Annotated in this window: 54 protein-coding genes, 1 tRNA gene and 1 pseudogene; 29 read left to right on the top strand and 27 right to left on the bottom strand. The window is 38.8% G+C overall.

Features of this window, described 5'->3' with window-relative positions; translation table 11 throughout:
• Positions 1–104: 104 nt before the first annotated feature.
• The 8 genes from NAF17_RS04020 to NAF17_RS03990 all read right to left on the bottom strand — a co-directional run bounded on the left by NAF17_RS04020 (position 105) and on the right by NAF17_RS03990 (position 6,255).
• Positions 105–584 (bottom strand): hypothetical protein, encoded by a 480-nt coding sequence (locus NAF17_RS04020; protein WP_252756691.1) that lies wholly within the window; start codon positions 582–584, stop codon positions 105–107.
• Between the two features lie 61 nt (positions 585–645).
• The gene (locus tag NAF17_RS04015) at positions 646–1,113 is read right to left on the bottom strand and encodes a LutC/YkgG family protein (protein WP_252756690.1); all 468 of its coding nucleotides are present in this window, start codon (positions 1,111–1,113) and stop codon (positions 646–648) included.
• A 65-nt stretch (positions 1,114–1,178) separates the two neighbouring features.
• Complete coding sequence (locus NAF17_RS18245) at positions 1,179–1,307, bottom strand: hypothetical protein (protein ID WP_370340539.1); 129 nt, start codon at positions 1,305–1,307, stop codon at positions 1,179–1,181.
• A 28-nt stretch (positions 1,308–1,335) separates the two neighbouring features.
• On the bottom strand, positions 1,336–1,860 hold the full coding sequence (locus NAF17_RS04010; RefSeq protein WP_370340537.1) for a heterodisulfide reductase-related iron-sulfur binding cluster: 525 nt from the start codon (positions 1,858–1,860) through the stop codon (positions 1,336–1,338).
• A gap of 88 nt (positions 1,861–1,948) precedes the next feature.
• Positions 1,949–2,806 carry a fumarylacetoacetate hydrolase family protein gene (locus NAF17_RS04005; RefSeq protein ID WP_252756689.1) on the bottom strand — a complete coding sequence of 286 codons (858 nt, stop codon included), beginning with the start codon at positions 2,804–2,806 and terminating at the stop codon, positions 1,949–1,951.
• 6 nt (positions 2,807–2,812) lie between these two features.
• A complete protein-coding gene (locus tag NAF17_RS04000; RefSeq protein ID WP_252756688.1) occupies positions 2,813–3,577 on the bottom strand; it encodes an SDR family NAD(P)-dependent oxidoreductase in 765 nt (254 codons plus the stop codon).
• A gap of 10 nt (positions 3,578–3,587) precedes the next feature.
• Positions 3,588–5,252 (bottom strand): UxaA family hydrolase, encoded by a 1,665-nt coding sequence (locus tag NAF17_RS03995; RefSeq protein ID WP_252756687.1) that lies wholly within the window; start codon positions 5,250–5,252, stop codon positions 3,588–3,590.
• 929 nt (positions 5,253–6,181) lie between these two features.
• Positions 6,182–6,255: transfer RNA gene (locus tag NAF17_RS03990), tRNA-Pro, on the bottom strand.
• Positions 6,256–6,626: 371 nt separating this feature from the next.
• Here NAF17_RS03990 and NAF17_RS03985 point away from each other — a divergent pair.
• The 5 genes from NAF17_RS03985 to NAF17_RS03965 all read left to right on the top strand — a co-directional run bounded on the left by NAF17_RS03985 (position 6,627) and on the right by NAF17_RS03965 (position 11,828).
• Positions 6,627–8,462, top strand: coding sequence for an FAD/NAD(P)-binding protein (locus tag NAF17_RS03985; RefSeq protein ID WP_252756686.1), 1,836 nt, complete (start codon positions 6,627–6,629; stop codon positions 8,460–8,462).
• Between the two features lie 131 nt (positions 8,463–8,593).
• Positions 8,594–8,743: a DUF1543 domain-containing protein gene (locus NAF17_RS03980; protein WP_252756685.1), complete on the top strand. Its 150-nt coding sequence runs from the start codon at positions 8,594–8,596 to the stop codon at positions 8,741–8,743.
• Between the two features lie 57 nt (positions 8,744–8,800).
• A complete protein-coding gene (locus NAF17_RS03975; protein ID WP_252756684.1) occupies positions 8,801–8,944 on the top strand; it encodes a hypothetical protein in 144 nt (47 codons plus the stop codon).
• 287 nt (positions 8,945–9,231) lie between these two features.
• A complete protein-coding gene (locus NAF17_RS03970) occupies positions 9,232–9,660 on the top strand; it encodes a YciE/YciF ferroxidase family protein (RefSeq protein ID WP_252756683.1) in 429 nt (142 codons plus the stop codon).
• A gap of 2 nt (positions 9,661–9,662) precedes the next feature.
• On the top strand, positions 9,663–11,828 hold the full coding sequence (locus NAF17_RS03965; RefSeq protein ID WP_252756682.1) for a catalase: 2,166 nt from the start codon (positions 9,663–9,665) through the stop codon (positions 11,826–11,828).
• Positions 11,829–11,870: 42 nt separating this feature from the next.
• Here NAF17_RS03965 and NAF17_RS03960 read toward each other — a convergent pair whose 3' ends face one another.
• Genes NAF17_RS03960 through NAF17_RS03950 form a run of 3 tightly spaced genes read right to left on the bottom strand, consistent with a single transcriptional unit; the run spans position 11,871 to position 13,229 of the window.
• Positions 11,871–12,353, bottom strand: a complete 483-nt coding sequence (locus NAF17_RS03960; RefSeq protein ID WP_370340531.1) for an ankyrin repeat domain-containing protein — start codon at positions 12,351–12,353, stop codon at positions 11,871–11,873.
• 49 nt (positions 12,354–12,402) lie between these two features.
• Positions 12,403–12,636, bottom strand: a complete 234-nt coding sequence (locus NAF17_RS03955; protein WP_252756681.1) for a hypothetical protein — start codon at positions 12,634–12,636, stop codon at positions 12,403–12,405.
• Positions 12,637–12,650: 14 nt separating this feature from the next.
• Positions 12,651–13,229 carry an alpha-amylase family protein gene (locus NAF17_RS03950; protein WP_252756680.1) on the bottom strand — a complete coding sequence of 193 codons (579 nt, stop codon included), beginning with the start codon at positions 13,227–13,229 and terminating at the stop codon, positions 12,651–12,653.
• Between the two features lie 20 nt (positions 13,230–13,249).
• Here NAF17_RS03950 and NAF17_RS18240 point away from each other — a divergent pair, with 20 nt between their 5' ends.
• From NAF17_RS18240 to NAF17_RS18040, 3 genes are all read left to right on the top strand, one after another.
• Positions 13,250–13,402, top strand: a complete 153-nt coding sequence (locus tag NAF17_RS18240) for an alpha-L-rhamnosidase-related protein (protein ID WP_370340872.1) — start codon at positions 13,250–13,252, stop codon at positions 13,400–13,402.
• Positions 13,347–13,826, top strand: coding sequence for an alpha-L-rhamnosidase C-terminal domain-containing protein (locus NAF17_RS03945; protein WP_252756679.1), 480 nt, complete (start codon positions 13,347–13,349; stop codon positions 13,824–13,826). Before NAF17_RS18240 ends, NAF17_RS03945 begins: the two co-directional genes overlap by 56 nt.
• A 98-nt stretch (positions 13,827–13,924) precedes the next feature.
• Positions 13,925–14,059: a hypothetical protein gene (locus tag NAF17_RS18040; protein WP_256474414.1), complete on the top strand. Its 135-nt coding sequence runs from the start codon at positions 13,925–13,927 to the stop codon at positions 14,057–14,059.
• Positions 14,060–14,195: 136 nt separating this feature from the next.
• Here the strand turns inward: NAF17_RS18040 and NAF17_RS03940 are convergent, their stop codons facing one another.
• From NAF17_RS03940 to NAF17_RS03925, 4 genes are all read right to left on the bottom strand, one after another.
• Positions 14,196–14,684: a hypothetical protein gene (locus tag NAF17_RS03940; protein ID WP_252756678.1), complete on the bottom strand. Its 489-nt coding sequence runs from the start codon at positions 14,682–14,684 to the stop codon at positions 14,196–14,198.
• 420 nt (positions 14,685–15,104) lie between these two features.
• Positions 15,105–15,326, bottom strand: coding sequence for a hypothetical protein (locus tag NAF17_RS03935; RefSeq protein ID WP_252756677.1), 222 nt, complete (start codon positions 15,324–15,326; stop codon positions 15,105–15,107).
• Between the two features lie 65 nt (positions 15,327–15,391).
• A complete protein-coding gene (locus tag NAF17_RS03930; protein WP_252756676.1) occupies positions 15,392–15,712 on the bottom strand; it encodes a hypothetical protein in 321 nt (106 codons plus the stop codon).
• A gap of 272 nt (positions 15,713–15,984) precedes the next feature.
• The gene (locus tag NAF17_RS03925; protein WP_252756675.1) at positions 15,985–19,110 is read right to left on the bottom strand and encodes a sbcc family protein; all 3,126 of its coding nucleotides are present in this window, start codon (positions 19,108–19,110) and stop codon (positions 15,985–15,987) included.
• 275 nt (positions 19,111–19,385) lie between these two features.
• Here NAF17_RS03925 and NAF17_RS03920 point away from each other — a divergent pair, with 275 nt between their 5' ends.
• Together NAF17_RS03920 and NAF17_RS03915 are read left to right on the top strand one after the other, a co-directional pair.
• Positions 19,386–20,246 carry a glycoside hydrolase family 16 protein gene (locus NAF17_RS03920; RefSeq protein ID WP_252756674.1) on the top strand — a complete coding sequence of 287 codons (861 nt, stop codon included), beginning with the start codon at positions 19,386–19,388 and terminating at the stop codon, positions 20,244–20,246.
• 73 nt (positions 20,247–20,319) lie between these two features.
• On the top strand, positions 20,320–21,237 hold the full coding sequence (locus NAF17_RS03915) for a glycoside hydrolase family 16 protein (protein WP_252756673.1): 918 nt from the start codon (positions 20,320–20,322) through the stop codon (positions 21,235–21,237).
• 725 nt (positions 21,238–21,962) lie between these two features.
• Here NAF17_RS03915 and NAF17_RS03910 read toward each other — a convergent pair.
• Positions 21,963–22,127: a hypothetical protein gene (locus NAF17_RS03910; RefSeq protein ID WP_252756672.1), complete on the bottom strand. Its 165-nt coding sequence runs from the start codon at positions 22,125–22,127 to the stop codon at positions 21,963–21,965.
• Positions 22,128–22,272: 145 nt separating this feature from the next.
• Here NAF17_RS03910 and NAF17_RS03905 point away from each other — a divergent pair, with 145 nt between their 5' ends.
• Positions 22,273–22,608, top strand: coding sequence for a helix-turn-helix domain-containing protein (locus tag NAF17_RS03905; protein ID WP_252756671.1), 336 nt, complete (start codon positions 22,273–22,275; stop codon positions 22,606–22,608).
• Positions 22,609–22,759: 151 nt separating this feature from the next.
• Here NAF17_RS03905 and NAF17_RS03900 read toward each other — a convergent pair whose 3' ends face one another.
• The 5 genes from NAF17_RS03900 to glf form a co-directional block, all read right to left on the bottom strand.
• Complete coding sequence (locus NAF17_RS03900; RefSeq protein ID WP_252756670.1) at positions 22,760–23,281, bottom strand: hypothetical protein; 522 nt, start codon at positions 23,279–23,281, stop codon at positions 22,760–22,762.
• Between the two features lie 20 nt (positions 23,282–23,301).
• On the bottom strand, positions 23,302–23,931 hold the full coding sequence (locus NAF17_RS03895; protein WP_252757474.1) for a M91 family zinc metallopeptidase: 630 nt from the start codon (positions 23,929–23,931) through the stop codon (positions 23,302–23,304).
• 34 nt (positions 23,932–23,965) lie between these two features.
• Positions 23,966–24,184, bottom strand: a complete 219-nt coding sequence (locus tag NAF17_RS03890; RefSeq protein WP_252756669.1) for a hypothetical protein — start codon at positions 24,182–24,184, stop codon at positions 23,966–23,968.
• Between the two features lie 98 nt (positions 24,185–24,282).
• Positions 24,283–25,182 (bottom strand): glycosyltransferase family 2 protein, encoded by a 900-nt coding sequence (locus NAF17_RS03885; protein ID WP_252756668.1) that lies wholly within the window; start codon positions 25,180–25,182, stop codon positions 24,283–24,285.
• Between the two features lie 45 nt (positions 25,183–25,227).
• On the bottom strand, positions 25,228–26,355 hold the full coding sequence (gene glf, locus NAF17_RS03880; RefSeq protein WP_252756667.1) for a UDP-galactopyranose mutase: 1,128 nt from the start codon (positions 26,353–26,355) through the stop codon (positions 25,228–25,230).
• A gap of 57 nt (positions 26,356–26,412) precedes the next feature.
• Here glf and NAF17_RS03875 point away from each other — a divergent pair, with 57 nt between their 5' ends.
• Entirely contained in the window at positions 26,413–27,366 is a 954-nt protein-coding gene (locus NAF17_RS03875) for a beta-1,6-N-acetylglucosaminyltransferase (RefSeq protein WP_252756666.1), read from the top strand.
• Between the two features lie 70 nt (positions 27,367–27,436).
• On the opposite strand, the gene NAF17_RS03870 is transcribed toward NAF17_RS03875, so the two are convergent.
• From NAF17_RS03870 to NAF17_RS03855, 4 genes are all read right to left on the bottom strand, one after another.
• Positions 27,437–30,961: a chemotaxis protein CheB gene (locus NAF17_RS03870; protein ID WP_252756665.1), complete on the bottom strand. Its 3,525-nt coding sequence runs from the start codon at positions 30,959–30,961 to the stop codon at positions 27,437–27,439.
• A gap of 160 nt (positions 30,962–31,121) precedes the next feature.
• On the bottom strand, positions 31,122–31,586 hold the full coding sequence (locus NAF17_RS03865) for a hypothetical protein (protein ID WP_252756664.1): 465 nt from the start codon (positions 31,584–31,586) through the stop codon (positions 31,122–31,124).
• A gap of 48 nt (positions 31,587–31,634) precedes the next feature.
• Positions 31,635–32,129, bottom strand: a complete 495-nt coding sequence (locus NAF17_RS03860) for a chemotaxis protein CheB (protein WP_252756663.1) — start codon at positions 32,127–32,129, stop codon at positions 31,635–31,637.
• Between the two features lie 280 nt (positions 32,130–32,409).
• The gene (locus NAF17_RS03855; RefSeq protein WP_252756662.1) at positions 32,410–33,129 is read right to left on the bottom strand and encodes a porin family protein; all 720 of its coding nucleotides are present in this window, start codon (positions 33,127–33,129) and stop codon (positions 32,410–32,412) included.
• 290 nt (positions 33,130–33,419) lie between these two features.
• Between NAF17_RS03855 and gmd the strand changes: the two genes are divergently transcribed.
• The 13 genes and pseudogenes from gmd to NAF17_RS03795 all read left to right on the top strand — a co-directional run bounded on the left by gmd (position 33,420) and on the right by NAF17_RS03795 (position 47,435).
• Positions 33,420–34,535, top strand: coding sequence for a GDP-mannose 4,6-dehydratase (gene gmd / locus NAF17_RS03850; protein WP_252756661.1), 1,116 nt, complete (start codon positions 33,420–33,422; stop codon positions 34,533–34,535).
• The gene (locus tag NAF17_RS03845) at positions 34,528–35,475 is read left to right on the top strand and encodes a GDP-L-fucose synthase family protein (RefSeq protein WP_252756660.1); all 948 of its coding nucleotides are present in this window, start codon (positions 34,528–34,530) and stop codon (positions 35,473–35,475) included. Before gmd ends, NAF17_RS03845 begins: the two co-directional genes overlap by 8 nt.
• Before the next feature lie 136 nt (positions 35,476–35,611).
• On the top strand, positions 35,612–35,974 hold the full coding sequence (locus tag NAF17_RS03840) for a helix-turn-helix domain-containing protein (protein ID WP_252756659.1): 363 nt from the start codon (positions 35,612–35,614) through the stop codon (positions 35,972–35,974).
• A gap of 424 nt (positions 35,975–36,398) precedes the next feature.
• Positions 36,399–37,193, top strand: a complete 795-nt coding sequence (locus NAF17_RS03835) for a polysaccharide biosynthesis/export family protein (RefSeq protein WP_252756658.1) — start codon at positions 36,399–36,401, stop codon at positions 37,191–37,193.
• Between the two features lie 28 nt (positions 37,194–37,221).
• Positions 37,222–39,546, top strand: coding sequence for a GumC family protein (locus NAF17_RS03830; RefSeq protein ID WP_252756657.1), 2,325 nt, complete (start codon positions 37,222–37,224; stop codon positions 39,544–39,546).
• 134 nt (positions 39,547–39,680) lie between these two features.
• A complete protein-coding gene (locus NAF17_RS03825) occupies positions 39,681–41,201 on the top strand; it encodes an MATE family efflux transporter (RefSeq protein WP_252756656.1) in 1,521 nt (506 codons plus the stop codon).
• A gap of 32 nt (positions 41,202–41,233) precedes the next feature.
• The gene (locus NAF17_RS03820; protein WP_252756655.1) at positions 41,234–42,010 is read left to right on the top strand and encodes a glycosyltransferase; all 777 of its coding nucleotides are present in this window, start codon (positions 41,234–41,236) and stop codon (positions 42,008–42,010) included.
• 39 nt (positions 42,011–42,049) lie between these two features.
• The gene (locus tag NAF17_RS03815) at positions 42,050–43,345 is read left to right on the top strand and encodes an O-antigen ligase family protein (RefSeq protein ID WP_252756654.1); all 1,296 of its coding nucleotides are present in this window, start codon (positions 42,050–42,052) and stop codon (positions 43,343–43,345) included.
• Between the two features lie 17 nt (positions 43,346–43,362).
• Entirely contained in the window at positions 43,363–44,430 is a 1,068-nt protein-coding gene (locus tag NAF17_RS03810; protein WP_252756653.1) for a hypothetical protein, read from the top strand.
• Positions 44,431–44,457: 27 nt separating this feature from the next.
• Positions 44,458–45,303, top strand: a complete 846-nt coding sequence (locus NAF17_RS03805) for a glycosyltransferase family 2 protein (protein ID WP_252756652.1) — start codon at positions 44,458–44,460, stop codon at positions 45,301–45,303.
• Positions 45,304–45,308: 5 nt separating this feature from the next.
• A complete protein-coding gene (locus NAF17_RS03800) occupies positions 45,309–46,241 on the top strand; it encodes a glycosyltransferase family protein (protein WP_252756651.1) in 933 nt (310 codons plus the stop codon).
• 15 nt (positions 46,242–46,256) lie between these two features.
• Positions 46,257–46,559 (top strand): annotated as a pseudogene (locus tag NAF17_RS18235) (hypothetical protein); the annotation flags it as partial.
• Positions 46,560–46,673: 114 nt separating this feature from the next.
• A complete protein-coding gene (locus NAF17_RS03795) occupies positions 46,674–47,435 on the top strand; it encodes a glycosyltransferase family 4 protein (protein ID WP_252756650.1) in 762 nt (253 codons plus the stop codon).
• A 119-nt stretch (positions 47,436–47,554) separates the two neighbouring features.
• Here the strand turns inward: NAF17_RS03795 and NAF17_RS03790 are convergent, their stop codons facing one another.
• On the bottom strand, positions 47,555–48,934 hold the full coding sequence (locus tag NAF17_RS03790; protein ID WP_252756649.1) for an exopolysaccharide biosynthesis polyprenyl glycosylphosphotransferase: 1,380 nt from the start codon (positions 48,932–48,934) through the stop codon (positions 47,555–47,557).
• Positions 48,935–48,962: 28 nt separating this feature from the next.
• On the bottom strand, positions 48,963–49,754 hold the full coding sequence (locus NAF17_RS03785) for a WecB/TagA/CpsF family glycosyltransferase (RefSeq protein WP_252756648.1): 792 nt from the start codon (positions 49,752–49,754) through the stop codon (positions 48,963–48,965).
• Positions 49,755–50,629: 875 nt separating this feature from the next.
• Between NAF17_RS03785 and NAF17_RS03780 the strand changes: the two genes are divergently transcribed.
• The 4 genes from NAF17_RS03780 to NAF17_RS03765 all read left to right on the top strand — a co-directional run bounded on the left by NAF17_RS03780 (position 50,630) and on the right by NAF17_RS03765 (position 57,422).
• The gene (locus tag NAF17_RS03780; protein WP_252756647.1) at positions 50,630–51,235 is read left to right on the top strand and encodes a response regulator transcription factor; all 606 of its coding nucleotides are present in this window, start codon (positions 50,630–50,632) and stop codon (positions 51,233–51,235) included.
• 72 nt (positions 51,236–51,307) lie between these two features.
• Positions 51,308–54,505 (top strand): chemotaxis protein CheB, encoded by a 3,198-nt coding sequence (locus tag NAF17_RS03775; protein ID WP_252756646.1) that lies wholly within the window; start codon positions 51,308–51,310, stop codon positions 54,503–54,505.
• Between the two features lie 627 nt (positions 54,506–55,132).
• Positions 55,133–57,001: a PA14 domain-containing protein gene (locus NAF17_RS03770; protein WP_252756645.1), complete on the top strand. Its 1,869-nt coding sequence runs from the start codon at positions 55,133–55,135 to the stop codon at positions 56,999–57,001.
• A gap of 127 nt (positions 57,002–57,128) precedes the next feature.
• The gene (locus tag NAF17_RS03765; protein WP_252756644.1) at positions 57,129–57,422 is read left to right on the top strand and encodes a hypothetical protein; all 294 of its coding nucleotides are present in this window, start codon (positions 57,129–57,131) and stop codon (positions 57,420–57,422) included.
• Positions 57,423–57,671 lie beyond the last annotated feature (249 nt).

Raw genomic sequence — 57,671 nt, 5'->3', positions numbered from 1 at the left:
CTTTAGGAAAAGGACTTCTATCTAAGTATAAATGTGGGATATACTTTTGTGCTTTAGTATCCCAAAAGTATTACGGATATTTACCTTTATGGCTACTTTAACTTTCAGCCAATGGGTTTGCTTTTACAGGTAGCAGATTTCATCTCCATAAAATCGCTGATGGCGGATACAAACATGGTGTTATCGTATATATCGATAGTCCATTTGGTATTATTGTCAATCACTACCCCCCAACCGTTTTGTGGCTGCACATCGCCCCAATCTATCGCTGTAGAGCCTTTTATTAAACCATATTTTGCCAACCACCATTCTTTTAACAGATATTTCATGGTAGCCTCCATACGTTGTATAACGGTACGGTCGCCAGCTTTTTCGTCAAGAATTATTTTATCACCGGTTACGTGAACATACTTTTTCACGGCCTGTATCAATGACGATTCCTGATCTGTTTCAATGGTGTTTTTGTGGATGGACCAGCCCGGCGCCAGGTCAGAATGTAGGTAGGCATAACCAGCATTCGCGTTTTTTGAATTAATGGCACCATCAGGTATATCATTATCATTTGCCTGTGTCTTGAAAAACACCAGCAAAGCAACCCTTACATCCGTTTTGCTGAGGGCCTGTAAAGAACCTTTAATGAACGTATTAAAATCGCAAATCCATGATGAATATCACCAAACTACGCGGCCCGTGTGTCCCTAAAACAAGGGATTGCTCTATATCGGCAGTTTTGGAAGGGCTGGCTATAAAGCATGCAAAACCATGATCGCTACCCTCTGTACTCAGGTACGCCGCGTGCATATCGGCCACAATATCTGAGGCGTTTACCACAAAAGCTAAATGCTGGCAAATGAACGGAAGTACTCGTTTACCCATTTGCTTTTCGGTCACCCAAAGGGCGCTATTCTCGGCTACGCCAGGTTCTGCTTCTAATATGGCTAACTCCACGTTTTCTAATTCATGTGGTGTAGCATTAGCGAACGATGCGGCATCATCTGCAACATCAAACAATTCGGGCAACGTAATATGCACACGTGTGCCTGGGATGATATTCAAATGTGCTTTAATGCTGTCAATTAACACCACCTTACCCCCAACATTACCCTCTTTCATGATAACACCTCCTTAACACCGTTCAATATTTCGGCGATATGGATCATTTTAATCTTACTGTTTTTTCATTTCAGAATGCCTTCCATGTGCATCAGGAAGGAAAAATCGGCAGCCGTTATATATCCGGCGCCGTTGTGTTCATGATCGGCAACACGGTCTTTACCCATTTTGGATGATACCGCTTCTTCGGCCACGCAAAATGTACCGCCAAAACCGCAGCACTCATCGGGGCGGGGTAAGGTAGATCAGCTCCACTCCCGCTACCATATTTAATAACGAAACCGGTTTGGAGAATGGCGATGCGGTTAGCTCCGTCATCTGCGCCAGTTTAAGTCCGCGTTGACCGTGGCAGCTTTGGTGCAGGCCAACCTTATGCGGGAATGCAGCATCCAGTTTTTCAACCTTTAAAACATTAGTCAAAAATTCGGTTAGCTCATATATTTTTCTGCGGATGCCTTGCGCGGCGGGTTCATTATCGTACGGGTATAAATGCTCTTTGATATGCAAAGCGCAACTACCTGAAGGCGAAACAATGTAGTCGTACCCGGCAAAGTTATCTACAAATAAATCGTTACAACCACCCGTCAAATGTTCGTAACCCGAGTTTGCCATTGGCTGCCCGCAGCAAGTTTGCTGTGTGATATAACCCACCTCTACGCCCTGCTTTTCCAATAGCTCTAAAGTAGCTATGGCCGTATTGGGGTAAAACTGATCTACATAACAGGGTATAAAAAGGCCTACTTTCATAATCGGGTCAGCAAAATGGTTGCCGTGGTTTGTGGGCGTAAATTAAAAAGTCCACAGCATTTAACTGTACTTAACTGTATTGTTGTAACTAAGCTTTGGCGTAAGCAACCACATTTTGTTTTGATGTACCTAAACCATCGATGCCTAATTCCACAACATCGCCTGCCTTTAAATAGATAGGTGGTTTAAAACCAAGACCAACGCCGGCGGGCGTACCTGTAGAGATCACATCACCCGGCAGCAAAGTCATAAACTGGCTCACGTAAGATACGATGTAAGGTACTTTAAATATAAAATTAGCGGTTGTGCCCTCCTGCATTTTTTCGCCGTTAACGGTTAGCCAAAGGCGCAGGTTATCTACATCGCCAACCTCATCTGGCGTTACCAGGTATGGGCCCATCGGAGCGAAGGTATCACAACCTTTACCCTTATCCCAGGTACCATTGCGTTCCAGTTGAAATTCACGTTCAGATACATCGTTATGCAGCACATAACCTGCTATATAACCGGCAGCATCAGCTTCCTCCACATAGGATGCTTTTTTGCCGATAACTACCGCCAGTTCCACTTCCCAATCTGTTTTTACCGAGTTTTTAGGGATCATAATATCATCATTAGGCCCAACCAACGAGGTAGTGCTTTTCATAAAGATGATAGGTTCTGACGGTAACGGCGCGTTGGTTTCTTTAGCATGATCGGCATAGTTAAGGCCGACACATACAATTTTAGACGGCCTTGCTATCGGGCTGCCCAAACGGGCCCCCTCAGGAATAGCTTGCAATTCGCTTTGGTGCTCTTTTACGTAAGCAGCCAATTGCGCCGGGCCCCCTATTTCAAAAAACTTTTCGTCGTAATCTTTACCGTAAAAGGAAGTATCGTAGTTAACGCCATCTATTTGTACACCTGTGCGTTCTTCGCCGGCGTTGCCGTATCGTATAAATTTCATACTGTTTTAGTTATTCAATGTAATAAATCCGCCATCAATCGGGTAATCTACTCCGGTTATAAAGCTGGCCTCGTCAGAGCATAAGTACAATGCCAGCGCCGCTATCTCATCGGGTTGCCCCATGCGACCTATGGGTTGGCTTTTAGAGAGCTTATCAAAGATTTCTTCCTGGTTATCGGGATAGTTTTTGGCGATAAAACCATCTACAAACGGCGTATGAACCCTTGCCGGCGAAATGCTATTGCTGCGGATATTATCTACCAGGTAATCACGCGCTACTGACATGCTCATGGCGTAGATTGCACCTTTACTCATCGAGTAGGCAAACCTATCGGTAATACCCACGTGAGCAGCAATTGAGGCCATATTAAGGATGGCGCCTTTGCCTGCGGCTTTCATTAATGGCACAGCGGCGAAAAGGCAATTGTAAGCACCTTTTACATTCACGCTAAAGATGCGGTCAAGGTCGGCTTCGGATGTTTTTTCGACGTTACCTACGTGGGCTATTCCGGCGTTGTTTACCAGGATATCTACCTTGCCAATGGTATTAAATACATTTATTACTGCTTGCTGATCGGAAACGTTGGCGGCATGTGCCTGGCCATTGCCGCCCGCGTTTTTTATTTCGGCGATAACATCGTAAGCAGCATCGGTATTTAATTCGATAATGTGGATGGTAGCGCCTTGTTTGGCAAACAGCAAGGCTATTGCCTTACCTATACCGCTGCCCCCGCCGGTTATAACGGCTATTTTATTTTTTAAGCTGAACATTTATAATGGTTTATAATGAAACGCCTCGTTTCCATGGAATAAAATCGTCCTGACCTAATTGTACTGCCTTTGGCTTGATCTCGCCATTAGCAACATCTATCACATAGTTTAATAAACGGTGTGCGGATTGTTCGATGGTTTCCGCACCCTCTATAACCGTACCGCAGTTAAAGTCAATAATATCGGGCATCTTGTTAAACAGTGTTGTGTTGGTTGATAACTTAATCACTGGCGCAACAGGGTTACCTGTAGGCGTACCCAAGCCTGTAGTAAACAATACAATATTTGCGCCTGATGCTACTTCGGCAGTGGTGCTTTCCACATCGCTGCCGGGGGTACAAAGCAGGTTTAAGCCTGGCTTAGTTACTTTCTCGGGGTAATCTAATACAGCCGTAACAGGCGATGTACCGCCTTTTTTGGCTGCACCTGCAGATTTAATGGCATCTGTTATCAAACCATCTCTGATATTACCCGGTGAGGGGTTAGCGTAAAAACCTGATCCATCTGCTTCGGCCTTGGCATTGTAGGTACGCATCAGGTCCATAAACTTTAAAGCGGTGATATCGTCAACACAACGGTCGCTTAGTTCCTGCTCCACACCGCAAAGCTCCGGAAACTCGGCCAGTACAACGCTGCCGCCCATGGTTACCATCATATCCGACAAATAACCCAAAACAGGGTTTGCCGAGATACCGGAGAAACCATCAGACCCGCCACACTCTAAGCCAATACAAAGTTTATTAATTGGCGCAGGCTGGCGTTGCTGTTTATTTACCTGTATTAAACCCGCGAAGGTTTGTTTAAGCGCTTCGTGCAAAAGGCGGCTTTCGGTGCCAAGCTTTTGCTGCTCAAGTATTATTAAGGGTTTGGAAAAATTCGGATCACGTTTATTGATCTCGACCTGCAAGATGCTGGCCTGTGCATGCTGGCAGCCAAGGCTCAGTATGGTTGCCCCGGCTACGTTTGGATGGGTGATGTAACCCGCTAATAATCCGCAAAGCGCATCAGAATCTGTACGGGTACCGCCGCAGCCCATATCGTGGTTCAGGAATTTGATGCCATCGATATTAGGGAATAGTTTGTTTGATGCACCCGTCTCAGGTGTCATCTGCAGATCGGCCTGTAAAATCTCTTCTACCGATTTACCCGCCTCCAACATGGCTACCAATTGGTCAACCTCGTTCTCGTAACCGCGTGGCTTAGAAAAACCCAATTTATCCTGCAAGGCATCTTTCAATACATTAATATTCCTGTTCTCACAAAAAACCAATGGGATAACCAGCCAGTAATTGGCAGTACCTACAGAACCATCTGACCGGTGGTAGCCGTTAAAGGCGCGGTTAGCAAAAGTGCTTACATCGGGCTGTGCCCAGGTTGTTTTGCGGTTACCGAGAGTAAAATCGTCGGTAGCGTGTTTTAAGTTTTGGGTATTAATGACACCGCCCTGCGGGATGTATTCGCTGGCTTTACCGACCAATACGCCATACATGTACACCTCGTCGCCGGGTTGCAAAGCGTTAATGGTAAACTTATGTTTGCCGGCCACGTTATCAGCCAGTGTAAAACCTAAACCCTCGTGCTCGATAAAAGTACCTTTGGACAGGTCGGTAAGTGCAACAAGTACATTATCGGCTTGGTGAATATGTAAAAAAGTACGTTTAACTTCTTCTACCATAATAATTTATAGTGTGGATGCAGCACCCGTTTGTATACCAGGAGGCTTTAAATAGCTTACCGGTTAAGATGTTATAATTTCAAATAAAATAATTCGCCAAAGCTTTCACAATAAACTTATCTTAAAAAAGGATTGGCAATTGGCTTTAGCCAAGATAGCCAATCGTATTATTAAAACCTATCAATCTGCTTTCTGTTATTGCTATTTCAAAACATTAATGCTTACCGTTGATATGAGGTCGACCGGAAAGCCATTTTTATGTTTAACAACAGAATGTTGATCTGTACAGGATTACAAAGGAAATACATGCCCGGCAATAATACTTTTGTATTATTGGCTAATAATTAAGCGATATTGTACAATTTGCATTACCTGCTATTTACTAAAAAAACAAGATGTATAAACGCAAAAAACTCTCTAAACTTTCGATTTAGAGAGTTTAGAAAATTGATATCGCTTTCTGTCGCCCTGCCTGTACAAATTTCGAACCTTTTCTACATGATTTGGTGTTGTTGGCAAACTTGGTATTATAGTATTAACCTCAAACGCGTGGTGTAAGGCATTTTATTAGTAATAGATAAAAAGAAAAACTACGACTTATGATTTGACATAACTATAGCTATTTCAATTAATAATTTTCAAAAGCATGGTTTTAACTGATTTGATATGTTTATTGAAAAGGGACACCGATTTGAACAATAAACAGGTATTAAACCCTATCAAAATACGTCAAAATAAACTAATCAATTAATTGATTATCAATATATTACAATTCTTTTGGTAGCTCAAACCTAATAATTTAAAATTTGGGGCACCGAATAGGGCACATTTTCCTTTATATAACTTGAATGAATTGGGCTGTAATAAAACAAAAAAGCCTCTAAATCATAGATTTAAAGGCTTTTTGATACTGGTTGGTATCGCTGGTGTCGGGATGGCAGGATTCGAACCTGCGGCCTCCACATCCCAAATGTGGCGCGATACCGGGCTACGCTACATCCCGATTGGGATTGCAAAGGTAGGATTTTTGTGTAGCCATGCAAACTTTTTTTAAAAGAATTTGCACAAGCTTATTTAACCAATTCATTTGCAAAAACTTAGCTATAAAAAAAATTTTAAATAGCAGTAAAACAGCACCCAGTATGCTTAAAATAGTACATATGTAGTATTGATTATCGTTTTAAATGAATGTTACTTTATTAAACGCAACGTTACCGTTACAAGGGCAACTGTTGCAAAAAGCTTATTGCCCGTAAACTGGCGGGCCGTAAGGTTTACAATTATCAAAAGGCCGTACTATTAAATATAGGGGGAATATGGCCGGATGATAAGAAGCCCTGCATCAGCAAATGATACGGGGCTTTACTATTAAATATGACATTGCCACCCGCCTACTTAGCGAAATTCAAGAAATATTTCATCAGACAGGCCGCTTTACAAAAACAATTTAACGCGCTTTGCAATTTACCTAACACACTTGCTTTATCATTTATTAAATTGAGGAATAAGAAATACATAGCTATCCTTGGTGGCGGGCCAAGCGCCCTGTTTATGTTTAAACAGTTTGTTGATGCCAAACGCAACGATTTTACCATAACTATCTTTGAAAAAAGCAATCTGCTTGGCGCGGGTATGCCCTACAGCGCTAACGGGGCTAACGACGAACATGTTACTAATGTATCAGGCAACGAGATCCCCGAGATGGTGACCTCTATTAACGACTGGATAAAAACCGTGTCTAAAGACACGCTGGATAAGTTCCTTATCGACCCTGAAAAGTTTAACGAGTATAAAGTACTGCCGAGATTGCTTTTTGGGCAGTACCTTACCGCCCAGTTTAACCTGTTGCAAAAACAAGCCAAAGAACAAGGCCTGGAGTTTGAAGTACATTACGACAGCGAGGTTACCAATGTTACTGATAACCCCGACAAACAAAACGTAATCGTAGAAATAAATAACGAAACCAAACACGACTTTGACCAGGTAATTATTTGTACCGGCCACAACTGGCCAAAAAAGAACGAGGGCAAAGTGCCGGGATATTTCGATTCGCCCTACCCGCCTGTAAAGCTTGTTTTTAAAACTAATGACGCCGTCGCGATACGGGGCTCATCACTTACCGCTATTGATGCAATACGTACCCTATCGCGCCGTAACGGTATGTTTAATAATGGTGAAGACGGAAAACTTACTTACACGGTTGCCGGCGATAGCAAAGGCTTTAAAATGGTGATGCATTCGCGTAATGGTTTGTTGCCTGCTGTAAGGTTCCATTTAGAAGATTCGCATTTGGCTACAGGCGCTGAGCTTACGCCGGAGGAGATCAAACAAAACCGCGAAGAGAACAACGGTTTCCTTTCGATCGACCTGGTATTTGAGAAAGACTTTAAGCTTGCCTTTAAAGATAAACAGCCCGATTTTTACGAACGCATAAAGGATATGTGCATGGAGGACTTTGTGAACGATACCTTGGATCATCGCGAGAGTATAGATCCTTTTGAGCTTTTTAAAATTGAGTATAAAGAAGCCGAAATATCTATAGAACAACATAAATCCGTGTATTGGAAGGAGATGCTGGGGGTGCTTAGCTTCGCGATGAACTATCCCGCCAAGTACTTTTCGGCGGAGGATATGATTAGGCTGCAGAAAGTTTTAATGCCCTTAATATCAGTAGTTATAGCCTATGCGCCGCAAAATTCTGTTGAGGAGATGATGGCCCTGCACCGGGCAGGCGCCTTAGATATTATTACCGTAGGCGACAATAATTATGTAGAACCAATAGAAGAAGGCGGGGTGATTTACCACTACACCGATGAACAGGAAATTGAGCATGCCGATACCTACAAAATTTATGTCGATTGCGTAGGCCAACCCCATTTAACATTCGACGAGTTCCCATATAAAGGCCTTAGCGAGGCGCGTACCGTTACCCCTGCAAAATTGTGGTTTAAATCACCAAAAAACGGCCAGGAATCACTTAAAAACGACTCGAGAAAAGTAAAATTTGATGGCAAAGGAGGTTATTACTTAACCGTGCCCGGCGTTACCATAAATGACAGCTTCCAGGCTATTGACGACTTTGGCGCATTTAACGAGCGATTATATATAATGGCCGTTCCGTACATTGGCGGTTATAACCCCGACTACTCCGGGCTTGATTTTTGCCTGGAAGCATCGGGCCATATCATCAAATCCATATTAAATAACTGATACTATTGAATACCTAAATACCAGCCTATACCCCAAAACTTTACTTATTACTATTAGGTTCTAAAGCGCCGGGCAGGCATATAGAGCCGCATGATATTTTCTTTGGCATCGCAACTTCGTTAAAGGAATTGGTGCCCGATATTAAAGCCTTTTGGCGCAACACAGGTACCAGACTGCATATTGACGGCTACCGTGAGGTTAATTCCCTTGAAGATTACCGGGTGAAAGTTGTGCCAAAGGCGAAGAACACCAACCATCAGAAAATAAGCTATTTTTTGTAAACCTTGGCGGTTACATTTCCGGCCAACTAGCCCAAGCATCATCATATTGTAATTACTGTGCAAAACGGCAATGGGCCTGCTATACAAGAATTAAAAAAGATCATATTTTACCCCACGAATACTATTGCAGGTATGAAAGGTGCTAACGCGCACATCGACGATAAATACGATATTGATGCGGATGATATTTACCGGATATAAGAGATGTTACCCCCTGCACTAAAAGATAAGTATCATATAGATAACACCCGATGAAGAATTACCAGAGGATGAGATCTATTTGGGTTATTTTATATTAGATAAACTTACATAGTTATCTGTTAATAAGATATTTATGCTATAATTTATAACTTAGTAGTCTTACACTATGCAATTTTAGATAAATACTTCTAATTCAATTTATTTCTAACAAGTTAAAACAACTTGATGTTTTATAGCTTTTATTAGTACAACTTATTGTGCTAATAACAAAATACAACATAAACATCATGGCTAAAAAAGAAACCGGAACTGAACCGAAATTCGCCATCGCATCGCCGGAGAAAACTGACACGGGCTTGCTCGACCTATTTAAAGATGGCATCACTAAAGGCCATGTAACTCGTCTTGAAGAAGTGTTCGGCCTGTCAGACGAAAAGATCATCGCCAAAAAATTCGATGCTATGGAGGGCATCACTAAAGAGGGTGAAAGCATTGTGGAAAGTACGGAAGCAGGTACCCACGCGCGCGACGTAGGTATCATTATGGCATCACAAAAGGTAGAACAGTACGAAATTGCTACTTATGGCGGCTTGGCTTCGTTGGCCACTACCTTAGGCTTAACAGATGTGGCTGCTATTTTGGAACAGACCCTTGCTGAAGAAAAAACAGCAGACGCGAAATTAACAGAAGTTACCACAACCATCGCACAAGCATAATTATGGCTAAAAATGAAAAAGCCGCAAAACCGGCTATCGATACAACCAACCGAAAAAACGAACAATTAGGCCAGTTTAGGGATGATGCCGCAGGGCAGCAGATGACTATTAATACAGGGTTAAAAATAAACGACGACCAAAATTCTTTGAAAGCAGGTGACCGCGGCCCCTCTCTTTTAGAGGATTTTATCCTTCGCGAAAAAATAACCCATTTTGACCACGAACGCATTCCTGAGCGGGTTGTGCATGCCCGTGGTTCGGGTGCGCATGGGGTGTTTAAGTTATACGAAAGCCAATCGGCTGTAACCAAAGCCTTGTTCCTGAATGATACGGAAACCGAGACGCCTGTATTCGTACGTTTTTCTACCGTTGCGGGCTCAAAAGGCTCCAGCGACCTGGCGAGAGATGTACGCGGTTTCGCAGTACGCTTTTATACACAAGAAGGCAACTTTGACTTGGTAGGCAATAACATGCCTGTATTTTTTATACAGGATGCGATCAAATTTCCCGACCTGATCCACGCGGTTAAACCAGAACCGAATAATGAGATCCCGCAGGCAGCATCGGCACACGATACATTTTGGGATTTTATTTCCCTAATGCCCGAATCTGCGCATATGATCATGTGGGCCATGAGCGACCGTGCCCTGCCCCGCAGCTTACGCATGATGGAAGGCTTTGGCGTACATACGTTCCGCTTTGTGAATGCGGAGGGTGTAGCCAGCTTTGTGAAATTCCATTGGAAACCATTATTGGGTGTACACTCTGTTGCCTGGGACGAAGCACAGAACATATCGGGTAAAGACTCGGATTTCCACCGTCGTGATCTTTGGGATGCCATTGATAGCGGTGCCTTCCCGGAATGGGAACTCGGCGTGCAAATCGTACCAGAAGAGGATGAATTTAAGTTTGAATTTGACTTGTTGGATTCTACCAAACTGATCCCTGAAGAATTAGTGCCGGTACAACGGATTGGTAAAATGACGTTGAACCGTAACCCAGACAATTTTTTTGCCGAGACCGAACAAGTTGCATTCCATTTAGGTCACATAGTACCGGGTATCGATTTCACCAACGACCCATTATTACAAGGCCGTTTGTTCTCCTACACAGATACACAGCTACTACGTTTGGGTGGGCCAAACTTTCAGCAAATCCCGATCAACCGCCCTGTAGTGCCGGTTTATAACAATCAGCGCGATGGCTTTTCACGCCATAATATTGACACTGGTAAAACCAGTTACAGCCCAAATTCACTTAACAAAAACTCACCGGAGCAAGTTAGGGCCGAACAAGGTGGTTATGTAACTTTCCCTGAACGTATTGATTCTGTTAAGATCCGTGCAAGAAGCAAAAGTTTCCTGGATCATTTTAGCCAGGCAAGATTGTTCTTCAACAGCCAGTCGGATCCGGAGAAAAACCATATTGTAGATGCTTTGAGTTTTGAGCTTGGTAAAGTAAAAACCGTTGCCATCCGCGAACGCATGTTAGGCATCCTATCATTAATTGATAAAGGCCTTGCAGCGGAGGTTGCGTATGCTTTGGGCTTACACGTACCGCAATCACCAGAAACTCCAATCAACAAAAGTATCCCTGCGGATGCCGCTACAGAAGATTACGAATCTGTACAGGTAGAAGGTTCGTTATCTAAATCTGAAGCTTTGAGCATGGCCAATACGATCAAGGATAGTATCCAAACCCGTAAGGTAGCGATACTTGCTGCTGACGGTGTGGACGAGAAAGCATTGTTCGCCGTAAAAAAAGCTATTGAAGCCGAGGGTGGCGCGGTTAAGATAATTGCACCAAGGTTAGGTTTTATTACCTCACTGAACGACGAAAAGATCCAGGCAGATGAAAGCTTTTTAACGGCAGCATCTGTATTGTTTGATGCCGTTTATGTACCGGGTGGCGGCAATAGCGTGGCTTCTATAGAAGCCGTACCTAATGCTGTACATTTCCTGAATGAAGCTTTTAAACATTGCAAGGCAATAGCGGCAGATGGAGGTGCTATGCAAGTTTTAGAAGCAACCTATTTCAGTAAAAAGATTGAGAACGATGAAGGCGTTATGGTAGGTGATGATGCTGTTACTTTAGCCGCAGAGTTTATCGAAGCCATTAAGCAGCACCGTTTCTGGGAACGCGAAAAGCCGAGAAAGATCCCGGCTTAATATTATATATTTAGAAAGCGCCTTATTTAATAAGGCGCTTTTTTATGCGTTTAAAACAGCAAGTGCGCCTTCGTTGCTTTGCTGAGCGGCGATATCGTAAACCGTCAATCCGCGCGCATCGGTTAGGGTTTTATCCGCACCAGCGTCAAGCAATTGTTTCAGCATATCATTACGGCCAAACATAGCGGCAAACATCAGGGCTGTACCCCCGTTGCCGTGCATTTGGTTAAGGTTCGCGCCGCTGTAGATGAGTAATTGAGCAATATCGGCATAACCTTTGAAGCAAACGCCCATTAACGCCGTGTTGCCTCCAAAATCGGCACCGTTGATATCAGCGCCGTTGTCCAGCAGAAAACGAACCGCTTCAATTTGGTTATTATAGCAGGCAATTATTAGAGGCGTGTACCCTTTAGCATCCTTGGCCTCTATACTTACCCCTTGTTTTAAAAGCTCCTCAATTACAAGAACCTCCCCTTTGCGTGCCGCATGTATCAGCACTTCATTAAAGTCTACGTTTTCCATCATTTACCTAACCTTTAATAAGTTTTAAAGTTTGCCTTTGGCGATGATAAAATCAATCCCAGTTAAAGGTTACTTCGCGGTTGTTCAGTTTCCATTTTTCGGGGTACTGGTTGGTTAGCCAGTCTAAAGGTTCGCCGTTTGGTTGTATACGGGCGGCATTGGCAAAGGCTTGTTTAATGGCGGCCTTTTGCTTAGTACCAATAAACCTATCTCGGCAAGATATAAAAAGCGGCGAGCTACTTTCTGCCAGTAACTGCAGCCATTTTTGGGTTTTATGCCTTGGCACATCTTTGGTTATACCTACGCAATCGCCATCGGCCGCATAAAAGGTATATTTTGCGGCAGGCGGAAACCAAGGGCTTTAACGCCCATCTTTTTAGTACGCGCCCACTCCTTGCCGCTGGTATCATCACCAATACGGTTAAGCTCGAACACGCCTTCCGACAAATGGCTGGCGGTATTACAGCCAATGATGTAAATATCACCGGCCGCTTCGCGAATGGCGCCGTACAGATGGTTCATTATCTCGGCATTGGTTTTAGTTTGGTCGTGGAATTTCCAGCCCGGGGCGGTAAAGGTATCTTTCATCTGTACACCCCACTTGCCAAATATATCCCAGGTGCTGTAATCGTGCTTCACCATGTGGTAACCCCATTGTTTGTACAGCGCTATGTTGCGTTTTATACGGGTGATGTTTTCTGGGATGGTTGGGTCCAGGATTAGTTCATCGTCCTGCCCACGCCCCGGAATTTTGGGAGAAAGCAGGGTTTTGCTATCGTCCTTCCGGGCAATTAAAGGGCGTGTCCATAAACCCGGGCGCATGCCGTGGCTTTTAATTTCATCAGCCATTTTATGCAGGTCTTTAAACTTATCGTTCACAACAACAGGCCGCGCAAAGGCTGGTTAAAAACATCAAACAGTACAATTATCATTTAACAACCGGTTTTTTAGGCACGCCCTACCTTTGCCACGTGTTGAGCAAGTTTGGCCATACCGATGTCGCTTATAAGCTTTTATTGCAGGCCACTTACCCATCGTGGCTTTACCGATAAAAAAAACGATGGAACTTTTGAAGCCCCATCTATGAACTCGTATAACCATTATGCCTATGGTGCCATTGGCGATTGGATGTACCGCGTTATTGAGGGTATAGATACCAAAACAGATGAACCGGGGTACAAGCACATCACTGTTAAACCAACTAAAGGTGGTGTTTTAACTTACGCTAATGCAGATTATAAAACGAATTATGACGTGGTAAAATCGCACTGGAAAATTGCTGATGGGAAACTATTTCTGGATGTGAAGATCCCGGCAAATGCAACCGAAACCATTTATGTACCTACTCAAAACAATGGAACAGTTACCGAAAACGGCAAAGCAATTGCAGTAATCAAAGCCAAACAAAATACTACGGGATACCAGCTTACAGAAGCCGGATCTGGTAAGTATCGGTTTACTACCAGCTGGAAATAACAAGCACTGGCTAACATTATGTAAACAAAACCTGCGTTAAGGTAGTTATATCAATAACCGGATCGTAATTAAATACATCCATTTAAAAAGAATTTGATATGAAAAACTCATTCAAAAAAAAGGATAATAGCGGCATTTTAATTGCAGGTTTAGCCATTGGTGCAATGTTCGCCGGGGCCATAACTTATTTATACATCCGCAAAAAAGGAGAGATACATGCTGCAGCAAATTAGTTAAAAAAGCATGCCAAAGACTACCTGAAAAAGAAAGTTAAAAAGAAATTAAAAACAGAAATAAAAGCTTTATAAACGCTACTTTTTTTAAAAATTATAAATTACTTTTACTACAAAATGTGAAACAAGCGGCTAATTATTTTTTCACACCATGTGTACCAACCGCATGGCCAATTAAATACCCTATTACAAGTGCAATAACGATTAGCGCGTATAATAAATACTGTCGCTTCTCCATGTTGGTTTGAACTTTTCTTAATTGAGATTGATGAAGCAGCTTTTCGTTTTGTAGCTTCATATTTTGCTGTTGCAGTTTAGAAAGGGTACCATTTACCTCCACAGGTTTCTCTTGTTCTGATTTATAACGGCAAACAAACCCACCTGCTTTGAGAAACTTATCACCTTTGGGTTTAAGCACAAGTTTTTCCGGCAGGTCGTAATCACCGTGTTTGCCGGTTTCTGCAATAAATCCTTCACGGGTAAGGATCTGTACAAGGGCAAAAGCTGTTGCCTCGTCCTGGTCAAAAAGCTCGAGTAATTGTGGTCTGGTTAAACTATCCGGGATTCCAAAGGCCTCCAGCACAGCGTCCAGCATTTCACATTCGTATTCATTCAGCTCAATCATCCCTACAAAAATAGCAATATCGCATTAGTATCCTTATTTGTAAATAAAAAGACGTTGCTAAAAGATCCGCTTTTAAAGATCAAAGACTGTAAATCATAAAATTTACAGGATTTAATGCATTAACGCATTCGGATAAGCGGTAAGGGAGGAAAGTAACCCATCCTCTAAAGGTGATTATTAAAGTATTGTTATTTTTTATAAAAGGGGTCATTTTGCAAAATTGCCCATAATGCTGGGAGGTAGCCATCTTCCTGTTTAGCCCGGTCTAAGTAAAATTTATAATTGCCTGAGTGTGCCATATCATCGGTTTCATCAAAAGCGATATTTAATACGCGCGGTTAATATTGCTTTAGGTATTCCTTACTTAATTCATAAGTAAGAAAATCTAAACGAGTAGAGTCGCCCAAGTAAGGCGGAACCTTATGATGTAATTGATTCAAATAGCTTAAGCGGGCATTGGCATCGGTTCTTCACGTCAGCATAACCCGAGTATACCAGCAAGCCAAAGCGATGTATATTCAGTGTTTGCGGAAACCACTCCCATAATGAAAATGCGGCAACTTTGCCTTCAAAACCTTTCTGCTTGTTCAGATATTCAAGCACGTTCATATTGAAATTAGTAATTGGGTCGTTCGTATTCATCTTTTCAATCGCAAAGCCTGTAAATATTCCATTATAACTTGGATAAAACAATAAGGGTTAGCCACTTAAAACTTATTACCAATGTCGCGGTTGTCATAAATCTGCCCTTGCTTATCAATAACCATCCATAAAAAAAGGAAAATTAATTTCCGTCGGCTAGTTACGGTAGCAGACCAATACCTTTTGCGTACTTTCTCATTATCTTTAGTAAAGGCAGATTTCATCATCCCGGTATCTGCACCGCAGAATATTTCTTGCCAATGCATACCATCAAGTGTACAATTATTAAATTTTTGTTTTGTGCCTGCGCAAAAGCAGGTATGATGGTGGCTGTCGAAAACGCCAACACTACTATTAATATCCTTTTCATAAATATAGGTTTTCAAGCAAAGCCATGCGGCCCTGCTTGAAATTATCGGCATTTGATGTGCGTTCTGAAGCAGGGTATTGAAAGCGTAACGCTATCCGCCCTCCGTTGCCTGTTCCTGGCCCGGTAGTAAAGGCTAGGATGCCGATTCTCCGAAAATTGAAATAAGATTCTAAACCCGAATGGTATTTAAGGATTATCTTGGCGCACACTATCCCAGCGATGAGACAATTTCTTCTATACCCAACTGATATTCCAAATAAATTTTATTAATAACAGTGCCTTTGATTTTTAAAAATTATTAAGAAAGTCACTTAACATGGTCCCTTTTTCCAGCTTCAGTCTAAATCTTAACCGGTATCGGGATTTGGCTACTGTATCAGGCGAGGTATTCATTAAAACCGCTATCTGTTTGGTAGACAGGCGCATTTTTAGAAACGCACAAAGCTTTAGGGAGGAGGTTTTAAGGTCGGGGTACTGTTCTTTCAGACGGTTTAATACGTCATTATGAACAATATCAAAGTGATCTTTGAATTTTTCCCATTCACGGTTAGACTGCATGCCCTTATGTATAAAAGCCTCTAATTGCTGCAGGTTTTCTTTTACATCAGCCTCGGTTGATTCCTTAAGAACCCTGTTTACCTGAGTCTTTATTTTAGTTAAAAATTCATTTTTTTGAGTTATGTTGAGCGTTAGTGATGTTAACTCATTATTTTTATGCTCCATTTCTGCCTGAAACTTTTCTTTTTCAAGCACTAATACCCGCTTTTCTTTTTCCAGCTCCAGTGCTTTAATTAGTTTTTCCTGATTAAGGAGCCGTTCACGTTCCAAAAGCGATATGCCTTCTATTTCAAGATTTGCTTTCTGTAAAGCAAGTATATCCCGTTGAGCAATCAGATTAGCTTGCTCCAGTTCTTTCTCTTTTCCCCAAAGGATTTGCTGGTTTTGCAGATCAAGACGGTATCGCTGTTTTTTAAACCTTCCGCGGATCGTTCTGGCTGAAAATAATACAGAAAATAAAAAAGCCACAACGTAAACCGTATATGCCCACGTTTCCTGGAACCAGGGGGGCTCTATTTCAAACTTAAATGTGTCAACCGAGCTAATTTTACCGTAGTTATCTCTCGCTCTCAATTTTAAAATATAATCTCCGGCAGGCAGATTGGTAAAATCTTTATAATTATCATTTGACCATTTATTTATCCACGCTTCCTCTTCGCCGTGTTTTAACAAAATAAACTGATACTGGGTATTAGCTGCATCTTCGTAATGATTGGCAGAAAAAGAAAACCTAAGCGAGTTCTGTTTAATGGTAAGAATTGGCTTTCTGTTACCATTATATCCTGCCGATACTACCAGGTAAGGACTTGCACCTAATTCTACTTCTGATATAAACGCCTTAAAATTGAATACCACACCAGACTTTGCATCCTCTTCTCCTTCGTTATAAATTGCAAAGCCATCCTGCGTACTTAAAATAATATGATCTTTATCCAAGCGCTTAATACTTTCAAAAGAATTAACCAGTTTTCCCTGGAACTTATTGGTTGAGAAAATTATTTTAAAATGATCCCTACCGTCGGTTTCCACCTTGCTTACAGAACCTCCGTTAAAAACAATCCAGAAGTGTGATTTATCGGTCTGAAAAATACGCTCTATGTGATTTTTTTTACCTGTAACAGCATTTAATGCGGTATACGGCTCTATTTGCTCCCGGTCAAAATTGAAACGGTAAACGCCGGTATGAGTGGCAAAAACAACTTCATTATTCAATTTGCATACGGTATTATCAAAATTAAAAGGAAGCCCGTTTGACGCATTAAAAGTTTTAATACTTGTAACGCTGTCCAGTTGTTTGTTAAGTCTTAACTTAAAAACACCTTTATTACCGTGGCTTACCCATATATCACCTAACTTATCTTCTATTAAAAAACGAGATGATTCATTAAAGCCTTTTATTTTATTTTTCATTACCCATTTACCAGCATGTTTGGTGAATACCTCTAGTCCGTAATAGGTGCCGCTAATAACAGTTTCGTTGTTTTGAATAAGCAGGTACAACCAAGTACCTGATTTAGCCACCGATCTAATTTGTTTATCATTAAGTGTATAACCTCCACTTACATTCCCTGCGAAGATAAGGCTGTCAATATTGTTGAGGCTCCAGGTTAAACCCGAAATATCTGCTTTTTTGAAACTTGGATTATTAGTCAGAAGAGATGTATAAAATACACCTTCGGATGTTGCCAGATATAGTTTTTTGTTAATAGAAGCGGAAGAATATGCTATGCCTGTTACCTTTAATCGTTCGTTGATAAAAGTAAAAGGTTTAAAAAGTGGGATATAGGTTATACCATTAATTAAAGTAACCCATAAATTCTTTTCAGAATCAATGTATGTGCCGGTTACGTTATCCCCTGCAAGTCCGTTCTCTTCCTGAATATGGTAAATTATATCTCCGTTTAATTTAGTTATAAACAGACCGGATAACTGTGATGAAATAACGATATATCGGTTATCCAAAATAATCATTTTATCTAACCCATAGTTGGAGAAAGAAAAATTTACCTGTCCCAGCCACGAAGATATCTTGTCACCATCAACTAAAAATATTCCTTTACTGTTTACACTTACCAGGAATTGCTTATCGCTTATTTTAACAATGCCGCTTATGAAAAGGTATTTAAAATAGCTGCCCCACGTTACGGGTATAAATGTTTTACCCGCGAAACGCATTAACCGGCCATTATCTGTTATATAAATATCTCCGCCTACATTAAACGACTTTCCGAAATGTACCTGAGGGTAATAAATTTTCGCCTTTTTCTTACTAATAAAAATCAACTGCTCAAAAGACGTAAATAATACCCCTTCGGCGGTGATGTAGGTATTCCATATCTCGTTAAAGTTTCGCTCCTTGGGACTAATATGTTTTAATAAGGAAACATAGCGGTTGTAGCCGGTTGAATCTTTATCCAGATAACCAAACTCACTTCTTCCACCTACATAAACTCGTCCATTTCTATCTGCAGCAAGCGATGTACAACTAGATGAATTAGGCAACGTTATTGTGCGCCATTTTACTCCATCATATTCCAGAACACCCTGTAGATTTGCAAAATACATGATACCCTGCTGATCCTGAACTGCACCAAAACAGTTAGGATGGGCATGATATTCATTTGCAGAAAAATTATTAATTTCTGGCAAACCCAAATTTTTTAACTGTGCTAAAACCGCGCCGGGTATAAACCAAGCCACAAAAGCAACCCATTTAAAAGCGCTTTTTAATCTCATAAAATTCATAACTGGTAAAGTACAATGTACTATACTTTTAAAGGGTTTGTGAAATTTTATCTGATTTTTTAATAAGAAGTTTAGTTTAACATGTCTATTATACAATAAATTGATTATCAATTATTTATAATTTATTTGTCCGTTTTTACTGTAAGTATTATATTAAATAGTCTTTATTTTGTCTTATTTATTTACAAACACTTGTCCATTTTCTGTCCAGTTCATTACCCGTTTATTCGTATCAGGCAAGGTTACATTTGTATACCAACTGCAAAGCGATTAATTCTTTGCAGAATAACCAAGAAACCAATTTTTCTATCTAAAAACTAAAGTTTATGAAATTTATGTATTCAAAAAAATCCAGGCTACTAATCAGCTTTGGTTTGTTTCTTTTTGTGACAAGCCTAAACGCATGCAAAAAAACGGAAAAAACATCACCTGTAACACCGGTTAGTACAGGTGGCCCCACAGCCACCACACCCGGGGCATGGGCAGATGTATTTAGTGCTGATTTCACTACGGCAGCAGAACTATCCAATTGGGAGGCTGCTAACCGTTTTGATTATAACTCTAATAAATGTATGTACATTCCCACTGCAAATTCTATTCAAAACCTGGACGGAAAATCTTGCTTATGCATTACTGCAAAAAAAGTTTCGGCAAATTATTATGAATCGGGTAATCTCGCCACCAAGGCGCATTACCAGCCGCTAAATAACGAGGAATATCATTTTACGGCCTCTATAAAATTATTGGCCCAGGATGATGCATCTGTATACAAAGGCTTTTCTGAAACGTATGGGAGCTGGCCGGCGTTTTGGACTGTTGAAGGTAATGGCTGGCCAACTAAAGGCGAAATTGATATTATGGAAGCTTACACTTATGGCGCCGGCCAAACAACACGTATGGCCAGTAATCTATTTTACGGCACTACCCCAAACCAAAATATCCTGAATAATAAGTTAGAAAAGCCAATGACCTATACTGAAGGCTGGCATACTTATGAAATGTTTTGGAAGTATGTAAACGGCAAAGCTACCATTACGACTATGCTGGACGGAGTAACTATTGCTGTTTATACTAACGAAAGTTTTACTCCTGGCGGTTTGCAGTTAGAAAACTTCACTTCGCAAGCCATGGTCTTGAACCTGAATGTAGGAGATAACTTTGGAATTTTTGATAATACTAAGATCAACCTATTCGCTAAAACTATGATGTTTGTAGATTTTGTAAAAATCGAAAAAAGAACCTTGTAGATTCCCATTTTCATTATTACGCTACTTTCCGAATTCTTTAACCAATTATATAATTAACTAAAATTCTAACAACATGAAAAAATTAATTTTCCCTTTAATGGCTGTGTTCTTCGTGTTCGCCTGCCAAAAAAACGAAACCACAAAACCTGCATCCGCAGTGGCATTGGCAGGAAAAAACCTGAAAATCGTTGCCGCCGCCTCTGGTTTTACCAACATTTTTTATGATGGGTTTGATGCTGGAAGTGCAATTACAAGTAATTGGGCAATTGAAACCGGCTTAGATCCTAATTCGAGCATTTGTAATTATAGTAATAATGTTCCTCAAATTGGCAGTGTAGACAACTCCAGTTCGGCAATTATAACCGCTACAAAAAATGGCACAGCCAATAATTACACATCCGGTCGTATTCACTCTAAGCAACCCTTCACCCCTGCACGTGGCGAAGAAATGAAGTTTGAGGCCCGGATAAAGCTAATTGCTTTAAGCGGCAGTACATTTAAAGGCTTTGCTCAAACTAACGGCGCATGGCCGGCGTTTTGGGTAGTAAATGGTAACGAGTGGCCAACCCATGGCGAAATAGATTTTATGGAAGGCTATTCACATGCTGGTACTGCAGAGGCTACAAAGTTTACTTCGAATGTTTTTTATGGTACAACCATTAATCAGCCTTTTGTTGGTCCTAACAGCGCCATGAACTATCCGGCAAATTTTAATCCGGAAGGATGGCATACTTATACCTGTTATTGGAAAAACGTCGCCTATGGCGAAACTATACGTTACTATGTTGACGGAACATTAATCAGTACGGTTACTAATAATACATTTCCGGGACTTCGCCTTGATTACTTTGTTAATCACAATGTTGTGTTAAATTTAAACGTAGGCTGTACTACTTATACACCGCTTTTTCAGAACAATACCAATATCAATTTATTTGATAAAACGCAAATGTGGGTGGATTATGTAGCAGTTGATAAACAAACTCTTTAAACAATTGATCAGACACCTTGCTTATTAAACTTTTAGCTAAAGTGTTTTTAATGCTGATAGCCCTCCTCATCTGTAAGGAGGGCTATCTCTTCAATACCAAGAAATTAAACTATGCTATATTTATTTCCTGTCGTATCAAATCTATCCAGATAAATTTCTTAATGTATTTATAGTAATTTTACTGTCCCTGCATACCGTTTCCTTCGTCGTTTATCCGAAATTTGATAAATATACTGATGTTCAAATAATCAGCAAAAGACCAGATTTGTAGAATGCTTAGCTATCGTCTTTAAATTAAAAAATCGAACAAAAAACATGGCATAATTAATAAGTTAGTACATCCATTATTAAGGCAAACTGCCTGCAATTTGGAGATTCCGTATCCATTTACCATGCGATTCCGTGCACCTCAAAGCACCGATTTATGTTAAAAGGTAGAAAAAATGAAATTAGTAATCAAGAATTTAATATAATCAAAGTTTTTCGGAATCGTCTGCCTGACATTCCGGAACGAGGTGTTAATGGATACGGAATCTCCATTCTTGTTCTGATAACTGCTTTTTTTCAACCTGCTTAGGCTTCATCGCTTCCAAGGGGGTCCGCACGGTATTTTTTAAGGCAGTCGTTAGCTGTCTTATAGCCGTGCTGATCTCCACCGTGCTTACGCCTAGGGCTTCGGCTGATTTTTCGATAAGCTGCTCGGTTTGGAATCTGTTGTACAGGTATTAGCTATGGGGGAAGGCATTTTGCTTATGGTCTGTGCTGGTTAGCTTCAGCGTTACTTTCATACGGTCTAAACCGGTTAGCTTAATGCCTCCCAATATGGTAATATGCAGTTTACCATCCAGATAGATCAATAACTCTGCATTTTCAGTAATCAGTTTAGCCATGTTGAAAAAAAGTTTATAGTACCTACTGGTGACAAATGTAATAGATTGGTTTTAATTTAACAACACCTATGTTATTTGTAAAATACCAATAAGTAACTTACATTTATACTTTCAATACAATACAGGTTACTTAAGACACCTAAATATGACTTTCGGAGAAAAGATAATAGCTTTACGTAAACAGCTTAAATGGTCACAAGATGACCTGGCTAAAAAGATCGGTACGTCCGCACCTATTATCGGACGGTATGAGCGTGAGGAAATCACCCCATCTATCGATGTGGCCGCTAAGATTGCCGATGCCCTAAATGTTACGGTAGATTACCTGATCGGCCAGTCCGACCATATGGTTATGGATAAGAATTTGATGCGCAGGATGGAAGATATTGAAGCCCTGCCAAACGAAGAAAAAGACAAAGTATATTACTTTATTGATATGGCTTTGGCTTACAATAAAACGAAAAAAGCCTTTGCCCACTAAATAACACAGCCCGGCACACCGCCAGGCTGTGTTTATGCTACAACATTATATTATCCAACAAGCACCCTGCCTTGCATGCGTATCACAGGCCAGTAGGCATGCGGTAGCATTCAAAAAGCCCTCGCGGTAGCGGCGTAGCTGGGGACATCAATTAATGGATATGTTCATATTTGATATTTCTAAATGAATAAAAACCTGAATATTCTGAAAACCATATCACATAATTGTTATCAAACATGATTTTGATTAGTACTGCCATTGTATCACTATCTAACACTTTATTCCGCCACTCATCGCCTAAAAACTTTAGATATTTACGCTTTATAAAATTGATACCGTACTTATTATATTCTTTACTGATCTTAAGATCTTCTTTTAGTATCGAGCCATTTTGAATACTATTACCAATTGGATCAAATGATATTTTTCCCTCAAAAACCCCATTCAAAAATGACTTATAACTTACGGAATGACGATATTCTGTCTGTAGGTGGTAAGAATATAATTTATCATTAGTTGCGAGAAAAAAATGTTTAGACTGTCCTTTCTTGAAAGGAATAATAACACATAAGTTGACTTTATATTTCGAAGATAACATTTCCACGTATTCCTTTTTGGGAGTTTGAAAATTGACATTTACGAACAAAAGCAATAGTGATAATATTTTTGTCATAGTTAAGTTTAACATTTCAATTAATTTATTTTTTTACCGCCATAAGTGGTTCTTTCTACCTTTTTTTCTTCTTTCCTAATCTTGTTTTCGAATTTTACAGCCCTTTCCTCTGCTTTACTTTTTTCAGATGATTGCTCGTTTGCCTTTCCCTTGTTATTTCCCTTTAAATTATCAAATGCATGTGACAATTCATGTCCAACTAATATTTCAGATTCGACAACTTTGCCATCTTCTCCTTTTTGGGTGTAATCTATTGAAACGATTGAGCCTGTAGGTTTTCCAGCATCTGCGTCTTGACCATTTTCCGGGTATGTGATGCAGCCGTTGTAGCCAGATTCAATTGAGATTTTCTCTTTAGATGTTTCAAGGCTATTGAGAACTGATTTAACTGTTGCATCTTTCAAGCTGCTTAACTTTTGCAAGGAGTTAAATGTTTTTGTTACGAATTGATCCGATCCTTTATAAACCTTCTCATTTTCTTGATAGAGTTTCCCACTTCTATAAGTTAGATCTCCTTTAGAAGTAGATATAACTATTTCATTACCATCTGGGTCGATGAATTTTATTGGATTGTTAATCGCATAATTATATGGTGAATATTCAGAAAATTTTTCAGCTTTATTGTCAACGCTCGTCCACCTCCCAACAATCGGGTCATAGAACCTTGCGCCATAATCGTATTGGCTAGTTTCGTCCTGTAGTTACTTTCCATTGTAAAGATACTGGTTTTTTGGGCTTGGTACATTCGGTTCCAAAGATTTTATGCTCAGGCCCAAGGCAATTGATCCTCCCCGTTTTTAGCTCTTCAACGATCTTTATTTTTGTCTGTTCTTCGACCTTGTCAAATGGCTCACGTCTTACGATGGCCGCTACTTTCCTTTTCTTCCCTGGTACTACTTTCATTTTCTTGTCTTTTGTGCCAAGCTATATCAGGACAAGACAAATCCCTCAAAATTTAATCTGAAGCTTAATTAGGTGAATCTTATGCAACAAAAAACCGGCTATACTTTTTCGATAGTTGGACGAAAGCGAACAGCCTGCAGGCTTGTTTTCCATATCATTTTAATAAATGGCCATCGATGGTTTTTACGGTATATGGCGAGGCGGAATGGCATAATAAACATGCGGTGTACCCACGTGATCCAAAATTGAAGCTCACCTTCCTGCAAGCGTTTGGTAAAGAGTTCGTTTCTCATCCCAAACCTGTATTTCCAAAGTTGAGCATACGTATCAGTAAACACGCTGCTCATACTATTAATTGGTGTTTCATGAAGTGTTATGCTGCTGTCAACCCGTAAACCTGCCAGTCCGTTTGCAATAATGCGCTTGGAATATTCCACGTCGTCATTCCATATAAAATAATCTTTGATAGGTAAGCCGACCTTCTCCACAGCTTTTGACGAAATGAGCATGGAAACAAAAGTGCCAAATTGTATCAAGGGTAAGTTTACACCGCTGGTTATCTTAAGCTTAGCAATTTTACTTTTATCGTTTAATAAATAGGTACGGTTCATTTCATGAATATTTCCGTCCGTCCATTGCACGTAGCTCGACAAAAACCCGATATTATGATGCCTGGACTGAAACTCCTTTAATGCCGACGCCAATTGTTGTAAGGCATCATTTTGCGGAATGGTATCATCATCCATAAGCCATATCCAATCTGCACTATGATCATAAGCCAATTTGATACCGGCAGAAAATCCACCCGCACCGCCTTCATTTTTTTGGGTAAAAGTGGTAACAGGTTGCTCCAAGAGCCAAGCTACCGTACCATCCGTTGAACCGTTATTGATAACAATTATTTCGTTGGGAGACATTGTTTGGTCTATCACCGCATTTACGCATCTTTTTAATAACTGCAGGCGGTTATAGGTAACTATAACAGTTATAACTTTCATAAGGATTGAATTCTTGCTTGATAATATGTTTTACGCGAAATCAGATTAGGCCTTAACTGCCTGCTTATCAAACTGCCTGGAAACTTCTTTGAAAGCCGAACCAATAATTTGATGCATATCATAATACCTGTATTCGGCAAGCCGGCCGCCAAATATTACATCGTATTCCTGGTCTGCCAGTTCCTTGTATAGTTTAAATACTGCAGTATTTTTTTCGTCGTTTATCGGGTAATAGGGCTCGTTTTTTAGCGACCCCTCCACAGGGTATTCCTTTGTTGTAACAGTATTGGGCTGGGTGCCAAATTCAAAGTGCTTATGCTCAATGATACGGGTATAGGGCACTTCACGTTCGGTATAATTCACCACCGCATTGCCCTGGTAGTTTTCAATATCATGCACTTCGTGCTCAAATTTCAGGCTGCGGTACTCTAGTTGCCCGAATCGGAAGTCGTAATATTGATCTATTTTACCTGTATAAACTACTTGGTCTGCTAATGCACTCCAGCCTTCCCTATCTTCAAAGTAATCAACATTTAATCTCACTTCAATTCCTTTTAGTAAACCTTCAGTAAGTTTATTGTAACCACCGATCGGGATGCCTTGGTATTTATCGCTAAAGTAATTATTGTCGAATGTGAACCTTACGGGCAGACGCTTTATGATAAATGCTGGCAGCTCTGTAGCAACCCTGCCCCATTGTTTCTCTGTGTATCCCTTGATCAACTTTTCATAAACATCTGTACCCACCAATGACAGAGCCTGTTGTTCCAAATTGTCGGGGTTATTAATATTTAACTGATCAATTTGCGATTGGATCTTTTCTTTAGCTTCGGCAGGCGTTTTTACTCCCCACAACTGGTAAAAAGTATTCATATTAAAGGGCAGACTGTACATTTCGCCTTTGTAATTTGCAATGGGGCTATTGGTGTACCTGTTAAACTCTACAAATGAATTAACATAGTCCCAAATGGCTTTATCGTTAGTATGAAAAATGTGTGCCCCGTATTTGTGAACGTTGACCCCTTCCACATTTTCGCAATATACATTGCCGCCTGCATGATCTCGTTTATCTATTACCAGGCACTTTTTTCCCTGCAAATAAGCCTCATGGGCGAACACACTTCCAAATAAACCGCTACCAACAATAAGGTAATCGTAAATTTTATTATTCATAATGACATTTTATTAATTATAGATTAAACATTTTTTCCGATTTATTGTTTTACTTGCATGATAAAAGCATACATAATTATAGCGCATAAAGCCCCAGCTCAGCTTCACCGGCTTATTTCCCGGTTAAATGATGGTAAATCGGAGTTTTTTATACATATTGATAAAAAAGCAGACCTCAAGCAATTCGACAACCTGAACGACTTTGGAAATTCACTGCATTTTTTAGAACGATTTGATTCGAAATGGGGTAGTTTGGGCGCCATACAACCATTTTTAAGCGGCTTGATAGCGATAAAAGACTCAGAAACCGAATTCGACCGAATTATGCTGCTCAGCGGCCAGGATTACCCGATAAAAAGCAATGACGAAATAGATGAATTTTTTGTATCCTCTCCATATTCGGTGTTTATAAACTATTTCCCTATACCCAATTATGAACGGTGGCCGGGCAGCGACCGGGGTGGCTTATACCGGGTTGACAAATATTATTTTGGATTGGAATGGTATGAGCTGTTTAGCTCAAGGTTTTTGAACCTGGTATCTGCTTATGTCCCTTTTTTAAGGAGAGAGATACCTAACGGGATGAAACCCTTTACCGGGCAAACCTGGTGGAACCTTGATACCTATGCCCTTAATTACATTTTAAATTATGTAGCCCAACATCCTGAATACCTGCATTTTCACAAAAATACCTTTGTAGCAGATGAGGTGTTTGTGCAAATGATAATAGGTAACAGCACCGACGAAAGACTTTTAAACAGCATTGAGAATAGCGAAAAGCGTTTTACAATTTGGGAAAAGGTTAGTAACCCGCATCCGGTAATATTAAAGGTAACCGATTTTATGGCCATTGCATCCTCAGATGATCTTTTTGCAAGAAAGTTTGATGAAACTGTGGATTCAGAAATTTTAGATTTGATCGACGCAAAAATTTTGGTCGCTACAACCACTGGTATGGGGAAATTTAACCACCGAGAAAAAGAGAACGCTCCTGGTAAACCGAGTTTTTAAGAAGAAGCTCTGTGGTGAAATTATCCATACAGGCATCGTTATGGAGCCGGTTTATTGATCCCACTACACATCAGGCAATTGGCAAGTTAAAGTAAAATGTAGACCCCTTACCCGATTCACTCTCCACCCATACCTTCCCTTTATGGCGTTGGATAATTTCGGAAGAAAGGTACAGGCCAAGGCCAAAGCCAGAAATGTTTTGGGTACTTGCTCTCTCAATCCGTTGATAACGTTCAAATAACTTCTTCTGGTCCTCTGGTTTAATGCCCATGCCTTCATCTTTTATACTTACCTGTAACATCTCATTCACGTTAGCGCACGAAACCTCGATATTTTTCCCTTTTGGTGAATATTTAATGGCATTATTTATGATGTTGCCTATTACCTGCCCTATCTTATCACGGTCGGCATTAACAAATAAGGGGGGGCAATCATGTATCACAATGGTGTGCATAACGGATATTAAATCAAATTCTTCTACAATTTCCGTTATTAATTCATTGATAATAAAAACCTTTAAGTTCAAATAAATTTTACCTGTTTCCAGTTGAGAGATATTGAGGAAACCATTAATAAGGGCCGTCATCTTCTTCACCTGCTTGTTAGCTTTACTAAGCATTTCAACTGCGGGGGCATCTTTTGCCTTTTTAGCTAATAACTGTACGTAAACTTGCAATGAGGTAAGCGGTGTTTTTAACTCGTGGCTCACCATGGCTATGAAATCGTTTTTTCGAAGTTCGTCCTGCTTGTGTGCGGTAATATCAATTAAGATACCGGTAAAATAAGTAGGTTTGCCCTCCTGTATCTCTGTGAGGCTACCCATAGCCTTTACCCATCGAAGCTTCCCATCATGAAACCCACGGAGACAGTATTCCACATCGAACTTCTCGACATTTTCTATCGATGCCTTAACGGCATCAATCACCTTTAGCTGGTGTTCATTAATAATTTGAGTTACAGCCGCCTCATAACTCATATCCTCTTCCGGGTAAAAACCAAATATCTCTTTTAGCCGCACCGAGGGGATAAATTCAAGTGTCTTAATATCAATTGTCCAGGTGCCCATTTCTGCAGAAGCTATAGCCATGCCTAGCATTTGGACACTGGCGTTCAATTCCTGTTGTATCTTTTTCAGCTCGGTAATATCATTAAATGTGATAATTGCACCCTTTCTTTTTTGATCCGACTGCTGTAGATAAGGCATGGTCATGGTTTGGTACCACCGGCCATTGTTTGTTTGAATTTCCTTTGTAACAACTGTGCCCCTAGCAATTACCTGCTTTATATCATCAATAATTGTTTCAAATTTAAAATTGGTCGAAATGTTGCTTAGGGGCCTGCCAATATCTGTATTTAGCAGGTTAATTTGCTTAACCGTGCCCGGCGAAAACTTCATTAACTGCAATTCGCTGTTAATAAACAACTGTCCGTTAATGTTGCTTTTAAAATAGTTATTTAAATCGTCGTTCAGTTCAAGCAGTTTTTTATTTTTTTTCTGGTATTCTGCATTAATGGTATTCAGCTCTTCATTAACAGACTGCATCTCCTCGTTGGTGCTCTGCATTTCTTCGTTGGCCGATATCAGCTCCTCATTAAAAGATTGAAGATTTTCGTTAAAGGCGTCGAGTTTTTCATAAGCACTGTAAAGTTTATCTTTAGCTTCCTGCAACTCTTCTTCCAAGTCGCGCAAGTATTTGTCATGATATATGGTTTCATCATATACTAACGGTTCCTCCCCGGGGAGCGAAACGGGTGACTTTTCGGGCGTAAAAATCACCATTAACAATTTTTGCATGCCATTTTCAATCAGGGGCTTTACAGAAAGGTTAATGGTTGAAATAACCTTGCCTTGTTTAATTTTAACCCCGTTGATGGTCCCTTTTTGATTGGTTTTCCGCGCAACCCTGCTCAGGGTATTAAATGCCACCGCCAGCGGTTTGGGCAGTAATTCGGTAAGGTTTACGCTGAAATGTTTATTGAGTAAATAGGGCGAGGTAATGCCGTATGATTTCACCACCTTGTCGTGCTCATCCACACAAACCATCAAGTATCCAAGCTCCTCGGCAAGTTTGGTGTGGATGGTTTCTGTTAAGGTATTACCTGGTGTTCTGGCATGTTCATCCCTGATAAAACCGGATGGAATCCGCTTGGTATCCATTAGGGCTGGTAACGAAAAGGTATCAAAGGTTGCCCCCTTCTTAATTTCGATATTTTTATAAATTTTCCATTTTTTGTTAACTACCTCCATGTATTTGATAATTGACATAGGGTTTTCACTGCTACCTAAAAATAAATATCCGTTCATCTTAAGCCCAAAGAGAAATATATTAAACATTTTCTTTTGCAATACCGGTGTCATATAAATCAACAAGTTGCGGCAACTTATCAGGTGCATATTGAAATACGGAGAATTTTTAACAAGATCGTGATGGGCAAAGATTACCATTTTACGGATGAACGGATTTATCCTGTATTGATCGTTTTGCAGGATGAAATATTTTTCGAGCCTTTTGGCAGAAACATCCTTTTTGATCGTTTTGTTGTAAATTCCCTTTCCAGCTTTTTCTAAAGCGGCGCTATCAATATCTGTAGCAAATAATTTCACCGTAATATCCTCTAACGGGCCTATTAGCTGTTCGGCGATTAATATAGCCATTGAAAATACCTCTTCACCTGTTGCGCAGCCCGCTATCCACATCTTTAACTCTTCGCCGGGGCTAAGTTTTGCAAGTATTTCGGGCAATATTTTTTTTTGAATAAATTCAAAAGCGGCAGGATCCCTAAAAAACGACGTTACGCTGATCAGGAACTCTTTGGTAAGCGCCGATATTTCTTCGGGGTTTGCCTTCAAAAAGTTTACATATTTGGCTAGCGAGGTAAAGTTAGCAAGGGCAGCTCTTCTTTTAGTTCTGCGCAAAATGATCGATGATTTATAATCCGAAAAATCGAGCGGGGAAAATTCACTGATCATGGCAATAATTGCCGAAAGACATTTGTCATCGTCTTTATGATCTGCAAGCAATAAGGTGCCGTATTTAACGTAATCTTCAATGGCATTGGGCATTAATTCCGGTTCCAGGATAAAATCTACCAGGCCGGTGGCAATTGCATAAGATGGCATGCTGCCAAATTCGGCTGTTTCCGGGTTGCGGGCAATTACCATCCCTCCGGCTTTTTTAATTGCTTTTACACCCTCCGTGCCGTCCGAACCCAGGCCTGAGAGTACGATGCCGATAGCCCTTTTGCCGCAATCGGCCGCCAGCGCATTAAAAAAAGTGTTGATAGTTAAATGAGGGTTTTTAATAGTTTCTTTATCCGTTAACAACAATTTATTTTCACTAATGGTCATAAACTTATCACTGGGAATAAGATACACCTCGTTGCTTTTTACAAACATGCCATTTCCCGCCTCCTTCACAATTAGCTTACTATGCCTGCCAAGTAGCTCTACCATCCTACTTTTAAAATCGGGCGATAGATGTTGAACTATTACATAGGAAATCCCGTCTACTGGGGTGTGATCAAAAAAAGTAATTATTTCTTCCATGCCCCCTGCAGAAGCGCCAATAGCAATGATATAGCGGGGGACGGCCATGTTTATTTATAGTTTAAATTAAATATCATAATCATCTTAAAATCCTTATAACCCTGTTGATCAATGTCAAAAAAGCAAGTTAAATTATATAAACTTATAATTAAAATATTTAATTAATTAAAATTACAATAATTTATCACATAAATAATTATAAATACAGTTAAATCAGTATATCATCAGTGGTTCCCTTATCGTCTGCTTGTAAAATTGCTTTTTTCCGGTCGATATGAACCTGAGAGATTCTCGCTCTTTCTAAAGAAGATTTGAAAGCTGCCCCGGTTTGCGCTTTAGCAAACGAAGTTAGCAGGTTCTTTCTTTCCTCAAACACCCTTTTTGCCGCCCACATCGTCTCTTCAATCTTCCCGGTTTGTTCAGTAAAAAAAGAGGCTGCGGTATAAGCATGCCCTACATGACAGCGGTAACGTGCTGATGTCCCTTTTTCTACCTGCCATAAAACGCCGCAGTAGCCATGGCAATTAAAAGGCACCTGGTCGCCTAATGCGTTTAACGATGGCAGATCGCTTAAAATCCTTTCGACTATTTTTGTTTTTATTAAAATGTTCTTTGGTATGGGTTTCTGTTTAGCTGCCTTACGCGCTACGAGCCGGTAAAGCAAGCCGCCCATTTAATTAATGGGGAGGCAATATTGAACTTTCACTTGGTTTAAAACGCTTTACGGCATAGCCGGATAATCACCATCTGCAGGGTCCTGAACAATATAGGTTCCGTCGCACCTTTTAATAACCTCCATGCCAGCAGTGCCATCGTCCTGGTAACCTGTTAAAATTATGCCAATTACCCTATTCCCGAAGACCACCGCCGCCGAACGAAATAAAGGATCGATGGCAGGCCGCGAACGATTTTCCTGCGCACCCTTTGTTACCAGTATTTTGCAATCTTTGTCCAGCATCAGGTGATTATCTGACGGTGCCAGGTATAAATGACCGGGTAGCGGGTTTGTTCCATGTACGGCATGTGTGCATTTAAATTTGCTGTTATTATTCAACACATCTAAGGTTGCGTTGCCGGTGGCATCTGCTGATATATGCTGAACAACCAATACCGGTGCCAAAAAATCGGCTTGAAACTGGCTAATTGGTTTAACCAAAGCCTTAAGCCTACCGGCAGAAGTGCCTATTACAACTATAAACTTTGGAGTGTTTGACATGGGTAATTTTAGATTAAGACACTAATCAGTACTTTGTTAAAGCCCCTTGGGTATCATAAACCAAAATGTGGCAGCCTTCCCCACCTCAGTTTCTACCCCAATCTGGCCGTTGTGCTTGCATTATGGAAAAGTCGTTAAAAGTTTAAAGACGATACCGTGGATAATCAGATAGTTGCCGTAATTTAATTATTTTAAAAAAAAGCTATTGATCCACAGCGTTCAATTCGTTTTTAAATGGAACGCCGAGGACGCAGTCAAAATATTCTAATTTATTATAAAATTATAACCTGATAGGGTTGTTTGATGTGCGGAAGTCGGCGCCTAACCAATAACTATAACCAATAGAAATTATCAGGGAACCGGTGTTATTTTTATCAGGTACTATCGCGTTTTGTATTTTAAGTGCTCCAAAATTGCCCCCGCCTTCAATAGATAAGTTACCCCTGCCCAAAATGTATATCAAGCCCACCTTTGCTTGGATGCCGGCATTGAAACTATGTAGATATGCTCTTACATCTTCGCCATTTACAGCATTTGGTGAACTATCGAAGACTGTTTGTTTGGCCGAAAGTAATACGCCGGCGAAGGGCCCGGCGGCTATATAAAATCTAACTGGTGATTCCTGGAAGTTCCATCCAAATTTGGCCAAAACCGGTAATATCAAATAATTTAATTCAGCTCGGTTACTGCTGTTTGTGCTTTCCTGATGTGGGGTATTTATACCTGTTTTAAAGGTTCCATTTTTACTGCCTTGGGCACTATATTCAATCGAAGGTTGCAGTGAGAACGTGGCTGAGTATTTAAACTCTGCAAAAATCCCAAAGTTTGGGGCTATTACAAAATGGTTTCCGGATGTTAATAATTGTGATAGAGATGCGCCATTGGTTAAATTCCGGCTGCTCACCCCGCCTTGTATCCCAATGGCTATGTTTTGCGCAACTACCGAAAAATGAAAAAATATTAATAGCGCCGTTATTGGCATATAAAGTTTGATTGACATTATGTTGTTTGTAAATATAGAAGCAAGCAATACTACTGCTGATATAAATCAGAACTGAATAATGGAGCAAATTGTTTATGATATAGTTATTATAATTTTAATTAAAAGAAAAATTTATCTTATTAATGTAAAAATAAAAGAATTAAAGTCAATAATTAAAATTATAAGTCAAAAATAGAAAATTTATAAAACAAAAGTTAAATTATTGGCATTATTTATGTAATGTTTCATTCATGTAAAATCTTAATGTTTGCACCACGCCCCAGGAAATTTAATATATAAAGATCATTATGAAAAAAATTGCCTTAATTACAGGTATTACGGGCCAGGACGGAGCATACTTGGCAGAATTATTATTAGCAAAAGGTTACATTGTACATGGTGTTAAAAGGAGGAGTTCGTTGTTTAATACCGACCGGATCGATCACTTATATCAGGATCCGCATGAATCCGACTTGAATTTTATTTTACATTATGGCGACCTATCCGACTCGACAAATCTGATCAGGATTATAAAACTAACCCAACCCGATGAAATCTATAATTTAGGTGCAATGTCGCACGTAAAAGTAAGTTTTGATACGCCAGAATATACGGCCAACGTTGACGGAATAGGGACTTTGAGAATATTAGAAGCCGTAAGAATTTTAGATTTAACGACAAAAACTAAAATATATCAAGCGTCAACGTCCGAGCTATATGGCTTGGTGCAGGCAGTTCCCCAATGCGAAACTACTCCGTTTTACCCACGGTCGCCTTATGCAGTTGCCAAAATTTACGCATATTGGATCACTGTAAATTATCGGGAATCGTATAACATGTTTGCTTGTAACGGTATTTTATTTAACCATGAAAGTCCGCTTAGAGGTGAAACCTTTGTGACACGTAAAATTACGAGGGGAGTTGCTAAAATAGCCATGGGTTTACAGGATAAGCTTTACCTGGGTAACCTGGATGCACAACGCGACTGGGGACACGCTAAAGATTATGTAGAAGCCATGTATTTGATATTACAGCAGGAACAACCCGAAGATTTCGTTATTGCCACAGGTATCACCACACGCGTGCGAGAATTTGTAAGGTTGGCCTTTGCAGAACTTGATATTACTGTAGAATTTAGAGGAAGCGGTGTTAACGAAAAAGGATATGTGGCCAATTGCAGCAACCCTGAATACGTTATAGAATATGGAAAAGAAGTGGTTTGTGTCGACGCTCAATATTTTAGGCCAACTGAGGTTGACTTATTAATAGGTGACCCAACCAAATGCCAGCAAAAATTAGGTTGGAAACCCAAATACGACTTAAAGGCGCTGGTAAAGGAAATGGTAAACGCCGATGTGGAACTTTTCATTAAAGAAAAGATTTTAAAAAACTCGGGATATTTGATTAAAAACCAATATGAATAAAAGTGATAAAATTTATATAGCAGGCCATAAAGGCATGGTTGGTTCAGCAATATTAAGGAAGCTTGAAAGCGAAGGATACTCAAATATTCTGATAATCAATTCATCTGAACTGGACTTAAGAGACCAGCACCTGGTAGCTGACTTTTTTGAGCATGAGAAACCTGAATATGTTTTTATGGCCGCAGCGCGGGTTGGCGGTATAGTCGCAAACAATACCTACCGGGCTCAATTTTTATATGATAATCTACAGATCCAAAATAACGTAATACATGAGGCATTTCGGGCAGGCGTTAAAAAACTTTTGTTTTTAGGCTCGAGTTGCATCTATCCTAAAATGGCGCCCCAACCTATAAAGGAAGAGTATTTACTAACCGGCCAGTTGGAAATAACTAATGAACCCTACGCAATTGCTAAAATAGCAGGCATAAAGCTTTGTGACGCGTATAGAGATCAATATGGATGTAATTTCATTTCTGTAATGCCAACAAATTTGTATGGATATAATGATAACTATCATCCCGAAAATTCGCACGTATTACCCGCACTGATCCGGCGGTTTTATGAAGCCACTAAACAACAGGCTCCATCAGTAACCATTTGGGGGTCGGGAGCGCCTAAAAGGGAGTTTTTATTTGCTGATGACCTGGCCGATGCCTGTTTTAATTTAATGGACAATTATAACGAGGCTGGTATTATTAATATCGGTACCGGCGAAGACCTTTCAATTGCAGAATTGGCGATGTTGGTTAAAGAGGTAAGCGGCTTTAGTGGAAACATTGAATTTGACACATCAAAACCAGATGGTACCCCCCGCAAATTATTGGATGTTTCTAAACTGCATAAATTGGGCTGGAAACATAAAGTATGCATAGAGCAAGGGATAAGAATGGTGTATGATGATTTCCTTCAAAAAAACCTACCGATTCAGCTTCAGGAATAAAAATCCTGAATTGATTAAATAAATTAACAGTTAATTAAATTAATGGTAAAAATTTCAAATTATTGAAATTAATAATTACTTTGCAAAAGTTATTCGTATCAATTAATAATTAACCAACAATTTGATAATTGTACTCATGCCAAAAGCTATGCACGAAATCGGAAAAAAAATCAAGTCGTTGCGGCAAAAAAAAGGCTGGTCGCAGGGTGATGTTGCAAAACTACTAAACATATCAGTTCCTGCCTTTTCCAAAATCGAAACAGAAATCACCGATCTTAGTTTATCAAGACTTGAAAAAATTGCTGAAATTTTCGAGGTAAGTCTTTCAGATATGTTATTACCAGCTTCGGAACAAAGTAAAGAATATACAGACGAACTGGTAAAGGCTAAGGAAACTATAACCGAATATTCCTTCAAGATACTTCATTTGCAAGAATATGTCATTACGCTTTATGAAGAACTGCACCAATTTAAAAAGCACAGTATTAGCGATAAATAATCTGGTAACTGTAAACCTCTAACCATCCTGGCATAGTCGCTACCGAAATCAATCTTAGCGAATAGGAACCCCTGTGTTCTTTTTGAAATTGATCATTTCATACCCGCCCTGCTTTTTTACTAATCCCCTGTAGACACGATCCTCTGTGCCTTTCTCTGAAATTGAGCCCTCAATATAGAATTTCATTTAATCTGATGTAAATAATTTAAGGCTATTTCTTAATAATTATACTTTGTATAAAACAATTGCCAATTTATTTTCTTTTGTATTAAAATGATTTCTATTATTGAAAATATATTAATACAAAAATGAATATTAAACCATGAAAATTTCAACCACAACAACTAAAAATTTATTTTCTGTTATCGCAGCGATACCGGATCCGATAAATAAACCTAATTATCATCAAATAAATTAAAATATCATGAGCTTGAAATCCATTTCACAATTAGCTGCAGCAGCATTTTTATTTCCATTGATTTTTTCTTCCTGTGCCAACGTTAGAAAAACAGAGTATTTTGCAGATCAGCAAGATTCGATCATCAAGTCATCCAATGCTGCGGCCCAATCCTTTATTCAACCTAATGATATATTCAGTATTACCGTAAGTAGTTTAAACCCAACTGCTACAGTAATTTTTAACACACCAAATATTTCGAATGTGATCGCAACAACAGCGACGGGAAGCAGTCTGCAGTCACCGGGATACCTTGTGAATTTGGACGGTATTATACAATTTCCAGTTATTGGTGATATTAAGGTTGCCGGTTTGACCACCAACCAACTAAGATTAAAGATCACAAAGGAGTTGCTTGACCGAAAGCTTTTAGTTGACGCTGTTGTGGTAGTACGGCAATTAAATTTCAAAGTTAGTGTTTTAGGCGAAGTTGGCCATCCTACAGTTATAAGCGTTCCGAGTGAAAAGATCTCACTGTTAGAAGCCCTCGGTTTGGCCGGAGATATTACTATATATGGCAAAAAAGATAATGTGATGGTTATCAGAGAAGAAAATGGCGAAAAAAAAATAAAAAGACTAGATCTTAATTCGAAAGATCTTTTTACGTCACAATATTATTATTTGAAATCAAATGACATAGTATATGTCGAAGCCAACAGGGCAAAAGTTAATAACTCATCACAGAGCACTCAGTTAATACCTATCGGCTTAAGCATACTCTCATTTGTTGCCATCATAGCTACTGTGATCATAAGGAAATAATTAATTAGAATACGATTCAGCTAACGTTATGAAATTGATAAGAAAACCCATAGAGGAAAATAGTAATAGTTTGTCATTAGTACATTATGTTTTTAAGCTTATCCATTATTGGCCCCTTTTTTTGACCCTTTTATTAATTGGGGTTGGAGGTGCCTGGCTGTATATGCAATTTACAATCCCGATGTATCAAACTACATCCAGGCTTTTGATAAAAGATGATAAAAAAGGCACTCAAGACACTAAGGCTTTTGAAGCGTTGGATATAATTTCGCCAAAGAAATCTATTGATAATGAGATCGAAGTAATTCAGTCAAAAGACCTTATCGGTAATGTGGTTGGTAATTTAAACCTATATGCTCCGGTATACTCAGAGTCCAAATTTAAAAATGTGTTGGCTTACCATAGTTCTCCAATTATTGTTTCAACAAATAATATGGATAGCCTGATACAAGTTGAAAAGGTATATTTTAAATTACAAGACTCAACAGTTTTAATTAACAACAACAGATATCCTCTTAATAAATTGGTTAGTACGCCATATGGAAACCTGATATTTAAGAGGAACCCTCACTTAATAAAAACGTCATCTAACGATGAAATTTTCTATTTTTCATTACTTACACCTAAAAAAGTTATTTCATCCGTTTCTGCCAGATTGAAAGTCAGTTCGGCTAATAAGTTAACTACTATTATAGATATCGCATTTACAGATGAGAACCCCGATCGAAGCGAAGCGGTCGTGTTGGATATTATCAGATCGTATAACCGGTCTATAGCCGAAGAAAAAAATGTTTTGGCAGCGAATACCGAAAAGTTTATTGATGAACGTCTGACCATATCACAGAATAATTTGCTTGCAATTGAACATAAGCAACAAAATTACCAGGCTGATCGGGGAGCTATTGACATAAGCACACAAGGAAAGCTATTTTTAGAAAACGTAAGCAACAATGATCAAAAGGTGGGCGAGATAAACATGCATTTATCAGTTTTAGATCAAATCGAGAATTCTGTAAAATCAAAAAATCTATCCAGCGAAATTGTTCCTTCAACCATTGGAGTTGATGATCCCGGTCTGACACAAATGGTTAAAAACATTTACGAATTACAACTGGAAGTTGAAAGTCTTAAGAAAACAACAGGCATCAATAACCCATTGATCGTTTCGTACGTGGATAAAATTGAAAAAATTAAGCCTCAGATACTTCAAAATCTTGATAACCAACGGCAAAGTTTGTTGGCTAGTAAAGGTAATTTATCCACAACAAATAAAACCTACTCCTCTAAATTGGAATCGATGCCGGAAACCGAGAAAACACTTATCGATATAAATCGTGAATTGACTATTCAAAGTGGCATATACACATTTTTACTTCAAAAGAAAGAGGAAACCGGATTGTCTTTTATCTCGAACGTAGATGGTAGTAAAGTTATACAAAAGCCGGCTTCATCTGAATTTCCGGTTACGCCGCAAAAAAAGATCATCTACCTCGCGGCTATGTTGATCGCATTTATTTTAGGAGGAATTATGATCGCGGTCAAAGAATCATTAAGGAATAATATTATGTACCAGTCTGACATTGAGGTTCTTACGGATATTCCGGTGATCGCTGAAATAAGTTCCGGTAATTCAAAAGATCCAATTGTAATAGGGAGTAATCAACGAACGCTTATAGCTGAGCAATTCAGAAAACTAAGGATAACACTGGCATATTTAGGAATTGGAGGAGTAAATAAAAGAGTTTTGGTAACATCTGGTATTGCAGGCGAAGGGAAGAGTTTCGTAGCGCTTAACTTGGCGATAAGCCTTGCCATAACAGGTAAAAAGGTGGTTATACTTGATCTTGACCTTACTAACCCCTCGTTACACGTTAAATTCAAAGTAAAGAAAAGTATTGGGATCACTGACTTTTTGGAAGGGAAAGTATCGGCTGATGCTATAATAAATAGTACGGAAGTGAGCGATGGTCTTTTTTTTATCTCAGCCGGCAACTTATCCAATGATCCTTCTGAGCTTTTAACCAATGGTAGGGCTGAGGAATTTTTAAAATATTTAGATGGCATATTTGATTTTATCATTATTGATGTAGCACCTGTTGGGCCGATCTCTGATGCTTATATTATTTCACCACTGTGTGATGCCACCCTTTATATCGTCCGGCATGGTTATACACCTAAGGCATTTGTCGGCCGAATTGATAAAAACAATGTGTTAAATAAGTTAAATAATGCGGCTATCGTGTTTAACGATGTATCGAGCAGGAGTTTCGGAAATTATGGTTACGGCTACGGTTATAACTATGGCTATGGTTACGGAGATACTAAAAAGAGGCTTAGTGGTTCGGCAAGTTGATGGCTTTCATTACTATCCTAATTAAAAAAATCGCATGATCTTACCACGTATGATCCGGTCAATTGAAAAGATCATTTGATCACCTGGAATGATCAATAAAGAAATCTCTAAAACATCGATAGGGTTTACGCAAAATGGACAAGAAGACATTAAGGTGGAATTTTATTTTTCAGTATGGATATGTAATAACCAACATTATCAACTCCATTATTTTGTTGCCTTTTTATTTGAAGAAAATTGATGCCAGTACTTTAGGTGTTTGGCTTGCAACAGGCAATATACTTGCGTGGATGACTTTGATAGATCCGGGGATCGGAGAGGTATTGCAGCAAAAAATTGCCGAGTTAAGAGGTAAAAAGTTAAATGATGAAGTTAGCAAAACCATAGGATCGGGCCTTATTGCCGCAGGGTTAATTTTGTTATTGGCCATAGTAGCAGGTTTTGTATTTTATTCGCTCATTGGGCTTATTATTAATAAAGACGTTTCCAAATATCCCAATTTGCAAATTGCACTTTTCATTACTATCATCTCTACCGGAATGACACTTACTTCTTTTAGCATGTCTGGCATCAACCAGGGGTTGCAAAACGCGTCTCAGGTGGCTATAAGTTCTATACTGGCTAATATCTTGTTCTTTGTTATTAATATAACATTGCTCATTTACGGCTTTGGAATTATATCCATAGCATTTGCCAATTTGTGCAGGGCGGTATTTATAAACATCTACAACTTTTCTACACTTAAAACTGTGCTCAATAGGAATGGTATGGAGATCATTTTTGAAAACGCTCATTTCAAAAAATTCATCCGTATTTTTTCATTTACATCATTGGCAAGTATCATTGGTGGCTTTTCGGCAAGCATGGACACTATTGTGCTGGCCCGGTTTATACCTCCCTCAATGATCACCATATTCGAGATCAATAAACGGCCTATCCAAATGACTCAATCGCTTGTCGGCCGCCATTCGGTGGCCTTAATGCCCTCTATATCTCACGCCAGCGGAACGGGAGACCGGGCAGGTATCATCAACTTAATTACTACACAATTTAAATATTACTCGTATGCCGCTCTTTTCATGGCGTTGGTATTCTGTTTTAACTACCGCGAACTAATTACGGCATGGACAGGAACAGGGAAGTATGCCGGCGATACTATTATTTACTTATTGGTTGCCAATTTCTTCTTCGGCTTAATAGGATACTTTATGGCAAATATAGGTTACGCGTTGGGCGATATAAAAATGAACAGCCTGGTAAATATTTTAAAAGGTTTAATAATTGGAGTTTTATATTATGTATCCGCCAGGCAATATGGCATCCCGGGTATATTATCAGTAATGCTGGCCGGGAATATTTTAATAGACTTTTCCTTGTTCTCCTTCAGGCTTATTAAGCTTGGCTACCTGGAGCCTGCAATAATTAAAAGCACCCTTGGCCTTTGGGTTATATTGGTCCCGGTGATGCTCATAGTGGAAGCGGGATGCCATTTTGCTGTTAACCAACTGATTCAACCCGATATGCATATAATTAAGTTAATGCTCAACGGCGGAATATTTATGCTGCTGTTTATAACAATTGTTCTAACTGCCGACCAGGTGTTGCGCACCGAAGTCATAAATATTATTAAAAGTATGCGCCCGGGAATTTGTTGACAATAAGAAATAATTTTTTACATAGCTAACCCATGGCAAAATTAGTAGTGATGTTGCGCATTAAGGATGGAATACTCTTTGTTGATGAATGGCTTGCCCGTATGGAAACGCTTGCAGATGAGATCGTTGTTTTGGACAATGGATCGACCGATGGTACTTATGAAATATTAAAGGCGCATCCCAAGGTTGTCGATATTATACGCACCGAGGGTTTTAACGAAGGACGGGATAAAAATTTGATGTACGATCATGCCCGTAAGCGTGATCCCGATTGGTGTTTGTGGATCGATGTTGATGAGATTTTTGAACCACAACTCACTAGGCAGCATTTTGATAGGTTAATGAGCAGCCGGGTTATTAACAAATACGCGTTCAGACGCTTTCATTTTATCGACCGTGAACATTTTGCAGGATCATGGTTCAGGTTAAATTATTCATCCGGGCACGATAGGCTGTTGTGGCGGGAAGATCCATCCGGATATTTCCAAGACTTAATTATCGATTCGCCAAATGTTAAGGGCATTAGTGGTTTAAGAAGGGGTACAGACTACCGGCTAAAACATTTGGGATACATAAATAAAGAGATAGTGGATAAAAAGGCCGAACTGTACCGGAGTATTACACCGGAGAAAGAGGATATTCTTCAAACTATGTACCTGGAAAACGAAAAGAAAATTGAATGGATCGATGACCGGCGCAGCATCAAGGTTATCATGCTAAACACCCTTTTGAATTTAATACAGGTAACACATTTAATTTCAAAGGTAAAGAGAAGGCTCTTTGGTTATTTGAATTTAAACAAGGCGTAAACAACAATTGAGCTACTCAAGACTAACGATCAAAATTAAATGAACCGCATTATTAAAATATTTGGCTACCAGTTTTATGTAAAGGAAATGCTGGTCATACTCTTCACTTATTTATTGATGGAGAATATTTTCTCGTGGTTGGTGGTCCCAAATTCGCTTATCGAACTTGCCTTTGAAAAAGGGATGAGCCTGCTGATTTTTGGTTTTGTGCTTTATAATTTTACCAACCTTAAAAGAAACGAGAAAATATACATCGGGTTATTTTGCTTCGTTATAATCAAACTGGTCTTTGAATCCCTTTTTAAATTCAGCAAGCCATTTGAGCAGCTTACTATGTTCACCATATTATTTCCGGTGGTTTATACCATATTCATTAAATGCATCTGTCGGTCACTTGAACTGGATCTATTAGAGTTTTTGGCCAAGTTTTACATCGGTGTCTACGTGGTTTTCATGATCATTTATGGCAGGGGATTTTCCTTTAGCCTCGCAAGTGTTGATATGGCTGATTATGGCCCCTTCTCGGGCGATAGCCGTATCATCCACGCACACTCCATATTAATGATGATCATACCATTGTTGTGGTATTTCAGCAAGTTTTTAGAAACTAAAAAGCTTAATCATCTTATTCCTTTTGCATTTTGCTTTATAGTTATTGTAATACACCAGCACAGATCAGTTTGGGCAAGTGCAATTGTGGCATTGGTTATATTTTTAATTGCCACCATCCGGAACAAGCAATTAACCATACCCAGGTTCTTTAATATCATGGCAATTGCGCTGGCCGTAGGAGTTTTTGCAGTACTCATTTTATCCATAGTATCGCCTGGGTTTACAGGCTTCATGTCCAATAGGTTCAGCGAAATTTTTAACCCTACACAAGAAGGAGGAACAGGTAGGTTTAGGGCCGATCAAAGTGATATTTATCTGGCTCTTTTTACAAAGAGGCCTCTTTTCGGCTGGACTTTCGAAGGCTTCGAAATGTCAAATCCGTTAGTTGACTGGTGGCCCGAAAAATCAGGGCAGCATTTCCACGAAGGATATGTAGAAATGCTTTTTTACGAAGGAATTGTTGGCTTATTATTAAAATACTGGTTCCTAATATATCTATCATTTAAAGCTTTCAGCAAAATACTAAGCCGGGATTCAATAATTCTCATTGCCTTTTCAATGTCGGGGCTCGTTTTTTCATTCAGCTATGTTTTGACGCTGATATTTTGGGGCCATGTTGGCTTGTGTTTATACTATTTAGAGAAAAGACCACCTGTGGAAACTATTGATGACCAGAATCAACCATATGAGGAAGTACACACTGAAGAATTATCGATCTATTAACATTTAAAAATACTGTAATGAATTATATATGTACCTGGTTTTGTGCCGATGAAAAAGGGGAAGAAAGCATCTTTCCGCAAACAGGGCAAAAATCATCCAGCAAGCAGCATCAGGATATCTACTGGCGTTGTATCGTTTTATTTTATGCTACCAGTAAACGCTTTAATAAAAATGAAAGGCACCTGTTATTTACCAATGTAAAGCTGCTGCCTTTTTTGGATGATAGAAATGTGGTTGATATGCTGGAACACCTGCAGGTTGAAGTTGTATATACCGACTTAAAATATAAAACGCCAAAGGGATATTTTGGGATGTTCCAAAATCAATTTTACGAGTTCTCTATCTTGGAGTACATCTCAAAAAACAACAATAACCCTGCTGATACCTACATGATTTTAGATTCTGACTGCATTTTTCTTAAACCGGCGGCAGCGTTGTTCGAGGCTGGTGAGAAGAACAATGGCTTTCTATCTTTTGAAGACGATTGTACTACGGACCTGGTAATACATGGACTAAGCAGGAAAGATATGAAGGTTTTGTACCAGTCGTTGTTAAGAAAACCTATCGATACTATACCCGGCTATCATTTGGGAGAATTTTTTTTAGCGAATGTTAAGAATATTCAGATCATCTTCTCTGAATTTTTAATAGTGTGGGCCAAAATGCTGGTCCGCTTCAGTTTAAACCTGCCCAAGTTTAATGAAGAGGCCCAAACGCTAAGTTATATCTATTACAAAAATGGTTTTAAGGCAAGCCTAAGCCGTAGCTTAATGAAAAGAATATGGACTAACCCGGTTTTTTACAGAAATGTAGATGAGTCGGATATGGAGTTGGTTGTTTGGCACTTGCCCTCGGAGAAAACGTATGGCCTGACAGATTTATACCGCATGATAATTAACATGCTGCCAGATTATGGCTTGAACTTAACCAGCCATGAATATACTAATATGACTTCAAAAACTCTTGGAATACCGTATTTATCACCATTAATGAAAATAAAATATTACTCAAGCAGCTATTACAGAGCGATAAGCAAACGGGCAAGGAAGGCGCCGTTTATAAGCAAACTACTGGAAAGTGTTTAATCAATATTTATCAAACAGCTTTAAATTATGAAAATCGCAATACTCTTAGCCACCTTCAACCGGAGGGAAAAAACACTATCGTGCTTAAGCAGCCTGGTCAAGCAAAAAAATATAGATCATGTTGAGTTCGATGTATTTATTACCGACGATGCATCGACAGATGATACCGTCGAAGCGGTGATCAACGAGTTTCCATTTGTTAATATTTTCAAAGGAAGCGGTTCGCTTTTTTGGGCTGGTGGCATGCGCAATTCATGGAATGAGGCGCGGAAGACAGCTCCGGATCAGTACCTGCTGCTTAACGATGACACCATTTTAGATGAGTTGGCAATAGCAAGATTACTGGAATATTACAACTCAGACAAAGAGGCATTACCGGCCATATGTGTAGGAAGTACGAGGGATGATCTATGGGGAAAAATATCCTATGGCGGACAAAAGCTTTACAATAAAAATAAAGTTCAGTGTTATAATATTTTCAGTGACAATGAATACCTAGAGTGTGACATGGCAAACGCCAATATTATGCTGGTTCCGCAAGAGGTAGTGGATAAAATTGGAATACTGTCTGATAAATATACGCATTGCATAGCCGATTTTGATTATTCATTAAGCGCAAAAAAAGCAGGGTTTAAGGTTGTTGTTGTGCCTGGCGTACTTGGCCATTGCACTGATGATCATGACCAAAACTGGCAGCCGGAAAAGGTATCCTTAAGTGAGCGTTTAAAATACCTTAAAAGCCCTAAGGGCTTGGCTTATAATGAGTATTTGCAGTTTGTAAAATTACATTTCCCGCTGCATCTTCCTGCGGCATTTATTAAATTATGGATAAAAACGCTATTCCCGGTAATGTGGGCAAAGCTTAAAGGTTAGCTGAAATGGAGAGAAAGATAATTATCGGTGTTTTTTGCTACAGCCGGGCAAATAAACTTAAACGATGCATAAGCTCATTGTTAAAAAACCCCGAATGCAGTAATATGGATATTGTATTTTTTAGTGATGGGTACAAGGGTGAGGCTGATAAACCCGGCGTGCTGGAAACGCGCGATCACATCAACACCATAACAGGATTCAGAAATGTAATTAAACATTTCAGGGATAGGAATTTTAGTACAGGTCCAAATTTTCAGGATGGGCTTAAATTTTTGTGCGATAATTATGACGAGTTTATAATAGTGGAAGATGACTTGATAGTTTCTGCTAACTATATAAAGTTCCTGATGGACGGGCTTAATTTTTACCGTAATAAACAAACAGTTTTTTGTTTAACGGCCTACGTGTATCCTATCAACGTAAGTCACTATTCCTACGATACTATTATCTATAAAAGGTTTTGTTCTTATGGCTGGGCGGGGTGGTCTGATCGTTTTACTAACGTTATTTGGGACCCTAAAGAGCTTCAAGGCATGATAGACCATTCTCCCGGCTTTATATATCGTTTGAATGAGGAAGGATATGACTTGGGGAGAATGATCAAAAAGCAACTCTCCGGAAAAATTTCTACATGGGACGTGCAGCTGCAGGTGCATGTGTCGGAGAACTATTTAAAAGTAGTTTACCCGGTATTATCTAAGGTAAATAACATTGGTTTTGATGAAGAATCGACAAATACATTTGGGGTGGATTTCCTGAAAACACCTTTAGATAGCGGGGTTAACCGAACTTTTAAGTACTGCGATGACGATCTAATTATTAATGATTTGCAGCGACAGATCAAAAAACCTTTTGGATTGAAGGCACTAATTATCAGACAAATAGTAAACAGGTTTATTAAGGCTACCAGGAAAATTAAAAAGGCTATTAAGCAATAGCAGTAAGACATAAAAATGAGAGTATTAGTTATTCATACTACCTATAAGCTTAGAGGGGGGGAGGACACCGTAGTTGCTAATGAAGTGGAGTTATTGCGGTCTGTCAACGTGGAAGTGGACGTTTTGCAATTTTCAAATGCCCATCATACCCTTTGGAAGGTTATCCAGTTACCATTTAATTATTCTTCTTATGTTAAGACCAAGGAAAGGATAAGGGATTTTAAACCGGATATCGTACATATTCATAATTTACATTTCGCCGGTTCACCATCGGTAATATATGCCATAAAAAAATGCAAGGTTCCGTTTGTTCTTACTTTGCATAATTACCGGCTACTGTGCCCTTCGGCAACCTTGTTTGTTAACGGCAGCATTTTTACCGATTCGTTAACCCAGGCATATCCATGGAATGCCGTTTTAAAAGGTGCTTATTTGGATTCAAAGTTCCTGACTTTTTGGGTGAGTTGTTCAATGATATTTCATCGGTTAATAGGCACTTGGAAATATGTCAATAAATTTATCGCTCTTGGTCAGGATACAAAAAAAATATTCTCAAGATCAACTTTCAAATTCATTGAAGCTACAACAATAGTTAAACCCAATTTTTGTTATACAAGCTCAAGTCCCAAGCGGGCAACCGGAAAGTATTATTTATATATTGGCCGCCTTAGTATCGAAAAGGGGGTTAATTTATTACTTACTGCCTTTTCAGAAAGCGGGTTACCATTGAAAATTATCGGCACGGGGCCTATGGAGCAGGAGGTGATAAGCGCCAGCGTAAAATATCCAAACATTCAGTTTATGGGTGTTTTGGATAAGAAGTTTGTTAATGAGCAATTAGCCGACGCCACCGCGCTGATATTTCCGTCGCAGTGGTTTGAAACCTTCGGCATGGTAATTATTGAAGCGTTCGCTGCTGGTGTACCAATTATTGCGTCGGATATTGGGCAATTAAAGTATACAATTAAACAGCATTATAACGGCCTCCGGTTTGAAGCAGGTAATGTAACTGACCTAAAGGATAAGATCAATCTTTATGAAAAATTGAAATCAACAGATAAGTTGCTGTACAGGGAAAATGCATTTGTAAGTTACCAAGAGTACTACACACCCCAAAAAAATGTAAAGCAATTAATGAGGATTTACAAGTTGGTTTTGAAAAATGCACTCGTTCCTGCACTTCCTGCTGTTTAAAACCTAAAGCCTGTTTTGCACGTTACCCAACCAGTCAACCCTTTGCCCTACACTTCAGCACACCAGAGGTGGTAAAGCGTTCCACGTTTTTCATTTGTTGCAACAAATGAATTTGATTGCTAAAACGCATTTTTATCGCCCTTGATAGTCGAAAATAATGTCAGGAAAACAATACGGATATCCAACCATATATTCCAGTTCTCTAAATACCATATATCATGCTCCACGCGGCTTTTTAATTGCTCATAGTGCTTAATTTCGCCTCGGTGACCATTAACCTGGGCCCAACCTGTTATACCAGGCTTTATGTAGTGCCTAGCCATATAATCGTTCTGTAATTTTGAGTATTCTTCGGTGTGTTTAAGCATGTGTGGCCGCGACCCAACTATGGACATATTGCCAAGCAACACATTAAAAAATTGCGGCATTTCATCTAAGTTTGTTTTTCTCAAAAATTGCCCAACCTTGGTTATACGGTCATCATCACGGGTAACTTGCAGAGTATCCGCTTCGCGGTTAACCTTTAACGTTCGTAACTTTAAGCACAGAAATGGAAGGTTCTTTTTTCCCGACCTGATCTGTGTAAAAAAAACGGGCCCGTTTGAATCCAATAAAATAAATACTGCCAGTAAAGGGATCAACCACGACAATACAAAAACTATGATAAAACTACTGAAGGCAATATCGAACAATCGTTTTTTAACGCGGCCCGGCATACTCTCCAAAGGTTCGCGTCGTAATGATAATATAGGCGTATTTTCTATAAAATCAATATGGCAATTATGGCTTACAAAGTCGCTTAAATCCGGAATAAACTTAAAGCGTATAAAGCAACGCTCTGCAATTTCGGCTATCGTATATAGATCCGGATGTGTTTTTGGCGATAACGTGGAGTAAATTTCTGTTATTTTATACTTCTTAGCATAGGAGATACATTCGTTTATTTTTCCAAGAATAGGAAATTCTGAATTACTGCTACATTTATGGTCATCAAAAAACCCGTTTATTACAATTGCTGTTTTATTAGACTTAAAATGAGTGATCAACTGCTTAGAAAGATCATTGTAGCCTATAAATATGACCTTCTTTTGGTATTCTTCCTGTTTGTACATGTAAATGGTTATAAGCTTAAACAGATATCTGCTTAGCATCATAAAAGTGAGAAATAAGAGCAGGCAGTATAGTATAAATACCCTGTTATAATGGGATTGAGAAAAAACGATAAAAACGAAATCTATGCTTAGAAAAAAAGAGAAAGCAATAAATGTCCGGTAAAATAGCCTTTTATGATCCAGCATCTTATCCTGTATGTAAATACCTGTAGCATAGGAGCAGATTATCCATACCATATTATTAAAAAGACAGAAAACTGTGTAATCATAGGAATTAGATACCAGCAGGTTAAACTGGTGTATTAAAATCAAGCTAATCAGGTTTAGCGCAAAAAGATCTGAAAAAGAAAAAAAGATTCTGAATAAGTTTGTGTCTTTATGGTTCATAAAAAGGCAGATAATTGAAATTAGAAATTTAATGAACTATATTTTTTTGAGCTTTATGAAAACCTGTTATTACCGGGCTGGTATGGGATAGATTTAATCTTAATTTTTCCTTCATTAAAATATATAGAAATACCGGTCCGTAATATAAATACCTTTTCCACATGCGTTTAGGCTCCTTGCATAAACGCACAAACCATTCTAAGCCTAGGTTTATCCAAACATTAGCCGGCCTTTCAATAGTACCGGCATAGAAATCAAAAACAGCCCCAATTGAGCATATCAGTTTTGCGTTAATTTTGTTTTTTTGTTGACTGGCCCACTTTTCTTGTTTAGGGGCTGTCATTCCAACAAATAATACATCAGGCTTAAAGCTGTTTATTTTTTCAATTATTAATGCATTATCTTCGTCAGAGAATACTTCAGTAAAAGGCGGAGAGAAGTACTCACAAGTAATGTTGGGAAACTCAATATTTAACCGCTCTTTAATTTTACGCAATGTATTTTCCGACGATCCCATGTAAAAACATTTGCCGCTGTTTTTATCTAGTTCGGCTATAAGATGTTGATGCATATCAGTTCCTGATATCTTTTTTATAACCTCACCCGTAGTTGTTTTTACTGCTAAAACAATGCCTATCCCGTCGGGCAACAAAACATCCGAATTTTGTAACGCTTTTTTAAAGTCTCTATCTTCTTCGGCTATGCAAAAAGAATACTGATTAATGGTATTGATCAATACCTTAGGTAAAGCAGGCAGTTTATTGAGGTTACCATTAAATAAGTCATAACCCATATAATTACATTGTAAAGTATTCATCATTCAATTCTTTATTTTTTAAATAAATGTTAATTTATATTCTTTTTGATTTATAAATTATAATATAAATTAACTACATTAATAATGAAGTAAAGTTTGATTTAAATATAAATATATTTTCTTTTAAAGAAATTATATTTACAAATTGATAGTAGTTTAACAATTAGTGGTCTTTCGTTGCTTGTTAATAAACTTATTGAGCGTTTCTGGTTTAGAAAAATAAATAGGGCTGAAGAAACGCGGGAAACTAATAGTGCTGGCAGTGGTAATGATTTATTTAAGTTTATGTCAGCAGAATGAAATATAGGAGCGTCAATAGTAAAACACCCGCGTTAGAAGCTCACCTGGTATGGGCTAGATCAATATTAAATTTAATGAAAGAGAACCAAAAATGGATTTGGAAGGGAGTAAGTGTCCAATGTTGTTTAAACAACTCGTTTAAAAAACTGTCCTTCAATTGCTAATTCCAATCTTCGGATGGATCGATGTAAAACATTAAGGTTATCCACCCTAATATCAATACAACTATCGTGATAATGGTATAATTCCACAGAACACTTGCTAAAATTATTAAGATAAGTGATATGAATGCTGCCCTGCTAAATGCTTTTATCATTAATTGGTAAACCACAATTCTTTTTATAAGGATGTGCAAATTGTGGTTATTTAAGTATGCAGTTGCCAGTAAAATCAAGCTTTAAACAAAAGTATTTTACTTTAAAAAAACTTTTTTATAAATTTTGGCTTATTTTTTTCATTTTAAATAATTATATTCTATAAATGAAAGTTGGTACGGGATTTGACTTACACATGTAGTATTAATAACTTTAAATTTAAACAAAAGTTAATTTTTTTTTACCTTTTAAATTAAGGATGCTATGAAAGATACGATGAAGGCTGATGATAAAATTAAGTACTACTGTTTTAACAAAAAATGTAAAGGTTCTATTTTTAATGTTGATTCGTGTACGGTAGTTGAGGTTTCTACATTTAAAACCCGGGACGGCAGCTATTTTTGCCAGTATTGTTTTAAAGAACTGATCTCTAAACAAGATCTCAATATTAAAATACAAGTTAGCCATTTGTTAACCGAAGAGAGGCTTTTTACGTCTTTAATAGTTGATGACGACATTGACTACCAAACTTCAGCTAAAGCGTTGTTCAATAGCTCCAGTACTTTTAATGGGCCGGAACAATATACTGATGGTAACATGGCGATCAATTACCTGGCCGAAAATAAAGGTAAAGTAAATGTCATCCCCGACTTTATATTTGTTGATGTAAATATGCCTGATATGGATGGTTGGGAATTTTTAGATGAATTGGCAGTAATTTATCCATACTTCAAAAAGGAAATAAATGTTTATGTTATTTCAAATCATATCCACCCCTCTTATAAGGAAAAAGTAAGAAATCGCCCTTTGGTTAAAGGTATAATGGCAAAGAATTTCGACTTGCGCTTTTTAAATAATGTAATTGCCTAGTTGTTCTGTGCATACCCAAGCCAGACTTAACAAATTAATTTTAGAGCTGTTGTATTCAAAGCCGATAAAATTATGAACAAAAAGAAACCTACTTACATTATTGCCATCGGCGCCTCGACTGGTGGGTTGGAAGAGATCTTATCATTTTTTAATCACACCCCCTTAGATGGTGTCTCGTACATTATTATCCAGCATTTATCTTCAGACTTTAAGAGCCGGATGGTGGAGTTATTGACCCGGCATAGTATGCTAGCGGTAAAGGAAGCCGAAAACGCTGAAACAATTAAAAGCAATGTAGTATATCTTATCCCCAATAATAAGTATATGACCATTAGTGATGGGAAATTATACATCGAAGAAAAGGAAAAATCCCAAGCCCCTCATTTAACAATTAATAGGTTTTTTACTTCGCTGGCAGCCAGTAATGGTCAAAAAGCCATAGGTATAATTTTTTCAGGATTAGGCTCGGATGGCACCGAGGGTATCAAGCTCATAAAAGAGGCCGGTGGTATGGCAATGGTGCGTAATCCGGAAACTACGCAATTTAGTAGTATGCCTTCGCACGCTATTGCTACAGGCATGATAGATTTTGTTTTGGAACCAGAATTTATGCCTGCTGCAATTAAAGATTATATAAAAAAGGAAAAAGTGTTATCTAATAAAAATGGTGATGATGAAAAATACATGGAGGTTATATTAAACCATGTTAAGGAGAGTTCTCCTCTTGATTTTTCGGATTATAAACCAACTACTATTCTGCGGAGAACTAAAAAAAGGGCTGCACTAAAGAATGTCACATCACTTGCAAAATACTTTGATTTTTTAAAGAACGATCCCGAAGAGATAAAAGCACTTACCAAAGAATTTTTGATCAGCGTTACGTCGTTTTTCAGGGACAAAGAAGCTTTTGACGTTATTGCAAAGAAAGTAATTCCACTATTGCTGGAAGCGCTACCCCTCGGTGAGGAATTAAAAATGTGGGTAGCAGGCTGTGCAACCGGACAAGAAGCTTACTCAATGGCTATTACGGTTTGTGAATTATTGACGGGCCTTTTTGAAGATGTAGTGGTAAAAATATTTGCTACAGATATTGACGGCGATGCATTAGCTTATGCCAATAAGGGGGTATATAGTTTGGAAGCCACTAAAAATATATCATCAGTGCAGCTTGACAATTATTTTTTAAAAGAAGGTGAAAATTACCGGATAAAACCAGCAGTGCGAAAAATGGTGACTTTTGCCCGGCACGATCTTGTCAAGAATCCGCCGTATTGTAATATGCATTTTATAAGTTGCCGTAATCTGCTGATCTATATTAAGCCCGTATTGCAAAAGAAAATATTTGCCATGTTACTTTTTGGTCTTAAAACAGATGGTTATTTGTTTTTAGGTTCCAGTGAAGCACCCACTTCTATAATCGAGAGCCTGGAAGTAGTAAATAAAAAATGGAAGGTATATAAAAACCTTAGATCAAAACGGACAGTAAGTTTTGATGCCTTCACGATGCCCGCATTGATGGATATAAATCGTGTAAAGCCCTATTCGTCTCGTGAAGATGTTGCTGACACCCCTAAAAATTCTTTGTTTGAGGTAATGCATCAAAGCCTGGCCAATGAGTTTGATTACCTTGTACTTTGTATCGATGAAAACAATACGGTGCTGAAGTCATTCGGCGACACCACAAAATATTTACTTCATAAACACTTTAATTCAAATCTCCAGGAGCTTCTACCAAAACAATTGGCGCTTGCATTTAATATATCAAGCAGCACGGTTTTAAAAACCGGTGTACCAATAGCTGTTAATGATATTGTTATCAAAGGCGATAAAACTACTTTAAAAGTAAACCTGTCTGTAATCCCGTTGTCTACAAAAAATGGAGTTCCAAAATTGCTAATGGTCACTATTAAAGAAGATAAATTTTTTGTCGCATCAGGGCATAGCGACTTTAATGAAAAGCTATTCTATGATCAATATACCAGAAACCTGGAAGAACAGCAGAAGGAGTTGAATGATAAGCTACGGTCAGCTTACGAGCAATTGGATGCTTCAAATGAAAATATGCAGTCTTTTTATGAGGAGATGATATCAGCGAATGAAGAAATGCAAAGCACCAATGAAGAAATGCAATCCATAAACGAGGAACTGGATAAAATTAATACCGATTATCATTTAAAAAACAAGGAATTGCTGGATAATAATGACGATTTAAACAATTATTTCAGAAGTAATATTAATGGACAATTGTTTATTAACAATGAGTTACAGTTAATGAAATTTTCGCCGGGTACCGTAAAGCTCATTAACATATTGGATACTGATATAGGCCGGCCACTTAGTAATATCTCTACTAATATAAAATTTGAAACGATCATCGAAGATATAAAACAGGTATTTGCAGAAGGTGCCATTATAACCAAGGAAATTGAAACTAACGATGGTAATTGGTTCCAGGTAATGACCATGCCTTATTTACGGCAAGCAGATAATAAAAAGAATGGGGCAATAATTACCTTTAATGACATTACTGAACTGAAAAAAGCCCAAGCGGAACTTAACAAAAAAAATAAAACCCTGTTAGTCATAAACGACGATCTGGAAAATTTCATACATGCCGCATCGCACGATCTTTTGGCGCCGTTAGGCAATATTGAAGGGAGTTTGAACATTGTGAATAAATTGGAGATAAATAATCCCGAAGCAAAGAAATTTTTAGATTTGATCAATATATCAGTCAAAAAGTTCCAAACCTTAATTAAAGATATAGCTACCATTGCCAAAGTGGAAAGCGATATGGTGGCAATGGAAATGGTGGATCTGGACGAGATCATCGGCAATATTGAATGGAGTTTAGAAAATAAAATTAAAACATCCGGAGCGGTAATTATCAGGGATTTCAATGTAAAACAAATTGAATTTTCGAAAAAAAACTTGCGAAGTATACTCTACAATTTAATCTCAAATGGTATTAAATTTAAGGGGGAATTAGCGCCCGTTATTAAAATTAATACCTTACAAGCTAATGACCGTGTGCTGTTAACGGTAGAAGATAATGGAATTGGCATGGACAAACGGAGCATGAGTAAAATTTTTGATATCTACGGCAGGATAAATAAGAATGTTGAAGGGCAAGGAATAGGATTGTTTCTCGCAAAAAAAATAGTTAACGCCTCAGGAGGAAATTTTACTGTAGAAAGCGCACCGGGTAAAGGGAGTAAGTTTATTATATTTTTCAAAGTTCATGCGGAACAAAATGCAGCTCTGGTTTAAGATGATCTGTTATCACTTCAATATTTATTCTTCCGCTCAAGCTTAAATGCTAATGACAGTTTCATTTTATTCAATACAACTTTTAAATCTCCTCAGGGTATTACTTTTGTTTAATTTCTGTAAAAAGAGTATATCATCTATCGCTTTTTTCACCATTCTACTGCACTTTTATTACAGTGCGTTTCTCCACTCTACTTTGTCGATTTTGGTTAAATATTGCATAAAAAAAACTTAGCCTTTAAATGCCTTTGTTTTCTTTATTAAAAATTTATATCAAAATATTTTAATCCCGAATGATTTTATTCATGGTTTATACAAACCGTAAATAAAAAAGTTTCACTAATTTTAATTTATTTTCTTTAAAATTAAATAACTGTAAATGATATACTTAAGCCTTATAATTTCTTTAAAATTAAAAAATATTGTACTTTTTGTAATATACAGAATAAAATAAACCTCGTAAATCAGCGTATAATTGGTCTAATTAATTTAACAATGAGCCCAAAACACTTATGCTGGCATTACTATACTTTTTTTTTATTGGTTATAGCGCCACTTCCGATTTTATTTTCCTGTAATAAGGATCCTCTTATTAAGCCAGACAGTTCAATATCAACAAATGCTGTAATGGCTAACTTGGCTACCACGAGTAACGTGAGGACGGGGTCGATTTTACGTGAAGAGTGGGACGGACTTACCGGGAACGACGTGTCGGACATTCCTTTGCAAACCACTCCAACATCCAGCAGCCAATTAACAGCGCTGGAAGGGCCCGTGAATAATGGGAGTAATTATGGCGATAGAATGAGGGGTTATATTTACGCCCCCACAACCGGAAATTATACGTTTTGGATAGCCGGGGACGATGCCGCCGAATTATGGCTTTCACTTGATGACAATCCGCTAAACAAAATAAAAATAGCAAGAACCTTGAGTTGGACAAAAGTTAGAGAATGGACTAAATTTGCTTCACAAAAATCGGCGGCTATTGCTCTTAAGGCGGGGCAAAAGTATTACGTAGAAGTTTTGCACAAGCAGGGAGCGGGCGGCGATAACGTTTCAGTACAATGGACGTTGCCCGGTAATATGACAGAAACGCATATACCAGGTTCAATGCTTTCGCCTTACGTGGCGCCTGCCACCATAACAGGTACAATTTTACGCGAAGAATGGGATAATATTACAGGTAACGATGTAATAGATATTCCCCTCCACGCTGCACCAACCTCAACCAGCCAGATAAAAACTTTGGAAGGCCCGATAAATTACAAATCAAATTATGGGGATAGGATGCGGGGGTATATTTATCCGCCAACAAGCGGAAATTATACTTTTTATATAGCGGGCGATGATGCGGGACAGTTATTGCTTTCAACTGATGATAACCCGGCAAACAAAAAAATTATAGCAAGTACACTCAGCTGGACAAACTTTAAGGAATGGACTAAATTAGCATCGCAAAAATCGGCTTTAATAGCCCTACAGGCCAACCACAAGTATTATATAGAAGTATTGCACAAGCAAGGCGGCGGCGGTGATAACGTTTCGGTACAATGGACCTTACCTAACAATATCACTGAAACGCCTATACCCGGTCACCGCCTTTCGCCATTCTTACCAACTTTAGCTACTTCAGTTTACAAGCCGTCAAAAATAATTAACCTTACCGGCGCTCACGATATAACTATAAGCGGCGAATCAATTATCGGGGGCTCGGTACCTGCAATTACGTTAACTAACTGCTACAACATACACATCACACAAAATAAACTATACAACTCCACTGATGTTGGCATTTATCTTTACCAATGTAAAAACATAACCATCGACTACAATTATTTTAACAATGTAAGCAGCGGGGTTTATGCCGAAAAGACGACAAGCGGCGGTATCGTTGTAAACTACAACCAATTTTTGAACATGGCTGGCCCCTTTCCGCGCGGTCAGTTTGTACAGTTTAACACCGTAAGCGGTGCTGGCAATTCTATAAGTAACAATAAGGGCGAGAACATTTTCGGGCAAAGTTATCCTGAGGATGCCATTAGCTTGTATCAAAGTAGTGGTACTGCTGCCAGCCCTATTATTATTAATGGCAATTGGATAAGGGGCGGCGGACCAAGTTCAAGTGGAGGTGGTATTATGCTTGGCGATAATGGGGGATCATACCTTATAGCATCTAACAATATCCTGGTCGATCCGGGCCAATATGGAATGGCTATAGTCGGCGGCGATCACAATTCCATTATCAATAATACCATTTACGGTAAACAACAATATTTTACCAATGTTGGCCTTTATGTGAACACCATAAACGGATATAAAATTACCAATAGCAATGTTTCAAACAACAAGGTAAATTATTATAATTCATCTAACTACAATAATAATGCATGGTTATCGCCTAATGATGTTAAACCGATAGGCTGGGATGGGAACAGCTGGGGCGCAAAAATTGATGCTTCAATTTTGCCAGCAGTTTTAATGAGTTACCATTAACGTCAATAATTAATTAAATAAACTCAATTTTTTCATTTAAATTAATTAACAATCGTTTTTTAAAAGTAAAAAAATCAAATCTTAGTATCCATGCAAAAGATTTGATTTAATTTATTAAAAAATGAGCTTGAAAAACTTAAAGTGCAGTAGCTATGCTTTTTTGGTGCCATTGATCTCATTATTTGCAGTTGCTGCATCATGTAACATGGATTTTTCTCTAAAACCCGACAATGCAACAGCATTAAACGGTAAAATGGTAACTAAGGCCAATTTCGCGGCTGTTACTTCAGGGGCAATTTTACATGAAGAATGGGATAATGTTACCGGTAATGATGCATCCAATATTCCGGTACAAACTATTTTAAGCTCGAGCGGGCAGGTATTTGAAAGGGTCGACTTGGCTGTGCAGGTCGACTGTTAACAGACCCTGTTTACAGGCTCTGTTAAGGACAATTCAGAATTTGGCGAAATAGCTAACAGAAGTATTCCGTGAAATCGGCCGACCACGTCGGCTGATACACGGTCCGATGAGCATGAACCTTCCGGCATTGCTCACAAATTCTGTTTACCGTGAAATTTGAACTTATAACATCATTCTTTTAAAACCGACCGATCGTTAAAATTTTGGCAAAAAAAATTCCTTGCAATTATTTCGCCTTTTTAAGTCATA

Source organism: Mucilaginibacter aurantiaciroseus, from assembly GCF_024055595.1.
GTDB lineage: Bacteria > Bacteroidota > Bacteroidia > Sphingobacteriales > Sphingobacteriaceae > Mucilaginibacter > Mucilaginibacter aurantiaciroseus.
The sequence above is the reverse complement of the archived record's forward strand: the minus strand, read 5'-3'. Positions and strand labels throughout refer to the sequence as shown.

What these genes read in the sequence shown, in the direction of transcription:
- NAF17_RS04010 (WP_370340537.1), bottom strand. Translation starts at nt 1,860, where the DNA reads ATGAAAGTAGGCCTTTTTATACCCTGTTATGTAGATCAGTTTTACCCC.
- NAF17_RS03840 (WP_252756659.1), top strand. Translation starts at nt 35,612, where the DNA reads ATGCCAAAAGCTATGCACGAAATCGGAAAAAAAATCAAGTCGTTGCGG.
- gmd (WP_252756661.1), top strand. Translation starts at nt 33,420, where the DNA reads ATGAAAAAAATTGCCTTAATTACAGGTATTACGGGCCAGGACGGAGCA.
- NAF17_RS03855 (WP_252756662.1), bottom strand. Translation starts at nt 33,129, where the DNA reads ATGTCAATCAAACTTTATATGCCAATAACGGCGCTATTAATATTTTTT.
- NAF17_RS03965 (WP_252756682.1), top strand. Translation starts at nt 9,663, where the DNA reads ATGGCTAAAAATGAAAAAGCCGCAAAACCGGCTATCGATACAACCAAC.
- NAF17_RS03910 (WP_252756672.1), bottom strand. Translation starts at nt 22,127, where the DNA reads ATGGCTAAACTGATTACTGAAAATGCAGAGTTATTGATCTATCTGGAT.
- NAF17_RS03815 (WP_252756654.1), top strand. Translation starts at nt 42,050, where the DNA reads ATGAACCGCATTATTAAAATATTTGGCTACCAGTTTTATGTAAAGGAA.
- NAF17_RS03935 (WP_252756677.1), bottom strand. Translation starts at nt 15,326, where the DNA reads ATGAATACGAACGACCCAATTACTAATTTCAATATGAACGTGCTTGAA.
- NAF17_RS03830 (WP_252756657.1), top strand. Translation starts at nt 37,222, where the DNA reads ATGAAATTGATAAGAAAACCCATAGAGGAAAATAGTAATAGTTTGTCA.
- NAF17_RS03770 (WP_252756645.1), top strand. Translation starts at nt 55,133, where the DNA reads ATGGCTAACTTGGCTACCACGAGTAACGTGAGGACGGGGTCGATTTTA.
- NAF17_RS03800 (WP_252756651.1), top strand. Translation starts at nt 45,309, where the DNA reads ATGGAGAGAAAGATAATTATCGGTGTTTTTTGCTACAGCCGGGCAAAT.
- NAF17_RS03890 (WP_252756669.1), bottom strand. Translation starts at nt 24,184, where the DNA reads ATGAAAGTAGTACCAGGGAAGAAAAGGAAAGTAGCGGCCATCGTAAGA.
- NAF17_RS03985 (WP_252756686.1), top strand. Translation starts at nt 6,627, where the DNA reads ATGACATTGCCACCCGCCTACTTAGCGAAATTCAAGAAATATTTCATC.
- NAF17_RS03805 (WP_252756652.1), top strand. Translation starts at nt 44,458, where the DNA reads ATGAAAATCGCAATACTCTTAGCCACCTTCAACCGGAGGGAAAAAACA.
- NAF17_RS03870 (WP_252756665.1), bottom strand. Translation starts at nt 30,961, where the DNA reads ATGGCCGTCCCCCGCTATATCATTGCTATTGGCGCTTCTGCAGGGGGC.
- NAF17_RS04000 (WP_252756688.1), bottom strand. Translation starts at nt 3,577, where the DNA reads ATGTTCAGCTTAAAAAATAAAATAGCCGTTATAACCGGCGGGGGCAGC.
- NAF17_RS03900 (WP_252756670.1), bottom strand. Translation starts at nt 23,281, where the DNA reads ATGACAAAAATATTATCACTATTGCTTTTGTTCGTAAATGTCAATTTT.
- NAF17_RS03905 (WP_252756671.1), top strand. Translation starts at nt 22,273, where the DNA reads ATGACTTTCGGAGAAAAGATAATAGCTTTACGTAAACAGCTTAAATGG.
- NAF17_RS03885 (WP_252756668.1), bottom strand. Translation starts at nt 25,182, where the DNA reads ATGAAAGTTATAACTGTTATAGTTACCTATAACCGCCTGCAGTTATTA.
- NAF17_RS03865 (WP_252756664.1), bottom strand. Translation starts at nt 31,586, where the DNA reads ATGGGCGGCTTGCTTTACCGGCTCGTAGCGCGTAAGGCAGCTAAACAG.
- glf (WP_252756667.1), bottom strand. Translation starts at nt 26,355, where the DNA reads ATGAATAATAAAATTTACGATTACCTTATTGTTGGTAGCGGTTTATTT.
- NAF17_RS03945 (WP_252756679.1), top strand. Translation starts at nt 13,347, where the DNA reads ATGTCGCTTATAAGCTTTTATTGCAGGCCACTTACCCATCGTGGCTTT.
- NAF17_RS03790 (WP_252756649.1), bottom strand. Translation starts at nt 48,934, where the DNA reads ATGAACCATAAAGACACAAACTTATTCAGAATCTTTTTTTCTTTTTCA.
- NAF17_RS03845 (WP_252756660.1), top strand. Translation starts at nt 34,528, where the DNA reads ATGAATAAAAGTGATAAAATTTATATAGCAGGCCATAAAGGCATGGTT.
- NAF17_RS03835 (WP_252756658.1), top strand. Translation starts at nt 36,399, where the DNA reads ATGAGCTTGAAATCCATTTCACAATTAGCTGCAGCAGCATTTTTATTT.
- NAF17_RS03860 (WP_252756663.1), bottom strand. Translation starts at nt 32,129, where the DNA reads ATGTCAAACACTCCAAAGTTTATAGTTGTAATAGGCACTTCTGCCGGT.
- NAF17_RS03970 (WP_252756683.1), top strand. Translation starts at nt 9,232, where the DNA reads ATGGCTAAAAAAGAAACCGGAACTGAACCGAAATTCGCCATCGCATCG.
- NAF17_RS03825 (WP_252756656.1), top strand. Translation starts at nt 39,681, where the DNA reads ATGGACAAGAAGACATTAAGGTGGAATTTTATTTTTCAGTATGGATAT.
- NAF17_RS03820 (WP_252756655.1), top strand. Translation starts at nt 41,234, where the DNA reads ATGGCAAAATTAGTAGTGATGTTGCGCATTAAGGATGGAATACTCTTT.
- NAF17_RS03780 (WP_252756647.1), top strand. Translation starts at nt 50,630, where the DNA reads ATGAAAGATACGATGAAGGCTGATGATAAAATTAAGTACTACTGTTTT.
- NAF17_RS03940 (WP_252756678.1), bottom strand. Translation starts at nt 14,684, where the DNA reads ATGATTGAGCTGAATGAATACGAATGTGAAATGCTGGACGCTGTGCTG.
- NAF17_RS03875 (WP_252756666.1), top strand. Translation starts at nt 26,413, where the DNA reads ATGATAAAAGCATACATAATTATAGCGCATAAAGCCCCAGCTCAGCTT.
- NAF17_RS18040 (WP_256474414.1), top strand. Translation starts at nt 13,925, where the DNA reads ATGAAAAACTCATTCAAAAAAAAGGATAATAGCGGCATTTTAATTGCA.
- NAF17_RS03785 (WP_252756648.1), bottom strand. Translation starts at nt 49,754, where the DNA reads ATGATGAATACTTTACAATGTAATTATATGGGTTATGACTTATTTAAT.
- NAF17_RS03775 (WP_252756646.1), top strand. Translation starts at nt 51,308, where the DNA reads ATGAACAAAAAGAAACCTACTTACATTATTGCCATCGGCGCCTCGACT.
- NAF17_RS04005 (WP_252756689.1), bottom strand. Translation starts at nt 2,806, where the DNA reads ATGAAATTTATACGATACGGCAACGCCGGCGAAGAACGCACAGGTGTA.
- NAF17_RS03995 (WP_252756687.1), bottom strand. Translation starts at nt 5,252, where the DNA reads ATGGTAGAAGAAGTTAAACGTACTTTTTTACATATTCACCAAGCCGAT.
- NAF17_RS03915 (WP_252756673.1), top strand. Translation starts at nt 20,320, where the DNA reads ATGAAAAAATTAATTTTCCCTTTAATGGCTGTGTTCTTCGTGTTCGCC.
- NAF17_RS03960 (WP_370340531.1), bottom strand. Translation starts at nt 12,353, where the DNA reads ATGATGGAAAACGTAGACTTTAATGAAGTGCTGATACATGCGGCACGC.
- NAF17_RS03810 (WP_252756653.1), top strand. Translation starts at nt 43,363, where the DNA reads ATGAATTATATATGTACCTGGTTTTGTGCCGATGAAAAAGGGGAAGAA.
- NAF17_RS04015 (WP_252756690.1), bottom strand. Translation starts at nt 1,113, where the DNA reads ATGAAAGAGGGTAATGTTGGGGGTAAGGTGGTGTTAATTGACAGCATT.